Genomic DNA, 56,348 nt, shown 5'->3' on the forward strand with positions numbered 1-56,348 from the left:
GGCGTCGATCTGCACGGGAGTCTTCCCGCCCGGGATCCGGCGGGCCAGCATCGCGGTGCCGGCCTCCAGGTCGCGGGGGCCGATCTCGATGCGGACCGGTACGCCCTTGAGCTCCCAGTCCACGGCGCGGCGGCCGAAGGGGGTGTCGACGCGGTCGTCGACGAAGACGCGCAGGCCGGCGGCCTTGAGCTGAGCACCCAGCTCGCGGACCTTGGCCACGGCCTCGTCGCCCTTGATCGCCATGACGACGACCTGGACGTGCGCGAGGCGCGGCGGGACGCGCAGTCCGTTGTCGTCGCCGTGAGACATGATCAGGCCGCCGACCATGCGGGTCGAAACGCCCCACGAGGTCTGCCAGACGAGCTCCTGCTTGCCTTCCTTCGACAGGTACTGCGTGTTGAAGGCCTTGGCGAAGTTGGTGCCGAGCTCGTGGCTCGTGCCCAGCTGGAGGGCCTTGCCGTCGCCCATCATGCCCTCGAGGGTGAGGGTGTTGATGGCGCCGGCGAAGCGCTCCTTGGCGGTCTTGCGGCCGAGCACGACGTCGATGCCGAGCACGTTCGTCATGAAGTCGCCGTAGACGTCCTTGTGGATGCGGGCGGCGTACTCGCGGGCGTCCTCGTAGGTGGCGTGGGCCGTGTGGCCCTCCTGCCAGAGGAACTCGCTCGTACGGAGGAACACGCGCGGGCGCATCTCCCAGCGGACCACGTTGGCCCACTGGTTGATGAGCAGGGGCAGGTCGCGGTAGCTCTGGACCCACTTGGAGAAGTAGTCGTTGATGATCGTCTCGGACGTGGGCCGGACGACGACCGGCTCGTCCAGCTCCTTGCCGCCGCCGTGCGTGACGACCGCGAGCTCGGGGGCGAAGCCCTCGACGTGCTCAGCTTCCTTCGTCAGGTACGACTGCGGGATGAACAGCGGGAAGTAGGCGTTCTGGGCGCCCGCGTCCTTGATACGCGCGTCCATCTCCTGCTGCATCCGCTCCCACAGGCCGTAGCCGTACGGTCGGATGACCATGGTGCCGCGGACCGGACCGTTGTCGGCCAGCTCGGCCTTGTTGATCAGATCCTGGTACCAGCGGGGGAAATCCTCCGCCTGCGGGGTGAGAACGGGTGCCTTTGCCATGCCGCGAATCGTACGGCGCCGGGCAGGCGATACGTGAATCGGGTGGCGCGCTCCTCTGGACGCGAGGGCGAATGGGGAGTTCTCTGGCAACGGGGGCATGGGGGCGACACGGAATCAGGAGCGCTCTTTCGATGACACCGACGCCGACGGCGACGCTCGTCGCCCGGGACTGGGCGGAGATCCAGGAACGGATGCTTGTACCGCTGTACGAAGCGGTCTACGACCGGCTGGAGGTCGGGCCGGGTGACCGGCTGCTCGGCCTGGACTGCGGGGCGGGCCTGGCCCTGCTGCTGGCGGCCGGACGGGGAGCCGTGGCCACGGGCGTGGAGGCGGATCCGGCCCGGCGGGCGCTGGCCCGCGAGCGACTGCTCGAGGTCCTGGCGGAGCCGCCGGCCCCGCCCCGCCCGTACGACACCCTGCTCGCCTTCTCCCCGGCCCCGCAGGCTCTGGCCGCGGCCCTGCCCGCGGTCCGCCGCGGCGGGACGGTGGTGCTGGCCGACTGGGGCCCCGCGGAACGCTGCACGGCGCCCTCGGTCCTGGGCGGCGGGCCCGCGCCGCGGGACCTGGACGCGCTGGTGGAACGGGCCGGGCTGCGGCCGGACGGTTCGGGGCGGGTGTTCTGCCCGTTCGGGTACGCGGACGTGGACAACGCGGTACGCGGACTGCTGTCGACCGGGCTCTACGACGGCACGACCGATCCCGTGCTGGCGGGGAAGGAACTGGCCGAGGCGCTTCACCCGTTCGAGCGGTCCGACGGCGCCGTGTGGCTGCCGAACATCTTCCGGTACGTGATCGCCCGGGTGGGCTGACGGCCCGACCGGCGGCCGGTCCTCAGTCGGTGCCGTGCGCCTTCGTCATCCGGGTGATGCCCGCGGCGGCGTAGGCGGCCGGTTCGTCCAGGGTCTCGTTGGCGAGGAGCGCCTGCGCGAGGGCGTCCAGCCGGTCGCGGTGGTCGCGCAGCAGGCGGCAGGCCTCCAGGTAGCACTCGTCGACGATGCGCCGCATCTCGTGGTCGACGGCGTCGAGGGTGGCGGGGGCCGCGGAGAGGCCGTAGGGGCTCTGCCCGTCGGAGGGGATGGCGGTGAGGCGGCCGATGCGCTCGCTCATGCCCCAGCGGCCGACCATGCCGCGGACGATGCCGGTCACCTGCTCCAGGTCGTTCTCGGCGCCGGTGGTGATCACGTCGTAGACCACGTGCTCGGCCGCCATGCCGCCCAGCGCGCCGATGATGCGGCCGCGCAGGTACTCCTCGGTGTAGGCGTACCGGTCCGCGTCCGGGGTCGAGAGCGTGACGCCCAGGGCGCGGCCGCGGGGGACGATCGTGATCTTGCGGACCGGGTCGGCACCGGGCTGGAGCATGCCCAGGAGGGCGTGGCCGCTCTCGTGGTAGGCGGTGCGCCGGCGCTCCTCCTCCGGCATGACCAGCGGTCGCTCGGCGCCCAGCTGGACCTTCTCCAGCGCGTCCGACAGGTCCGACTGGGTGACCTGCGTCTGCTGGCGTTTGACGGCGAGGAGCGCCGCCTCGTTGGCCAGGTTGGCCAGGTCCGCTCCGGTCATGCCGGGGGTGATGCGGGCCACCTGGGCGAGGTCGACGCCCTCGGCGAGCGGGATGTCCCGGGTGTGGATGCGCAGGATGGCCTCGCGGCCGGCCCGGTCCGGCGGGGAGACGACGACCATGCGGTCGAAGCGGCCGGGGCGGGTGAGGGCGGGGTCGAGCACGTCCGCGCGGTTGGTGGCCGCAAGGACGATCACGCCTTCCGAGCCGGAGAAGCCGTCCATCTCGGTGAGGATCTGGTTGAGGGTCTGCTCGCGTTCGTCGTGGCCGCCCATGGCGTTGCCGCCGCCGCGGGCCCGTCCGATGGTGTCGATCTCGTCGATGAAGATGATGGCGGGGGCCACCTTGCGGGCCTCGGCGAACAGCTCCCGCACCCGGGAGGCACCGACTCCGACGATCATCTCGATGAACTCGGAGGCGGAGGCGGAGAAGAAGGGCACCCCGGCCTCGCCCGCGACCGCCCGTGCCAGCAGCGTCTTCCCGGTGCCGGGCGGGCCGGAGAGCAGGACCCCGCCGGGCATCCGGGCGCCCATCCTCCGGTACTCCTGCGGGTTCTTGAGGAAGTCGACGACGTCGTTGAGCTCCCCCTCGACCTCGTCGATCCCGGCCACGTCCTCGAAGGTGGTGCGCCGGGCGCCGCTCTCCAGCTCCACGGGCCTGGGCGGGGCCTTGCGGCCGAGCGCACCCATGCCGCCCGCCCCGGAGCCCATCCGGCGGGCGATGACCACCCACAGGAGGACCAGCAGCAGCATCGGCGCGAGCGAGATGAGCAGGTTGGAGAGGAAGCTGCGCTGCACGACGACCGGGGAGGCCGTCACGGTCACGTTCTGCCGGGTGAGGTCGGCCCACAGCGCGTCGTCGGCGAAGGCCGGGCGCTGGGTGACGAATCTGGTGTAGTCGCCCTTGTCGCCGTCGGGCAGGGGCTGCTTGGCCTTCAGCTCGCCCTGGATGGCGTCGCCCTTGGAGTAGATCTTCGCGACGTTGCCGGCGGCGACCTGCTTGCTGAACTCGGTGTACGAGATCGTCGGCTCGTCGCCCTCATTGAAGAAGGAGAGCACCAGGTTGGCGATCAGGTAGACGATCAGCGCGGTGAGGATCAGCCCCCGCCAGCCGCCGGGCATCCTGCGCTTCGGCGCGGGGGCGGGCGGGGCGCCTTCCGAGCGCCAGGGGGTGTCGGCCCGGTCGCGCGGAGGTACGGGGGTGGGGCTGGGCACGGGGCGCCTCCTTCGGCCATCCTCCCGGCCGACCATATGGGATAAGTCCGACCTTCGCCCCAGCAGCGAACGGCAGGGCCCCGACCGTGCGAACACGGCCGGGGCCCGGGTCACCCACCTGCGCGGGTGTTACTTCATGAACTTCTTGAACTCGTCCGGAAGGTCGAAGTCCTGACCCTCCTGGCCGCCCGCCGGAAGGCCGAAGGGGTTGCCGTCGGCCGCGGGCTCGATCGCCTGCGGGCCCTGCTCACGGCGGGCCGCGGCCGCGGCCTCGTCTTCCCTGCGCTTCATCGGGTTGCCGCTCTTGCGCTTGCCCTTGGCCTGCTTGACCTGCTTCTTCTGCCGGCCGGGGCCGCCGCCCATCCCGGGCATGCCCGGCATACCCGGCATGCCGCCGCCCTGGGCCATGCGGGACATCATCTTGCGGGCGTCGAAGAACCGCTCGACCAGCGACTTGACCGCGCTGACCTCGGTGCCGGAGCCCTTGGCGATACGGGCACGGCGCGAGCCGTTGATGATCGTCGGGTCCTGGCGCTCGGCCGGGGTCATCGACTTGATGATCGCGGCCGTGCGGTCGACGTCGCGCTCGTCGATGTTGTTGATCTGGTCCTTGATCTGACCCATGCCGGGCAGCATGCCGAGCAGCTTGGAGATGGAGCCCATCTTGCGGACCTGCTCCATCTGGGCCAGGAAGTCGTCGAGCGTGAACTCCTTGGGACCCTTGGCGAGCTTGGCCGCCATCTTCTCGGCCTCGGCCTGCGAGAAGGTCTTCTCGGCCTGCTCGATGAGGGTGAGCATGTCACCCATGTCGAGGATCCGGCCCGCCATGCGGTCGGGGTGGAACGCGTCGAACTCGTCGAGCTTCTCGCCGTTCGAGGCGAACATGATCTGCTTGCCGGTGACGTGCGCGATGGAGAGCGCGGCACCGCCTCGGGCGTCGCCGTCGAGCTTGGAGAGCACGACGCCGTCGAAGCCGACGCCGTCACGGAAGGACTCGGCGGTGTTGACCGCGTCCTGACCGATCATGGCGTCGACGACGAAGAGGATCTCGTCGGGGCTGACGGCGTCGCGGATGTCCGCGGCCTGCTGCATCAGCTCGGCGTCGATACCGAGGCGGCCGGCGGTGTCGACGATGACGATGTCGTACTGCTTGGTCCGCGCGTACTCGACGGAGTCCTTCGCGACCTGGACCGGGTCGCCGACGCCGTTGCCGGGCTGGGGCGCGTACACGGCCACGCCGGCGCGCTCGGCGACGACGCTCAGCTGGTTGACGGCGTTGGGGCGCTGGAGGTCGCAGGCGACCAGCAGCGGGGCGTGGCCCTGCCCCTTCAGCCAGAGGCCGAGCTTTCCGGCGAGGGTGGTCTTACCGGCACCCTGGAGACCGGCCAGCATGATCACGGTGGGGGCGGTCTTGGCGAAGCGCAGCCGCCGGGTCTCGCCACCGAGGATGGTGACGAGCTCGTCGTTGACGATCTTCAGGACCTGCTGGCCCGGGTTCAGGGCCTTGCTGACCTCTTCACCGCGCGCGCGTTCCTTGACGTTCGCGATGAAGGAGCGGACGACCGGGAGGGCGACGTCGGCCTCGAGGAGCGCGATACGGATTTCCCGGGCCGCTGCGTCGATGTCAGCCTCGGACAGCCGGCCTTTGCCGCGCAGGCCCTTGAAGGTATTCGCCAAGCGGTCGGAGAGCGTATCGAACACGGTGGTCGCGATTCCTCGGGTTCGGGGGCGTGTGGTCGTCCCCCAGGGTATCCGGCCGTACCACGTGATGGACCCGGCAGTCCGTTCCGGCTCCGCCCGCGCCCGCGCCACCGGCCGCCGGCGGGGCCGGGACGCCCCGAATTCCAGCCCCGCCGGCGTGTGAGGAGCGGAGGTCCGGGGCCGCGGCGCCCGGCTGCGGGGCCGCGGCCGGTTACGACAGGGTGGCCGTCACCGATGCGGCCAGGGCGGCCGCCTCCGCGGGGTCCAGCGGTTTGCCGTCCGGGGCGGTGACGTAGAGGGTGTCGACGGCGTTCGCGCCCAGCGTGGAGACATGGGCGCTCCGCACGCGCACGCCCCCCGCCTCCAGCGCGCGCCCGATCCGGTGCAGCAGGCCCACGGCGTCCGGTGCGCGCACCTCCAGGACCGTGGCCAGCGAGGAGACGTCCGGGACCACCGTGACCCGGGGCGGCGGCGGGACCACCCCGCGCCGCCGCGGGTACGCCGCCTCGCGGTCCGCCAGCTTCGCCGGCACGTCGAGCGAGCCGTCCAGGGCGCGGACCAGATCCGTACGCAGCCGGGCGGCCTGCGGCAGCGCTCCGTACTCCGCCTCCACCCGCCAGCGCAGCACCAGGACCTCCCCCAGCCGGTCCGGGAGCTCCATGGAGCGCAGGTCGGCCGCCCGTACGGTGAGCCGGTGCAGGGCCAGCACCCCGGCCACCGCCGGGAGGACCCCCGGCTGGTCGGGGACGGCCACGACGAGGTCCACCCCGACCGCGTCCTCCTCCTGGCGGGCCTGGAGCGCCAGGACCGGCTCGCGGGTGCGCAGGGCCTCCACCGCCAGGCGCTCCTGCTCGGTGGTCGGGATCTCCGGGTCCCCGGCCTCCGGGGCGGTGCCGCGCAGCACGGCGGCGACCCGCAGGGCGAGGTCCGCGACGAGCGACCCCCGCCAGGCGCTCCACGCGGCCGGCCCGGTCGCCAGGGCGTCCGCCTCGGTCAGGGCGTGCAGTATCTCCAGCGTGCCCACCGAACCCACGGCGTCGGCGACCGTGCGGACCGTGGCCGGGTCGTCCAGGTCGCGCCGGGTCGCGGTGTCGATCAGCAGCAGGTGGTGCCGTACGAGCGTGCCGAGTACGGCGACGTCCTCGGGGCCGAAGCCGATCCGGGCGGCGACGTCGCGGGCGATGGTCTCGCCGGCCACCGAGTGGTCGCCCGGCCAGCCCTTGCCGATGTCGTGCAGGAGCGCGGCCATCAGCAGCAGGTCGGGGCGGCCGACGCGGCGGGTGAGGGCCGAGGCCCGCACGGCCGTCTCGATCAGGTGCCGGTCCACCGTCCAGGTGTGGACGGGGTTGCGCTGCGGGCGGCAGTGGACCCGCTCCCAGTCCGGGAGCAGCCGCGTGATCAGGCCCTCCGCCTCCATGGCCTCCCAGACGGCCACCGTCGGCTCCCCGGCCCCCAGCAGGGTGATCAGCTGTTCCCGCGCCTCGGTCGGCCAGGGCACCGGGAGCGGTTTCCCCTGCGCCGCGAGCCTGCGTACGGCGTGCAGGGACACGGGCAGGCCCGCCTGGGCCGCGGCCGCGGCGAACCGCAGGGCGAGAACGGGATCGCGGTCCGGGCGGGCGGCCAAGGCCAGTACGGCCTCGCCGTCGGACTCCACCACGCCCTCGGCCAAGGGCGCCCGCGCGGCCGCCGCCCGGTCGCCGCGTGCGCCCAGCAGCCCGCGCAGCCTGGGGCGGGCGGCCCGGGCCCGCAGGACGCGCCCGACCTCGCGCCAGGTCACGTCGCCCGCGTACGCCACGACGCGCGCGGCCTCGTACACCTCGCGCAGCAGCGCGTCCGCGTCGAGCAGGCCGAGCCGGTCGGCGACCTGGTCCTGTTCCTGGAGGGAGAGCCGGTCGGTGGCCCGGCCCGTCACCAGGTGCAGGGCGTCCCGGGCGTCCAGGAGCCGCCGCCGGGCCTCGGCGAGTCCCTCGCGCGGGGCGTCGGCCAGCCAGGAGGCGGCGACAGCCCGCAGCGCGGTGGCGTCGCGCAGGCCGCCGCGGGCCTCCTTGAGGTCGGGTTCGAGCAGGAAGCGCAGTTCCCCGGCCCGCTCGGCCCGTTCCCGGCACAGGGAGTGCAGCTCGGGGAGCCTCTTGGCCGCCTGGTTGCGCCAGTCGGCCAGTACGGAGGTGCGCAGTCCGGCGAGGAGTCCGGCGTCGCCGGCGACCGTACGGGCATCCAGCAGGCCGAGATGGACCTTCAGGTCCTCGGCGGCGGTCCTGCGGGCCTCGCCGGGCGTCCGCACCGAGTGGTCGAGGGCGAGGCCGAGGTCCCACACCGGGTACCAGAGGCGGTCGGCCAGCGCGCTCAGCTCCCGCGGCTCCGCCTTGCCATCGTGCAGCAGCACCAGGTCGAGGTCGCTGCGGGGGGAGAGTTCGGCCCGCCCGTAGCCGCCGACAGCCACCAGGGTGGCGCCGCGGACGCCGGTCTCCCGTACGGCGGACGTGAACAGGGCGTTCAGCCATTCGTCGGTCAGCCCGGCCAGGGCGGAACGCCGCGACGGCCCGGACCGCGACTCCTCCTGGAGGAGTCGCAGCCGGGCCGCGGCGTATCCGCTGGGTCCCGAGTCGGCCGTGTGGTCCGTGTTCTCTTCGACGCTCGTCACCCAGGAGCTCCTGTCAGCTAGAGCGCGTCAGCGCCGCGCTCGCCGGTGCGGACCCGGACGACCGAGTCCACGGGGACGCTCCACACCTTGCCGTCACCGATCTTGCCGGTGGCCGCCGCGCTCACGATCACCCGGATCAGTTCCTCGGCGTCGGAGTCGTCGACCAGTACCTCGATGCGGATCTTGGGGACGAGGTCGACCTGGTACTCGGCACCGCGGTAGACCTCCGTGTGGCCACGCTGGCGGCCGTAGCCGCTGGCCTCGGTGACGGTCAGTCCCTGTACCCCGAAGGCCTGGAGGGCTTCCTTGATCTCGTCCAGCTTGTGCGGCTTGACGATCGCGGTGATCAGCTTCATGCGTCAACCTTCTTGCTCGCGGAGGGGGTGGGTGCGGCGGTGCTCCGCGAGGCGGCTCCGCCACCGGCTCCGCTGAAGTCGTAGGCCGTCTCGGCGTGTTCGACCTGGTCGATACCGGCGACCTCGTCGTCCTCGGACACCCGCATCCCGATCGTCTTGTCGAGCAGGAAGGCGAGCAGCGCCGACGCCACCAGAGAGTAGGCGAGGACCGCGAAGACCCCGATCGCCTGCTTGCCGAGCTGCTCCAGGCCGCCGCCGTAGAAGAGGCCGGCCACGTCGGACTGGACCCCGCCGGTGGCGAAGAGGCCCACGAGCAGGGAGCCGACGACACCGCCGACAAGGTGGACGCCGATCACGTCGAGGGAGTCGTCGTAGCCGAACTTGTACTTGAGGCCCACGGCCATGGCGCACAGCACACCGGCGATGACGCCGATGGCGATCGCACCGAGCGGGCTGACGGCGCCGCCGGACGGGGTGATGGCGACGAGGCCGGCGACCGCGCCGGAGGCCGCGCCGAGCGTGGTGAAGGAGCCGTGGCGCAGCTTCTCGTAGCCGAGCCAGGCGAGCATGGCGGCGGCGGTGGCGACCTGGGTGTTGACGAACATGACCGCGCCGACGCCGTCGTCGTTGCCGAGCCAGGAGCCCGCGTTGAAGCCGAACCAGCCGAACCAGAGGAGACCGGCGCCGAGCATCACGAGCGGGAGGCTGTGCGGGCGCATCGGGTCCTTCTTGAAGCCGACGCGCTTGCCGATGACCAGGATCACGCCGAGGGCGGCGGCGCCGGCGTTGATGTGGACGGCGGTACCGCCCGCGAAGTCGATGACGCCGAGCTCGAAGAGCCAGCCGCCGGAGCCCCAGACCCAGTGGGCGACCGGGAAGTAGACGACGGTGACCCACAGCCCGGTGAACAGCACCCAGGCGCCGAACTTCACGCGGTCGGCCAGTGCACCGCTGATCAGGGCGGGGGTGATCACGGCGAACATCAGCTGGAAGACGGCGAAGACGTAGACCGGGATGGTGTAGCCGTCCCACAGCTCGGTGATCCCGATGCCGCTGAGGCCGACGTAGTCGGAGTTCCAGCCGATGAGGGAGCCGGCATCGGTGCCGAAGGCGAGGCTGAAGCCATAGAGGACCCACAGGATCGTGACGATCCCGAGGCTGATGAAGCTCATCATCAGCATGTTGAGGCTGCTCTTGACGCGGACCATGCCTCCGTAGAAGAAGGCGAGTCCCGGGGTCATCAGCATGACCAGGGCGGAGCAGATGAGCATGAACCCGGTGTTCGCGGCAGACAGCGTCGGGGCGTCTGCCGCGAGGGTCGTGATGGCTGATGCCATCGGCGTCTCCTCGTCGTCGGTACGTTCGCGTGCGGGCGATCGTGAAAACCTGAGCGGCGTAAAAGGGGTGTCCGGCCGAGCCGGGGAAGCTGGCCGGTTATTGACCCCGAGATTCGCGCAGGCCGGTTTCCGGCGGCGCCGCTGGGTGTTTCGCTCCGATGACGAAGGCGTCCGGGTTGTTACGACGCGATGAACGCGGGAACCGTCAATCGATCAACCGCGAGGGCGCGCGACCACGCCCGCGAGAACGGCGCCGGTTCAGGCGCAGGAGGGTGAACCGGCCGCGGCAGTACCCGGATGTCCTGGCTGGGGGAGCCTGATCGGGCTTCACGGGGTGACTGCCGCGGCCGGGGCCTTCGGGGCGGCCGCGTGGGCCGTCAGACGGCCTCTGCGGCTTCGGGGAGCCGAGAGGCGAGGTGGTCGGTGAGCCGGACCACCTCGGCGACGTCGCCGTACGCACGGGCGGCGGTGTCGACGGTCTTGCGCAAACGGGTGTTCACCCGTTCGGAGCGCACCTTTCCCGCCACGTCGAGGGCCCGGTCGACAAGGGTGGCGGCCTGCTCGGGCTCGCGCTGGAGCAGGTGCACGGTGGCCATGCCGATGAGGTTGAGGGCGTAGGAGCGCTGGTGCTCCTCGTCCTTCTCGAAGAGCTCGACGGCGCGCTCCATGACGGGCTCGGCGAGGGAGGCGTACATGGGGCTGCGGCCGGCCACGTAGGCCAGGTCCCGGTAGGAGTGGGAGTTCTCGCCGTTCAGTTCGGCCTCGGAGAAGAAGCGGATCCAGTCGGGTTCGGGCTCGCCCGCGAAGCCGACGTCCGAGAAGGTGTCCTCGGCCATCCGCACGGCCCGCTTGCAGCGGCTGGGCTGGCCCATATTGGCGTACGCGCGGGCCTCCATCGCATACAGCATGGCCTGGGTGCGCGGGCCGGCGCAGTCACGGCTGCCGTACTGCGCGAGGTGGACGAGTTCCAGTGCGTCCTCGGGCCGGCCCAGGTGGATCATCTGGCGGCTCATGCCGGAGAGGATGTACGAGCCGAGCGGCTTGTCGCCGGCCTCCTTGGCGGCGTGCAGGGCGAGGACGAAGTACTTCTGCGCGGTGGGGTGCAGGCCGATGTCGTAGCTCATCCAGCCGGCCAGTTCGGCCAGCTCGGCGGCGACCTTGAAGAGCCGCTTCATGACCAGGGCCGGGTGGTTCTCCTGAAGCAGGTCGGTGACCTCGTGGAGCTGGCCCACGACGGCCTTGCGGCGCAGGCCGCCCCCGCACTGGGCGTCCCACTGGCGGAACATGACGGTGGTGGCGTCGAGGAGGTCGAGTTCCGGCTCGGAGAGCCGGGGCGGGCGGTGGCCGCCGAGGGCCCCCGTCGACCCCGCCCCGCGCGGTCCCGGGTCTGCGGCCGGTACCGGGACGAGCCAGCGCTGCATGGGCTCGATGAGGGCGGGGCCGGCGGAGAGGGCCAGCGAGGTCCCGAGGAAGCCGCGGCGCGCGAGCATCAGGTCGCTGCGGGAGAACTCGCCGAGCAGTTCGACGGTCTGCGGGCCGGCCCACGGCAGGTCGACCCCGGAGACGGACGGCGTCTGGTGCGCGGTGCGCAGGCCGAGCTGCTCGATGGCGACGACGGAGCCGAAGCGCTCGGAGAACAGCTCGGAGAGGATGCGCGGGACGGGCTCGCGGGGCTGCTCGCCGTCGAGCCAGCGGCGCACCCGGGAGGTGTCCGTGCTGATGTGGTGGGCGCCCATCTGACGGGCCCGGCGGTTGACCTGCCGGGCGAGCTCGCCCTTGGACCAACCGCTGCGGACGAACCACGAGGTCAGCTGGTCATTGCGCGCAGCAGCATCCTCGATCGTTCCGCTTGCGCCGTTGCCGCTCACTGGAACGCCCCCATCCGCTCAGCATCTTCCACACGAAACCCTGGCGGGGACGCAGGGCGCCACCACGGACCTTCACAAGTCCTTCACGTATTGCCTCCGGCATACCCACGGACGGGTCGCCTTCGGTTTCGTGCACCGAAAGTAATCCTACGATCACCCCTCCCGCGAGGTCGATTCCAGAAACGCCACCATTCGCCACCCCTTCGAATGAACTCGCCACCCGCCAGGCACGATTCACTTGACACCGAGGTGAAAGCGGATCGGTTGGACTGGAGTGCGCTCGGGGCGCGCGCGGCGAGGAGTGCGCCGGGCAGCTCCACGGGACACCCCGCGGCGGGGCTGCCGGCAGAGGTTCCGCCGAGGTTGTCACCACCGGCTTCGTAACCACCGGCACGTCCGACCCGTTGGAGGGGGCATGGGCATGGGCTTCACGATCGGCGGCAGCCGCAGCACCAAGGAGTTCCGCTCCGCCGCCCGGCGCCGCGGCGGCCGGACCTCGGAGTGCACGGCGGTGGCGGAGTACACCGGGCTGTGGGGCTGGGACGTGGTCCCCGGCGCCCGCGCCGCGGCGCCCGCCCGCGACTGCTCCTGCGGGGATACGAAGTGTCCCGCGCCCGGGGCGCATCCCCTGCCTTTCGCGCCCACCGTGCCGGCCGGGGCCACGCTGGACGAGGTCACCCGGGCCTGGAGCGAGTACCCGGGCGCGGCCGTGCTGCTTCCCGTGGGCGGCGCCTTCGACATCATCGAGGTCTGCGAGGAGGCCGGGCGGCGCGCGCTGGTACGGCTGGAGCGGATGGGCCTGCCCCTCGGTCCGGTCATCGTCACGGCCGACGGCCGGGCCCAGTTCTTCGTGGCCCCGGGGGCGGCGGCCGAGCTGCCGCAGCTGCTGTACCGGATGGGCTGGGACGACGCCGACCTCGACCTGCGGGCCCTGGGCCGGGGGGCCTTCGTGACCGCCCCGCCCTCCGACCGGGCCGGGCTCGGCCAGGTCGGCTGGCTGCGGCCGCCCGCGCTCGATTCCACCGGCGGGCCGCCGCAGGCGCGGCTGCTGCTGGGCACCCTGGCGTACATCTGCCACCGGTCGCACCGCTAGAGGCGTCCGCACACGGCTGCTGGAGGCGTCCGCACATGACGGTGCCCCGCGTTCCGGCGGAACGCGGGGCACCGGTGTCCGTAGGGACTGCGCTCAGTCGCCGATCAGGGCGTCCACGAACGCCTCCGGCTCGAAGGGCGCCAGGTCGTCCGGGCCCTCACCGAGGCCGATGAGCTTGACCGGCACACCCAGCGCGCGCTGGACGGCGACGACGATGCCGCCCTTGGCCGTGCCGTCGAGCTTGGTCAGCACGATGCCGGTGATGTCCACGACCTCGGCGAAGACACGGGCCTGGGTCAGGCCGTTCTGCCCGGTGGTGGCGTCCAGGACCAGCAGGATCTCGTCCAGCGGACCGTGCTTCTCCACGACGCGCTTGACCTTGCCGAGCTCGTCCATCAGGCCGGTCTTGGTGTGCAGGCGGCCGGCGGTGTCGATGAGCACCACGTCGGCGCCCTCGGCGATGCCCTCCTTGACCGCGTCGTAGGCGATCGAGGCCGGGTCGCCGCCCTCGGGGCCGCGTACGGTGCGGGCGCCGACCCGCTCGCCCCAGGTCTGGAGCTGGTCGGCGGCGGCGGCGCGGAAGGTGTCGGCGGCGCCGAGCACGACGCTGCGGCCGTCGGCGACGAGCACCCGGGCCAGCTTGCCGGTGGTGGTGGTCTTGCCGGTGCCGTTGACGCCGACGACCATGATCACGCCGGGAGTGTCCTCGCCGCTCTCCGTCTTCACGGTGCGGTCGAAGTCGGTGCCGACCAGGGTCAGCAGCTCCTCCTTGAGCAGGGCGCGCAGGTCCGCCGGGGTGCGGGTGCCGAGCACCTTGACCCGCTCGCGGAGCCGGTCCACGAGTTCCTGGGTCGGCACGACACCGACGTCGGCGATGAGGAGGGTCTCCTCGATCTCCTCCCAGGTGTCCTCGTCGAGGTGCTCCCGGGAGAGCAGCGTGAGCAGCCCCTTGCCGAGGGAGTTCTGCGACCGGGCGAGGCGGGCGCGCAGGCGGACCAGGCGGCCGGCGGTGGGCTCGGGCACCTCGATCTCGGGCGCGGCCGCAGCCTCGGGCTCGGCCACCGGCGCCGGGGCGGGGGCTGCCGCCTCCGGCAGCCCGACCTCCTCGATCGTGCGGCGCGGCTCTTCCGCCGTCTCTACGGCGTCCTCCCCCACCTGCGGCTCGGCAGGCGGGGCAGTGATGGTCGGCGTGCTCGGCGGTGCCGGGGGCAGCTGCTTCTTCTTGCGGCTGCTGACCACGAGCCCGCTGATCACGCCGACCGCGACCAGGGCGATGACTACAGCAAGGATGAGGATGTCCATAACCTCACCAGTATCGGCCACGGCCGCCCCGGAGCCGGGAACCCGGGCATGCACAGCAGGACGTAAGCGCCCGTTTGTGGTTTTAGCGGCACATCAATAATGATGAACGACTTCCCTCATAACCTCCCCCACGGAGCAACCGCATGCCTGCCGAGCCTGCCGACGGAGCAGCCGAAACCGCCATCGAGACCCGCGGGCTGGAGCCCGTCCCGGACAGCGAGCGCACCGGCCGGGTGCGCGAGCTCGTACCCACCTGGGTCGCCGCCAACATCAGCGTGCTGCTGCTGACCATGGGCGCGGGACTGGTGATCTTCAACAAGCTCAACATCTGGCAGGTGCTCGTCGTCGCGGTCGCCGCGCCCGTGATCTCGTACGGGATCGTCGGCCTGATATCGATCGCGGGCAAACGCGGCGGCGCTCCGGGCATGGCCCTGTCGCGGGCGGTGTTCGGGCAGCGCGGCAACCTCTTCCCGGGCGCCCTGATCTGGGTGGCCCGGTGGGGCTGGGAGACCATCAACGCGGTCAGCGGCGCCTACGCCGTGCTGACCGTGCTGGACCTGCTGTTCGGGGTTCGCAGCAGCACCCCGCTCATCGCCGTCACTTTGGTGTTCTTCGTGGGGTGCACCTTCGTGGTCTCGGGCCTCGGCATCAACGCGCTGCGCGTCTGCTCCACCTGGTCGACGTACCTCTTCGGCGCCTTCAGCGTGCTTGTCCTGGGGTACCTGCTCCTCACCACCGACTGGTCCGCCGTCTTCGGCAAGCCGGCCGGCTCCAGCGCGATGATGATCGCGGGCATCGGCACGATCGCGGCGGGCGGGATCAGCTGGGTGCCCTCGGGCCCCGACTTCACCCGCTACCTGCCGCGCACCGCCTCCTCCCGGGGCATGGTCGGCGCGACGATCGGCGGCGCCGGGGTCGTGGTGCTCCCGATGGTCCTGATGGGCGCGGTCATGGCCGTCGGCACTCCGGACCTGGCCACCGCCACGGACCCGGTCTCCTTCATCGGCGAGCTGCTGCCGACCTGGATCGCGGTCCCGTACCTGCTCATCGCGCTCGTCGGCATGCTGCTGATCAACTCGATGTCCATGTACTCGGCCGGCTTCACCGCGCAGACCCTGGGGATCAAGGTCCCGCGCGCCTGGGCCGTCAGCGTCAACGCGATCATCAGCCTGGTCTTCGGCTTCCTGCTGATGGTGGTCGCGACGAGCTTCTTCGGCTCGTTCATCTCCTTCCTGACCCTGCTCGCCGTGGCCTTCTCCGCCTGGATCGGCGTCTTCGGCGTCGACATGCTGCGCCGCACCGCCTACGACGGCCCGGCGCTGCTGGACACCACGCGGACCAGCGCCTACTGGTACAAGGGCGGCTTCGCCTGGCAGGCGATGACCGCGTGGGGGCTCGCCCTCGTCGTGGGCCTGCTGTTCACCGAGGTGGACTGGTTCGGCGGACCGCTCGCCTCCACCTGGATCGGGGAGAACGGGCTGGGCTGGGCGGCGGGCATCGTCACCTCGGCCGTGCTGTACGCCGTACTGCCGCGCACCGCGCCGGTGGAGCCGGCCGCGTCCGGGGAGCCCGAGCTCGCCGGATCCCTGTCCAACTGACGCAACGTCAGCTAACGTCCCCCTTCGCCCGCCCACCCACATCCGGCGAAGGGGGACTTCTCCATGCCCATCACCGTGGCCCGGTTCAATCTCGTCGACCCGAACGGCACCCCCGAGTCCCTCTCCGCCCGGTACAAGGCGGCGCTGGAGATGGCCCGGTACGCGGACGACCGCGGGATCGACACCATCCAGACCGAGGAGCACCACGGCACCGACAACAACTGGCTGCCCTCCCCCTTCGCCTTCGCGGGCGCGGTCTTCGGCGCCACCCGCCGGATCGCCGTCACCGTCTCGGCGATCATCGGTCCGCTGTACGACCCGCTGAAGGTCGCCGAGGACATCGCCGTCCTGGACCTGCTGAGCGGCGGCCGCCTGGTGACGGTCGCGGGCATCGGCTACCGGCCCGAGGAGTACGAGCAGCACGGCGTGGAGTGGGGCCGTCGCGGGCGGCTCCAGGACGAGCTGCTGGAGACCCTGCTGAAGGCGTGGACCGGCGAGCCCTTCGAGTTCCGCGGCCGCACGGTACGGGTCACCCCCACGCCGTTCACCCGGCCGCACCCGCTGCTCCTGGTCGGCGGCAGCTCCGAGGCGGCGGCCCGGCGCGCGGCCCGGCTCGGGCTGCCGTTCTTCCCGAGCGCGCACCTGCCGGAGCTGGAGGCGTACTACCACGCGAAGCTCGCGGAGTACGGCACGGAGGGCTTCTGCATGATGCCGGCGGCCGAGACCCCGCTGCTGCACATCGCGCAGGACCCGGACCGGGTCTGGGCCGAGCACGGTGAGCGCTTCCTGCACGAGGCGGGCATGTACGCGTCCTGGCAGTCCAAGGACATCCGCAGCGCCGTACGGTCGGCCTCGCGCTCGGTGGCGGAGCTGCGCGCGGAGGGCGTGTACCGGATCCTCACCCCGGACGAGGCGGTCGCGTACGGCCGGGCCGCGGGCGATGCGGGGAACCTGGTGCTGCACCCGCTGTGCGGCGGGATGCCGCTGGACGAGGGCTGGCGCAGCCTGCACCTGCTGTGCGAACAGGTACTGCCCCGGCTCAAGGACTGAGCCGGGGCAGTACCGAGGAGAAGGGGTATTGGCGGGGGTGGTTACCCCATCTCCTCCAGCGCCTTGCCCTTGGTCTCCGGCACCCACTTGAGGATGAACGGGATCGAGAGCAGGGCGAAGGTCGCGTAGATCACGTACGCACCGGACAGGTTCCAGTCCGAGAGGGTCGGGAAGCTGACGGTGATGACCCAGTTGGCGATCCACTGGGCGGCTGCGGCCACACCGAGCGCAGCGGCCCGGATCCGGCCCGGGAACATCTCGCCGAGCAGCACCCAGACGACGACGCCCCAGGACAGGGCGAAGAAGAGGACGAAGCAGTTGGCGGCGATCAGGGCCACGATGCCCTGGGTGTGCGGCAGGGAGATGTCGTCGCCGACCCCGGACTTGAACGAGAAGGCCCAGGCGGCCAGACCCAGCGAGATCGTCATGCCGACGGAGCCGATGAGCGCGAGCGGCTTGCGGCCGATCCGGTCCACGAAGATCATCGCGATCACCGTACCGACGATGTTCACGACCGAGGTCTCGAAGGAGTACAGGAACGAGGCGCTCGCGTCGATGCCGACCGACTGCCACAGCGAGGAGCTGTAGTAGAAGATCACATTGATGCCGACCAGCTGCTGGAAGACCGAGAGGCCGATACCGACCCAGACGATGGGCAGGAAGCCGAAGCCGCCGCCGAGCAGGTCCTTGAAGGTGGACTTGTGCTCGGAGCGCATCGCGTGCTCGATGTCGGAGACGCGGGCGTCCAGGTCGATCTTCGAACCCTCGACCTCGGTCAGCACCTTCCTGGCCTCGTCGTTGCGGCCGACGGAGATCAGGAAGCGGGGGGACTCCGGGATGACGAAGGACATCAGCCCGTAGAGCACGGCCGGGACGACCATGACGCCCAGCATCCACTGCCAGGCCTCCAGGCCGGCGATGTCGCCGCGCTGGTCCCCGTCGGCGAGGTTCAGGATGCCCCAGTTGACGAGCTGGGAGACGGCGATGCCGATGACGATGGCGGCCTGCTGGAAGGAGGCGAGCCGGCCGCGGTAGGCGGGCGGGGACACCTCGGCGATGTAGGCGGGGCCGATGACGGAGGCCATGCCGATGCCGAAGCCTCCGATGACGCGCCACATGGCGAGGTCCCAGAGGGCGAACGGGAGGGCCGAGCCGATGGCGCTCGCGGTGAACAGGACCGCGGCGATCTGCATGCAGCGGATTCGGCCGATCCGGTCGGCGAGGCGGCCCGCGGTGGCGGCGCCGAAGGCGCAGCCGATCAGCGCCGCGGCGATGACCTGGGCGAGCGCCTCCGAGCCGACGTCGAACCGTTCACGGATGGCGACGACGGCGCCGTTGATGACGGAACTGTCGTACCCGAAGAGGAAGCCGCCCATGGCCGCGGCCGCGGCGATGAAGATGACGTGGCCGAGGTGTTCGGGCGGCGGCGAGGATCCGCCGCCTGGCGCCGAGGCCCGCGATGTGCTGCTGGTCAAGGTGTGCTCCGTGGGGTTTTGTCCGTCCTCACAGTGGCGCACAGTTCAAGATCGGGCACCACTCGAAGGCGGGAGACAGCGGAGCGAGCCTATGCGTTCAGTTCCTGAAGTCAATAGTCGGCGCAAAGTTCGCATGCTCCCGAGAACACCGACATTGAATTCACTTCTTGAACGATTCGTCTCAGCGCAGCCGTTGGCTGATGACCTTCGATACCCCGTCGCCCTGCATCGAAACGCCGTAGAGCGCGTCCGCGACCTCCATCGTCCGCTTCTGGTGCGTGATGACGATCAGCTGTGAACTCTCCTGGAGCTCCTCCATGAGCCGGATCAGCCGCTGCAGGTTGGTGTCGTCCAGCGCGGCCTCGACCTCGTCCATCACGTAGAAGGGGCTGGGGCGGGCCTTGAAGATGGAGACCAGCAGCGCCACGGCGGTCAGCGAGCGCTCGCCGCCGGAGAGCAGCGACAGCCGCTTGACCTTCTTGCCCGGCGGACGGGCCTCCACGTCGACGCCGGTGGCCAGCATGTTGTCGGGATCGGTCAGAATCAGCCGGCCCTCGCCACCGGGGAACAGGCGCGAGAACACCCCCTCGAACTCCCGGGCCGTGTCCCGGTAGGCCTCGGTGAACACCTGCTCGACACGCTGGTCGACCTCCTTCACCACTTGAAGGAGATCGGCCCTCGTCTTGCGGAGATCCTCCAGCTGCTCACTCAGGAACTGGTGGCGCTCCTCCAGCGCCGCGAACTCCTCCAGAGCGAGCGGGTTGACCTTGCCGAGCTGCTGGTAGGAGCGCTCCGCCGCCTTGAGCCGCTTCTCCTGCTGGGCCCGCACGAAGGGACCGGGCCGGTTGCGCGGATGCTCCGGATCCTCCGGCAGCGTCTCCCCCTCGGCGGCCGGAGACGGCGGAACCAGCTGGTCAGGGCCGTACTCGGCGATCAGGCCGGCGGCCGCCATGCCGAACTCCTCCAGCGCCCTGGCCTCCAGCGCCTCGACGCGCAGCCGCTGCTCGGCGCCGAGTACCTCGCCGCGGTGGACGGAGTCGGTGAGCTTGTCCAGCTCCCCCTTCAACTCCCGGCCCCGGTTGCGCGCCTCGCCGAGCTCCCGCTCGGCAACACCCTTCGCCCGTTCGGCCGCCACCCGCTCCTCGTCGGCCCGGAGGAGCGAGACCTCCACATGGGCGAGGAGCTGCCGGGCTCCGTCGGCCACCGCCCGGGCGACCTCCGCCTCGTCGCGCAGCTTGGCCCGGCGCCGCTCGGCCCGGGTCCGCGCCTCGCGTTCCGCCCGGGCCGCGCGGTCGAGTGAATCCGCCCGTCCGGCCAGCCCCTTGACCCGCTCCTCGTGGGTCCTCAGCTGCAGCCGGGCCTCCATCTCGGTCTGCCGGGCATTGGCCCCGTCGGCCGCGAGCCGATCCCGCCGGGAGCTGTCCGGCTCCTCGTCCACCGGGATCTCCTCGGCGGTCGCGAGCCGCTCCGCGCACTCCTCCACCTCGGCCCGTGCCTGCTCCAGCGCGTCCTGGGCCTTGGCCGCGGCCGCGGCGCTGCGCTCGGCCTCGCCCGCGGCGCCCTTCGCCTGCCCGGCGAGCCGCCCGAGCTGCTGGGCGACCCCTGCCCGGGCCTGCGCGGCGGCGCGCCGCCGCTCGGCGAGCTCGTCGACCAGGGCGGCCGCGTCCCGGCGCCGCGCCTGGGCGCCGGCCTGGGCCTCGGTGAGCTCCTCGCACCGCACGCCCAGCCCGGCCAGCTCGTCCGCGGCCTCGTCGACCGCGGCCTGTACCTCGATCAGGCTGGGCGCCCCGGCGGATCCGCCGTGCGCGAGGTGCGCGCCGAGCACATCACCGTCGAGGGTCACGGCCACCGCCTCGGGCCGCCGTGCGAGGAGCGCCTCGGCCTCGTCGAGGGTCGCGACCACGACGTGGTCGCGCAGCACCCATCCGGCGGCCCGCAGCACCTCGGCGTCCCCGCCGACCAGCTCGGCGGCGGGGACCGGCGGGCCCGCGGGTCCGCTCCCGGGGACCGGGGCCGGGATCGAGGCCACTCCGGCCGCGGACGTACCGACGCCCGCGGGCACATGCGGTGCGGGTGCGGGCAGATCCCCGTCCCGGGAGGGGGCCGGACGGGGGACGGCTCCCCCGGCGATGTCCCCGGCGGGGCCCCCGGCCCCGGCATCGGCCCCGGCATCGGCCCCGGCGGACGAGGCCTGGACCGGGAGGCCCGGCGGCGGCGTGCCGCTCGCCGCCGGGGCGATCAGCAGGGTGGCGCGGCCCGCGTCCGCGTCGCGCAGGTGCCGGATCGCCTCGGCCGCCGCCGCCGGCGAGGCCACCGCGAGCGCGTCGGCGGCCGAGCCCAGCGCCGCGGCCACGGCGACCTCGTACCCGGGGGTCACCGACAGCCGCTGCGCCGCCGGTCCCAGCAGCCCGGCCAGCCGTTCGCGCGCCACGAGCAGCGCGCCCGTACCGTCCTTGCGGCGCAGCCCCAGCGCCAGGGCCTCGCGCCGCGCCGAGACGGCCGCCCGTGAGCGTTCCGCCGCGGACAGCGCGTCCCGCGCGGCGGACAGGGCCGCCTCCGCCGCCGTCAGCCGCTCCCGGGCGGCCTCGTGGTCCGTGTCGGCCGACGGGTCGTCGAGCCCGCCGACCTCCTCCGCCAGTACCTCGTACTCCTCCTGCGCGGCCGCCGCCCGGGTCTGCGCGGCGTCCCGCGCCGCGACGAGCCGGTCGATCTCGGCCTGCGCCGCCCCGGCGCGGGAGCGGGCCGCGCCGAGCCGCCCGGTCAGCCGGGCCAGCCCCTCGCGGCGGTCGGCGATGGCCCGCGCGGCGTCGCGCAGCTGCCGTTCCTCGTCGGCCAGCGCCCGCTCCAGCTCCGCCCGGTGCTCGGATGTGTCCTCCAGCGCCCGCGAGGCCGCTTCCAGAGCGGCCGTCAGTTCGGCCTCCTGCTCGCGGATCCGTGCGGCCTCCCGCTCCATGTCCTGCGGGTCGCGGCCGCGCCGCTCCTCCTCGGCCGGAGCCGTCGCGCTCTTGACCCGCGCGTCCGCCAGGGAGGCGGTCCCCCGGACGCGTTCGGCGAGCTGCGACAGCTCGTACCAGGTCTGCTGGGCCCGTTGCAGGCGCGGCACGAGCTCCCGTACCGCCTCCTCCAGCTCCGCCTCGCGCCGCAGCGCCCCCGCGAGCTGGGCCTCGGCCGCCTCCTTGCGCTCCTTGAGCGCCGCCTCGTCCGCGACCTCCGCGTCGAGCGCGCGCCGCAGCACGACCAGGTCGTCGGCGAGCAGCCGCAGCCGCGCATCGCGCAGGTCGGCCTGGATGACGGCCGCCCGCCGGGCGACCGCCGCCTGTCGGCCCAGGGGCTTGAGCTGGCGCCGCAGTTCGTCGCCCAGGTCCTGGACGCGCGCGAGGTTGGCCTGCATCGCGTCCAGCTTCCGCAGCGCCTTCTCCTTGCGCTTGCGGTGCTTGAGTACGCCGGCCGCCTCCTCGATGAAGGCGCGGCGGCCCATGGGATCGGCGTGCAGTACGGAGTCCAGCTGGCCCTGGCCGACGATGACGTGCATCTCGCGGCCGATGCCGGAGTCGGAGAGCAGTTCCTGGATGTCGAGCAGGCGACAGGTGTCACCGTTGATCTGGTACTCGCTGCTGCCGCCGCGGAACATGATCCGGGTGATGGTGACTTCGGCGTAGTCGATGGGCAGCGCGCCGTCGGAGTTGTCGATCGTCAGCGACACCTCGGCGCGCCCGAGCGGCGGACGGCCGGTGGTCCCGGCGAAGATGACGTCCTCCATCTTCCCGCCGCGCAGGGACTTGGCTCCCTGTTCGCCCATGACCCAGGACAGCGCGTCCACCACATTGGACTTGCCGGAGCCGTTCGGGCCCACGACACAGGTGATACCGGGCTCGAAGCGCAGGGTGGTGGCGGACGCGAAGGATTTGAAGCCACGCAGGGTCAGCGACTTGAGGTGCACGCCGCCGGACTCTACCTTTCGCGTCCGGTTTCACCCATGAAGGTGCTGGGCACAACTGACGCCAATGGGATCAGGCCCCCCACCTGGCCCTGTGGTGCAGGGTGCGGTGGTGCGGTGGCCCAGAAGGGAGGCCGAGGGAAGGCCGAGGGAAGAAAGAAGGGACGCCGAAGCGTCCCTTGCAGATCATGCGGGGCTGGAGTCGAGCGACGAGTGAGCGGGTCAGGTGAGCGCAGGCTCCGCCTGGGGTACGTCGATGTCGATGCTGCCGAGCAGCGAGTCTCCGTCGTGCTGAGCGGCGGCCGCGTTCAGCGCGTCATTTTCGGACTGAATCCGTACGAGCTCGGACTCGAGGTCCTGGACGCGCTGCTGAAGCCGTCGCATCTCGGCGAGGAGTCGCGGGTCGGAACCGCCGACGTAACCGAGAAGCGCCTTTGCCATGATGGATGGTCCTCCACACTGAGTGACCGACCGAAGCGGTGTGGGTCGTGAGGGAATCGCACCCGCGGATGTCCGGCAGCGACTGACAGTCACTGCACTTACTACTGCTAACACTGCCAAACAGCTCAGGTGCGCGGGGCTTCCAGCGTCTCACCAAAAAGTTTGACGGTCAACACGATCACGCCCCGTATCAGCGGGCGCCCCCGGTCCCCGCAAGGGATGTGGAGATCATCCTCATCTCCGAGCCTTCCACGGATCACCGCCGTCGGCAACGCCTCGAGGGGGAATGCGCAGTTCCGACCATGTGCGGACGTTCCAGAGATGTGATGAGTGCATGATCAGCCGATCGGTCACCGCATCCCGAATCCGTCGTAGCCACCGCGCGGTGTGCCCCAGATCTCTGTCACTCCGTCCACCCGGCCGGGCGTGTCGCGGGAGCGCAGCCAGTCGAGGAGCCGGTGGCAATTCTCACGTTGACCTTCGGCGACCACCTGTACTCGCCCGTCGTCGAGGTTGAGCGCGAAGCCGACGACCCCGCTGATCTCCAGAGCGTTCTCCCTGGTGAACCAGCGGAAGCCCACTCCCTGCACACGGCCGCGCACCCAGGCGGTCAGACGGACGTCTTCGTTCATGCGTGAACGCTAACCGGCAGGGCACTTTCGGGTCACATCGCCCCCTTGGACCCATGGCGTACAGTCGCGCAGCAATGAACTCACCCATTTGGGTGGGTAAGGGTTGATCTTGATCCGGCAAGGAAGGCACGCTCCGATGGGCCGTCACCGACTCCCCACCGCGCCGCACAGCGGCGGTAAGCGCGGCACCGCCCTGCGCACCGGCCTGCTGGGCGTCTCGGTGGCCGTTGCCCTCGGCACGGCAGCCGTCACCACCGGCATGGTCCCGGTCGGCGGTTCCTTCCCCTATGTGGGGGTCAGCCCTGCGGACGCCCCCACCGCAGCGGCCAGGGCCAAGGCCTCGGCCGACCCGGATGCGGCACTGCGGGAGCAGGGCGGCCTCGCGAACCTGTCGGGCCGCGCCTCCGCCGGCACCGGCGCCGGCACCACCGCCCCGAAGCCGTCGGCGTCCGCCTCCGCCGCCCCTTCGGCCTCGGCGAGTTCCTCGCCGAGCAGCTCCCCGTCGGCATCGCCGAGCGCCTCCGCCTCACCCGCCGCCTCCGCCGCACCGAGCGCTTCGCCCTCACCGGCGGCCACGAAGGCGCCCTCCCCCAAGCCCCCGCGCACGAGCCCGGCCGCGCCGGTCACCCCGGTCGCCCCGGTCGTCCCGGCACCCTCCAGGAGCACGGCCGCCCCGGCCCCCTCGAAGTCGGCCACTCCCGCGCCCCGGCCACCCCTGGACGGGCACTCCGCCGAGGAGGCCGCCGTCGTCGAGCTGGTCAATCAGGAGCGCGCCGCGGCCGGGTGCGGCCCGGTCCGGGCCAATCCGCCGCTCGCCTCGCTGGCCGGGGCCTTCAGCCTGGACATGGCCACCCGCGGTTTCTTCAGCCACGACGACCCCGACGGCAACTCTCCCTGGGACCGCGCCGCCAAGGCCGGCATCTCGGGCCTCGGCGGGGAGAACATAGCCCGCGGTCAGGGTGACGCCGGGGCCGTGATGAACGCCTGGATGAACAGCCCCGAGCACAAGGCGAACATCCTCAACTGCGAGTTCCGCACGCTGGGCGTCGGCGCCCACGTCGCCGCCGGCGGCCCCTGGTGGACCCAGGACTTCGGCTTCTAGTCCGAACGGGCCCGCGAGGGCCCGCACGCCTCAGACCGCGGCGGCGGCGAGGGCCGCGCGGCCCGCGATGACGATGCGGGTCTGCCCGGTGACGCGGCGGCCGAGGTGCTCGGCGGTCGCGATGTCGGCCTTGTGGACCGCGTCCGCACCCTCGTCGGAGTTGGTCTGGGCGGCGGCGCCGGCGAAGAAGCCGAGACGGTTGAGGTCGTTCTCGGAGGCCGTGCTGGAGTTCCAGCCGGGCTTGAGGCCCAGGTTGATCCAGCTCATGCCGTGCTGCGCGGCCAGGATCTGGAAGTACTGCAGGGTGTGCAGCTTGTCGCCGCTCTTGGAGGCCGAGTTCGTGAAGCCGGCCGCCACCTTGTCCTGCCAGGCATCGCCGAACCAGCGCTTCGAGGAGGCCTCGGCGAAGACGTGGAAGGCGCCGGAGGCGGTGCCCATGTAGGTCGGGGAGCCGAAGACGATCGCGTCGGAGGCGTCGAGCAGCTCCCACTGCGCGTCATCGATCTCGTCGACCTTGATCAGGTGAACGGTCGCCCCGGCGTCCACGGCACCGCTGCGGACCGCTTCCGCGACGACGGCGGTGTGGCCGTAGCCGGAGTGGTAGGCGATCGAGACGACGGGGGTGTGCGTGATTGCGGACAAGGCTGATCTCTCCCTCGGGAAAACTCTCGCGGCAGCACAGGACGTGGTGCGACGAGAGAAAGAGAACCACTAACTTTTTGAAAGCGCAACCCATCAGTTAGCGCTGTAGAGGCGTACGCTGGTCCCCATGGAGACCCCCGCCTGCCCCGATGCCGCCGATATCGAGCAACCATTCGATGTCTTCGCGCGCGCCTGCCCGTCCCGGGAAACCCTGGAGCACGTCACCGGCCGCTGGGGCAGTCTCACCGTGGGCGCCCTGCACGAAGGCCCGTGCCGCTTCAACGAACTGCGCCGCCGGGTGGAGGGCGTGAGCGAGAAGATGCTCTCCCAGACGCTGCACGCGCTGGAGCGCGACGGCATTGTCAACCGCGAGGCGCAGCCGACGAACCCGCCGCGCGTCGACTACGAACTGACCCCGCTCGGCGTCGAGGTCGCGGACCGGCTGCTCGCGCTCATCCACTGCCTGGAGGGGAGCATGCCGGTGGTACTGACCGCCCGGGAGTCCTACGACGCCACGCGCGGCGGCCGCTGACAGCGCGGGCAGAAGTAGCTCGACCTGTTCATCCAGGGGCGGCGGCGTATCGGAGTGCCGCAGCGCCGGCAGGGCTCGTCCTCGCGCCCGTAGGCATCGAGCGAACGGTCGAAGTAGCCCGACTCCCCGTTCACGTTGACGTAGAGGCTGTCGAAGCTGGTGCCGCCGACGGCGAGGGCGGCGTTCATGACGTCCCGGACATGGCCGAGGAGTTCCGCGCTCCGGGGGCGCGCGAGGGTCGCGGTGGGGCGCTCGTAGTGGAGTTTGGCGCGCCAGAGCGCCTCGTCCGCGTAGATGTTGCCGACCCCGCTGATCAGGGACTGGTCCAGCAGCGCCCGCTTGACGGTGGTCCGCCTGGCGCGCAGTGCGAGGTGGTAGGCCACCTCGTCGAACAGCGGGTCCAGGGGGTCGCGTGCGATGTGCGCGATCACGTCGGGCAGGCCGTCGGACGTGTTCTCGTGCAGGGAGAGCCCGCCGAAGGTCCGCTGGTCCACGAAGCGCAGCTCCGTCCCGGCGGCGTCGTCGAAGCGCACCCGGATCCGCAGGTGCTTCTCGTCGGGGGCGTCCGCGGGCTGCACGAGCAGCTGCCCGCTCATCCCGAGGTGCCCGAGCACGGACAGGTCCCGCCCCGCCAGGGGCAGCCACAGGTACTTCCCGCGCCGCTGCGGCGCCCCGAAGGTTTCCCCGCGCAGCCGCGCGGCGAAGTCGGTCCCGCCGCCCGGATGGCGCCGTACGGCCCGCGGGTGCAGGACCTCGACGGCCTCGACGGTCCGGCCGGCCACCCAGCGCTCGAGTCCCCGCCGTACGACCTCGACTTCGGGCAACTCGGGCACGGGGTACCTCCGGTGGGAGTGGATCTGACGCTCCCGGCGAGCGTACCGGCCGGCCGGAAACGACAGCCGCCCGCCCCTGCGAGGCAGGGGCGGGCGGCTGTACATCCGGAAGGAAGCGTCAGGCGTCCGGCGCCGGGTCGGCGGGCGTCGGCACCCCGTCGTCCACGGTCTCGGCCGAAGCCGGGACCTCGGCCGGAGCGGCTGCGGCGACGGCTGCCGCCGAGGTCCGCTCGTCCGCGGCGGCGCGGATCCCGCGCCATGCGGACTCCGCTGCCTGCTGTTCCGCTTCCTTCTTGCTGCGACCGGTGCCGATGCCGTACGAGACACCACCGACGCGAGCGGCAGCGGTGAAGGTCTTCTCGTGGTCCGGACCGGTCTCGGAGACCAGGTACTCGGGCACGCCAAGGCCTTCGGCCGCCGTGAGTTCCTGGAGGCTGGTCTTCCAGTCCAGGCCGGCCCCGAGGTTCGAGGACTTCTCGATGAGCGGGTCGAAGAGCCGGTGAACCAGCTCCGAGGCCGCGTCGAGGCCCTGATCGAGGTAGACCGCGCCGATCACCGCTTCAAGGGTGTCGGCGAGGATGGAGGCCTTGTCCCGGCCACCCGTGCCCTCTTCGCCCCGGCCGAGCCGGATGAAGGAGCCGAGTTCGAGGCCGCGTCCGACTTCTGCCAGTGCACGCGAGTTGACCACCGCGGCCCGAAGCTTGGCCAGCTGGCCTTCGGGGAGATCCGGGTGAGTCGTGTACAGCGTGTCCGTGACCACCAGGCCCAGCACGGAGTCCCCGAGGAACTCCAGCCGTTCGTTGGTGGGCAGACCGCCGTTCTCGTACGCGTACGAGCGGTGGGTCAGCGCACGCACCAGAAGGGCGGACTCGAGTTGGTACCCGAGCCGCCCTTCCAGAAGCGTGTGGGACGAGGCCGCGTTGTTACTGTCTGCCTGCTTCTCAGCGTTGGACAGCTCAGACATTGCGCCTCTCACCAGCCGCTCAGACCTCGAGGACCTGGCGCTTGTTGTAGGTGCCGCAGCTCGGGCACGCAATGTGCTGGAGCTTCGGCTCCTGGCAACGCTCACACGAAACCAGGGTGGGGACCGCAGCCTTCCACTGCGACCGGCGGTGGCGCGTGTTGCTGCGCGACATCTTCCGCTTCGGAACAGCCACGGCTACTTCTCCTGCTTCTCGGCGGCGCCCTGAACTCCGTCAGAGGCAGTGCCGCTCATGTTGTCCTTCTCGTCGTCCTGATCGGTCACGACGAGTCCCTGCAATGCCGCCCAACGGATGTCGACGGCGTCATGGTGGTGGTCCGGGTCGTCGTTCAGGCTGAGCCCGCAATCGGGGCACAGTCCGAGACAGTCCTCCCGGCACACCGGCTGCATGGGCAGTGCGAGCACCACCACATCCCGCAGCACGGGTTCGAGGTCGAACAAGCCGTCCTCGAGGAAGAGCGTGTCCTCGTCGTCCTCGGCGTCGTCGGCCGGTTCCGCCTTGGAGCGGCTCCGGTCGTCGGCGTCAGGGTACGAGAACATCTCCTGGAAGTCCGCCTTGAGCTCACGCTCGACGGCCTCCAGACACCTTACGCACTCCCCTACGGCCGACGCACGGGCGGTGCCTGTGACAAGCACCCCTTCCATGACCGACTCGAGGCGGAGGCTGAGCTTCACCGGGGCGCCTTCCGGCACTCCGATGACGCCGGCGAGACCGAAGTCCGCCGGTGCCGCGATCTCACGGGACAGCCGCTGCATGGCACCAGGACGCCGGCCCAGCTCGTGCGTGTCGAACACGAGGGGCTTGTGGTGGTCGAGGCGGGTATTCAGGGCCGTTCCTGCTTTCACAGATCGCTGAAGATCAAAGATTCCGCCGCCCCAGGGCAGCATGGATCGCGGTGCATACGCGCGACCGAACAGCCAGGATACCCGGCGCGGGGCCCAGCGCCCAATCCGGTCCTAGCGCCCCTGTTCGTACTGCCGCAGCTGATCCAGGTTGATCATGCTCGTGTCGAAGAGGCTGGTCTCGTCGAGCGAGGGCTGCCCGGCCTGCGACTGGTCCTGCGGCTGGTAGGCCGCGTAGGGGTCGGGCTGCTGCGCATCGTAGTGCGCGGCGTAAGCCGCTCCGGTGGAGCCGGCGCTCGCGGCGGAATACGGGTCCGGCTGCTGCTGGTAGCCGCCGTACGGGTCCGCGTAGGGCGCCGCGTAACCCGCTCCGGTGGAGCCGGCGCTCGCACCGGGGTACGCGTCCTGCTGCTGGGCGGGCTGCTGCTGGTAGGCGTACGTGTCGTACACCGGCTCCTGCTGGGCCGGGATCGGGGCCCGCGCGTACAGCTGCTCCGGTTCCGCGAGGCCCGCCAGGAAGTCCGAGTCGCTCGCCGCGCGGGAGACCTGTCCGCCCACCGCGTCCTGGGCGGCCATGTGCACGCCCAGATCGTCCGACGGGACCCGGCCCAGGAGCTTCTGGCGGCCGCGGCCCACGGCCTCCAGGGTCTTGGAGAGCACCGCCTCGAAGGTCGCCAGCTTGGTGTCCACGTAGGCGTCCGCCTGCTGCCGCTGCGTCTCGGGGTCGTGGCTGCGCTCGGGCGCCTCGTCGTAGTCGGCGTCCCGGTAACCGTGCTCGTCCAGGCCGGGACCGCGGCCCAGGAGCTTCTCGCGGCCCCGGTCCACCGAACCGATGGTCTTGGTCAGCACGACCTCGAAGTTCGCGAGCTTGCTGTCGACGTAGTCGTCGGCCTCGGCCCGGATCTCCTCCGCCTCGCGGCGGGCCTCGTCCAGGATCCGGTCCGCCTCGGCCTGGGAGCGCCGGGCGATCTCGGTGTCGGAGATCAGCGAACCGCGCTGGTTGTGGGCCGCGTCGATGATCTGCTCCGCCTCCCGGCGGGCGTCCTCGACCATCTGCTCGCGGCCGCCGATGAGCTCCTGGGCCTGCGCGAGCGAGCCGGGCAGCGCCTGGCGAACCTCTTCGAGCTGCGCCAGCAGCTCGGCGCGGTTGATCACACAGGAGGCCGACATGGGCATGGACCGGGCGCCGCCGACGGCCGCGACGATCTCGTCGAGCTTCTTCTGCACGTCCATGGGGGCTCGCACTCTCTCGGCCTCGGGCGGTTCCTGAGACGGACGGGACGACTGTAAGGCCACCGGGCGGGCCCCCGACACTGCCTGACGGCCCGTCAGTCGGTCAGCGGTCGCGCAGCCGCTCCAGGAGCGCCGCGTGGACGTGCGCCGGGAGCAGGTGGGCCACATCGCCGCCCCAGGTCGCGACCTCCTTGACCAGCGAGGAGGACAGGAAGCTGTAGGTGGGGTTGGTCGGGACGAACAGCGTCTCGACGCCTGACAGGCCCATGTTCATCTGGGCCATCTGGAGCTCATAGTCGAAGTCGCTGACCGCGCGCAGGCCCTTGACGATGGCCGGGATGTCGCGCTGCTTGCAGAAGTCGACGAGCAGGCCGTGGAAGGACTCGACCTCGATGTTCCCGTAGTCGGCGGTCGCCTCGCGGATCAGCTCGATCCGCTCCTCGACGGTGAACAGGCCCTGCTTCGACTGGTTGATCATCACGGCGACGTGCACGACGTCATAGAGCCTGGAGGCGCGTCCGATGATGTCGAGGTGTCCGTTGGTGATGGGATCGAAGGACCCCGGACAGACGGCGCGGCGCAACTGAACTCCCTCGTTCATGAGTCTTCGCTGGTGAAGGCGGCGCGGCCGTACCACAGGGTGCCCTCGCCGTACTTGCGTGACCGGAGCGCCTCGAAGCCCTCGGGCCACGGGAAGGCACCGCTCCTGGTGCTGCGCTCCACGGTGACGAGCGCATCGCCCGTGATCCAGCCATTGGACCGGAGTGTGAGGAGGATCTCCCGCAGGTCGGCGCTGTCGACGGCGTACGGCGGGTCCAGGAAGACGATGTCGTACGGGTCCCCCGTGGCCCGGGCGGCCACGATCTGCTCCGCCTTGCCCGCGCGGAACTCCGCGCCGGGCAGGCCCAGCGTCCTGATGTTGTCCCGGATCGCCTGGGCGGCCTTGGCATCGGCCTCCACGAGCAGGGTGTGGGCCGCTCCGCGGGAGAGCGATTCCAGGCCGACGGCGCCGGAGCCGCCGTACAGGTCGAGCACCCGGGCCCCTTCGACGCCGTGCAGCGACTCCCAGGTGGAGAAGAGGCCTTCGCGCATCCGGTCCGAGGTCGGGCGGGTGCCGGTGCCGGGGGGCACGGCCAGCCGTCGCCCGCCGGCGCTGCCGGCGATCACGCGGGTCATCTGGGGTCCTTCGGTACGGCGGTAGGTGGAGTGCCCCGGCGCTGCCGCGGCACTCCAACGATAGGTCGTGCCGCTCAGCCCTTCTCCAGGTACTGCTCGCGCTCGGTGTCGAGCAGCGCCTCCAGCGCGGTCCGCAGACCCGGCAGCCGCTCCAGCGCGGGGTCCTCGGCGACGACGCGGGTGGCCTCCTCCCGCGCCTCGGCGATGACCTCCTCGTCCTCGATGACGGCGAGCATGCGCAGCGAGGAGCGCACCCCGGACTGCGCCTGGCCCAGCACGTCGCCCTCGCGGCGCTGCTCCAGGTCGATCCGGGACAGTTCGAACCCGTCGAGGGTGGCGGCGACGGCGGCCAGCCGGGCCCGGGCGGGGCTGGCCTCGTGCATCTCGCTGACCAGCAGGCACAGACCCGGCGCGGAGCCGCGGCCGACGCGTCCGCGCAGCTGGTGGAGCTGGGACACGCCGAAGCGGTCCGCGTCCATGATCACCATGACGGTGGAGTTGGGGACGTTCACCCCGACCTCGATGACGGTGGTGGCGACCAGCACCTTGACCTCGCCGGCGGTGAACCGGCGCATGACGTCGTCCTTGTCGGCGGGGTCCATCCGGCCGTGCAACACCTCGACGCCCATCCCGGCCAGCGGGCCGCGGGTGAGCTGCTCGGCGATCTCCAGGACGGCGAGCGGCGGCCGCCGCTCGCCGTCGTCCTCGGTGGTCTTCTTCTTGGGGTCGTCCTCCCCGTCGCCGATGCGGGGGCAGACCACATACGCCTGGTGGCCCTTCTCGACCTCCTCGCGGACCCGCTCCCAGGCCCGGGCGAGGAAGTGCGGCTTGTCCTTCGAGGGCACCACGTGCGTCGCGATGGGGGAGCGCCCGGCCGGCAGCTGGTCCAGGACGGAGGTCTCCAGGTCGCCGAAGACGGTCATGGCCACCGTGCGCGGGATCGGGGTCGCCGTCATCACCAGGAGGTGCGGGGGCTGCTTCCCCTTGGAGCGCAGCGCGTCGCGCTGCTCCACACCGAAGCGGTGCTGTTCGTCCACGACGACCAGGCCGAGGTCGTGGAACTGCACCTTGTCCTCGATCAGCGCGTGTGTGCCGATCACGAGGCCGGCTTCGCCGGTGATCAGGTCCAGCAGGGCCTGGCGACGGGCGGGCACGCCCATGGAGCCGGTGAGCAGGACGACCTTGGTGCCCCGGTCGGAGCCGCCGAGCATGCCCCCCTCGGCCAGTTCGCCCATCATCTCGGTGATGGAGCGGTGGTGCTGCTGGGCGAGCACTTCGGTGGGCGCGAGCATGGCCGCCTGCCCGCCGCAGTCCACGACGGCGAGCATCGCCCGCAGCGCGACCATCGTCTTTCCGCTTCCGACCTCTCCTTGCAGGAGGCGGTGCATGGGGTGGTCCGTGGCCAGGTCGTCGAAGATCTCCTTCGAGACGGTCTGCTGTCCCTGGGTGAGGGTGAAGGGCAGTTTCGCGTCGAAGGCGTCGAGCAGGCCGCCGGGGAGCGGGCGGCGGGCGACGGCCGGGAGCTGGGAGTCGGCGTGACGGCGGCGGGCCAGGGCGACCTGGAGGACGAACGCCTCGTCCCACTTCAGGCGCTGGCGGGCGTCCTCGATGTCGGCCTTGGTGCCCGGCCGGTGGATCTTCAGCAGGGCCTCGGTGAGCGGGACCAGCCCGCAGCCCTCGCGCAGGGCGGGCGGCAGTGGGTCCACGGCCTCCTGGGCGCTGGGCAGTACCGCGTCCACGCACTTGGCGACCTTCCAGGACTCCAGCTTGGCGCAGGCCGGGTAGATCGGGATGAGCTGACTGGCGAAGGCGGCCGCGGCGTCCCGGTCGGAGGCGTCGGCGCCGAGCGGCTCGTAGGCCGGGTGGGAGAGCTGGAGCTTGCGGTTGAACATGCCGACCTTGCCCGCGAACATGGCGCGGGTCCCCGGCAGCAGGTCCTTGTGCGGCTTGTGGACCCCGGCGCCGAAGAAGACCAGCTGGAGGCGGCCGCTGCCGTCGGTGATGGTCACCTCCAGGCGCTTGCCGCGGCCCCCGTTGAAGGTCAGGATCCGGGCGTCGGCGACCTGCGCGACGACGGTCACGTGCTCGTCGATCTGGTCGGCGAGCTCGGCCAGCGAGGTCAGCTCACCGCGCTCGGCGTACCGCCGCGGGTAGTGGTGGAGCAGGTCCAGGGCCGTGTGCAGGCCGAGCTGCTCGGCCAGCACCTTGGCGGTGGCGGGACCGAGCGTCTTCTTGAGGTCTTCGTCGAGCGCGGGCACGTGTTCCATTGCACACCATGGCGCTGACAAGCCCGCTATTCCACCCCGATGAGGAGCGGAGCCGAGTACCGGCCGCCCCGGTAGGTGACGGTGTCCACGGCGAGGTGACCGTGCTGGACGTACGCCTCCAGGCGCTCGGCGACGGCGTCCGGCACCTCGGGACCCAGGACCAGGGTGACGAGTTCGCCGCCGGAGCCCAGCATCCGGTCGAGGACGGCCTCGGCGGTCTCGGGCAGGCCCGCGCCGATGACCGCGACGTCCCCGTCGATGAGGCCGAGCACGTCGCCGGCCTGGCAGATGCCGGCCGAGGTGAAGGACTGCCGTTCGGCGACGGCCAGTTCCCCGTAGCGGGTCGCGCCGGCCGCCGCCGTCATGGCGACCACGTCCTCGTCGAAGCTGCCCTCCGGGTCGTGCACGGCGAGTGCGGCCAGGCCCTGGACCGCGGAGCGGGTGGGGATCACGGCCACGCGTACGCCCTCGGCGCGGGCCTGTTCGGCCGCCGCGGCCGCGGCCGCTCGCGACTCGGCGCCGCCCGGCAGGAGCACCACCTCGCGGGCGTGCGCGCGGCGTACGGCGTCGAGGAGTTCGGCGACGGCCGGGAGCTCGCCGGGGCGGGCGAGCACGGTGGTCGCTCCGGCCTCCCCGCACAGTCCCGCCAGCCCCTCGCCGGGGACGACGGCGACCACGGCGCGCTGGGCGCGCTCGCCCCGCGCCCGGCGGCGCTCGTCCCCGAAGTGCGTGATCCGTATCCGGTAGGGCCGTCCGGCCACGACTCCGGCCTCGACGGCCGCGCCGGGGTCGTCGACGTGGACGTGGACGTTCCACAAACCGTCGCCGCCGACCACGACCAGTGAGTCGCCGAGCCCGTCGAGGCGTTCGCGCAGTTCGCCGACGGCCGCCTCGGAGGCCTCCAGCAGGTAGATCACCTCGTACGCGGGCCCGTCCTCCTCCTGCGCGCAGGGGTCCTGCGGCTGCGGTACGGGCACCGCCCGGCCGCGCACCGGTTCGGCGGCCGGTTCCTGGCCGGACAGCGCCTGCCACAGGGCACCGAAGACGACGACCAGCCCGCAGCCGCCGGCGTCGACGACCCCGGCCCGGCCCAGCGCGGCGAGCTGCCCGGGGGTCTCGGCGAGGGCCGCGCGGGCTCCGTCGTAGGCGGCACGGGCCACCTCGACCGCGGTCCCGGCGGCGGCGCCGGCCGCCTCGCCGGCCCGGGCGGCGGCGCCGGCGACGGTGAGCATGGTGCCCTCCACCGGGTGCGCGACGGCCGCGTACGCCTCCTCCGCGGCCCGGGTCAGGGCGCGGGCGAGCAGCCCGCCGGTCTCCCGCTCCTCGTGCTCCGCCCGGTCGGCCTGCTGTTCGCCGAGTACGTCGGCCACTCCGCGTAGCAGCTGCGCGAGGATCGTCCCGGAGTTCCCGCGGGCCCCCAGCAGCGCCCCGTGCGCCCAGGCCCGTACGGCCTCGGAGAGGGAGGTGGCTCCTGTGCCGTCGGTCACCTCGGGGAAGGCCTCGGCGAGGCCCCGGTCGGCGGATTCGGCGGTGAGGTAGAGGTTGGTTCCGGTGTCCGCGTCGGCGACCGGGTAGACGTTGATCGCGTCGATGTCCTCGCGGGCCCGGCCCAGTGCGGCCAGGGCCAGCGAGCTCCAGGTGCGCACCGCTTCGGCGTCGAGCACGTCGGGGGTCTGCGGCTGCTGCTCGTGCGGCACCGGGCGTTCCTCCTTGTGCGGGCCAGGGTTCACCGCAGGGTAACGAAGGACCGCCCGGGCATCGGGACCGCGGGGCGGCGGCAGCGGCGGACATGGTAGTTTTCTTGGACGGACGCAGTCGTTGTATGCTGCTCCGGTTGCCCGACGAGAGTCGGGACATTCCCCCGGCAAACCACTTCAGATCTCTGAATCCGGTGCGCCGGTTTCACTGTAATTGCATCTGAAGTCTTGGAGTGACCTGTGGCTGCCAACTGCGACGTTTGCGCCAAGGGGCCGAGCTTCGGCAACAGCATTTCCCACTCGCACCGCCGCACCTCGCGTCGCTGGAACCCGAACATCCAGCGCGTCCGTGCCGTGGTCAATGGGACGCCGAAGCGCCTCAACGCCTGCACCTCGTGCATCAAGGCCGGCAAGGTCTCGCGCTGACGCCTCCCGTCGTAGCGCAGCCCTTTCTGGTTGCCAAAAAGGCCGGTTCACCTCTGGTGAACCGGCCTTTTGCCTTGTCCGGCGGGCTTCAGCGCCACTGCCAGGCGTGATCCACCGGGCCGATGCCCCCGCCGAGCGCGAAGCCGGCGGCGATGGCGCCCGTGACGTACTCCTTGGCGGCGGTGACGGCCTCCGGGACGGACAGGCCCTTGGCCAGTCCGGCCGCGATCGCACTGGCGAGGGTGCAGCCGGTGCCGTGGGTGTGCCGGTTGTCGTGCCGGGGCGCGCGCAGCCACTGCTCCTCGGCGCCGTCGGTGAGCAGATCCACCGCCTCGTGGCCGTGGGCCGCGAGGTGTCCGCCCTTGATCAGCGCCCACTGCGGCCCGTGCCCGAGGATGGCGTCGGCGGCCCGGCGCATGTCGTCCTCGGTCTCCACCACCACACCCGTGAGCCGAACCACCTCGTCCAGGTTGGGGGTGGCCACGGTGGCCCGCGGCAGCAGCTCCTTGCGTACGGCGTCCAGCGCCGAGACGGCGAGCAGCGCGTCCCCGTGCTTGGAGACCCCGACGGGGTCCACGACGGCCGGGGCGGGGGTGTCGGCCAGCAGCGCGGCCACCGTCTCCACCAGGGCGGCGGAGGAGAGCATCCCGGTCTTCACGGCCCCGACGCCGATGTCGTCCACGACGGCCCGGTACTGGGCCGTGACGGCCTCGGCGGGCAGCTCCCAGACTCCCCGGACCCCGAGCGAGTTCTGCGCCGTGACGGCGGTGAGCACGCTCATGCCGTGCACCCCGAGCGCCAGCATGGTCTTGAGGTCGGCCTGGATGCCCGCGCCGCCGCCGGAGTCGGATCCGGCGACGGTCAGGCACAGCGGTGGCGCGGTGCTCACAGCGCGCCGTCCTGGGCGGCCGGGTCGGCCCCGAAGTGGTCCCAGCCGCCGGTGCTGGTCCAGGGCGCGCCGTCCACGGTCACCTGGGGCAGCGCGGAGCGGTTGAGGACCTCGCCGATGACCTTCCAGCGCGCGGGCAGCTTCACGTCGGGCGGGAAGGTCGCCACGATCGCGTGGTCCTCTCCCCCGGTGAGCACCCACTGCAGCGGGTCCACGCCGACGGCCTGGCCGATGTCGTGCATCTGGGTCGGGATGTCGACGGCCGCCGAGCGCAGGTCGATCCGTACCTTGCTGGCCTCGGCGATGTGCCCGAGGTCGGCGATCAGTCCGTCGCTGACATCGGTCATGGCGGTGGCGCCGAGCCCGGCGGCCGCGGGGCCCGCGTGGTAGGGCGGTTCGGGGCGCCGGTGCGCCTCCACGAAGGCCCGCGGAGAGCGGAAGCCGCGCGAGAGCACGGCGAAACCGGCCGCGGACCAGCCCAGCCAGCCCGTGACGGCGACGACGTCGCCGGGTTGGGCGCCGGAGCGCAGGACGGGCTCGTGGTTGCGCAGGTCGCCGAGGGCGGTGATGGCGACGGTGATGACGTCCCCGCGGACGACGTCCCCGCCGACCACGGCCGCGCCGGCGACCTGGCACTCGTCGCGGATGCCGTCCATCAGCTCGGTGGGCCAGGTGACCGGGAGTTCGGCGGGGACGACGAGGCCGAGGAGCAGCGCGGTCGGCACCGCTCCCATGGCGGCGATGTCGGCGAGGTTCTGCGCGGCGGCCTTGCGGCCGACGTCGTAGGCCGTGGACCAGTCGCGCCGGAAGTGCCGGCCCTCCAGCAGGATGTCGGTGCTCGCCACGACCCGCCGGTCGGGGGCGGAGACCACCGCGGCGTCGTCGCCCGGTCCGAGCCGGACCGCCGGGGTGGTGGTGAGCCGTGAGGTGAGCTCCCTGATCAGCCCGAACTCCCCCAGCTCGCCGACAGTGCCCTTCATCGCTGTGCCCCTTCTTGCCCAGTCCGCTTGCGGTCGCGAGCCGTCTCAGCTCTGGGTACCGTCAACAGATACGTCAACTTGTGCTCTGCGTACGCCCCGCCGTGCGCGGCGCCGGGCCCGCGGGTCTCCCCGCGGCGCACGGCGACGCGGTACCGTGGCGTCCCTTCTTCCCCCGGCCCGTTCAATCGTGTGGGGCCCACCCGAAGGTTAGGGGAAATGATCCTCGTGGCCGCCCTGGAGGTTCCGTGGTACAGGCGTACATCCTTATCCAGACCGAAGTGGGCAAGGCGTCGTTCGTCGCCGAGTCCATCGGCCAGATCCCGGGGGTGATCCAGGCCGAGGACGTGACGGGCCCGTACGACGTGATCGTGCGCGCCCAGGCCGACACCGTGGACGAGCTCGGCCGCATGGTCGTGGCCAAGGTCCAGCAGGTGGAGGGGATCACCCGCACCTTGACCTGCCCGGTGGTCCATCTGTAGCCCCCGTCTACTCTTGGCCGGTGATGTCCCTCCACCGCCGGCCCCTCCATGTCCTGTCCGCGTCGGCCGTCCTGGCCCTCGCGGCATGTTCTCCGGGCAGCTCCATTGCCCGGGTCGGTCCTCCGCCCACGCCGCCCGCCGCCGTCGCGGGGCTCTGTGCGGCACTGCACAAGGAGCTCCCGGAGTCGGTGGCCGGCCTGGCGCGGACCAGGACCGAACCGGAGTCCGATCTGACCGCCGCGTGGGGCGGCTCGGCGATCGTACTGCGGTGCGGTATCCCCAAGCCCCTCAAGATGGCCGATCCGAAACAGGACGGAGTCCATGTGAACGGAGTGGCCTGGCTGCTGGAGGAGCGCGACAAGGCCTCCGGCGGGGGGTTCCGGTTCACCACAGGGCTGCGGCTCGCGTACACGGAGGTCCAGGTCGACAAGGAGCATGCCACGGATGCGGGCATGCTCGTCGGGCTGTCCGCGGCGATCTCCGCGACCGTGCCCGAGGGCATCGCCTCCTACTGAGCACCGCGCACCGGGTGCCGAGCACACCGCCGCCCGCCGGCCACGCCCTCGAGGGGCGGGCGGCGGGCGGTCGGCTTGTCGGACGCCGTCAGCGCAGGCCGGTGGAGCGGCGCAGGGCCGCCTGGATCAGGCGGTCCACCAGTTCCGGGTACTCGATGCCCGTCTTCTGCCACATCAGCGGGTACATGGAGATCGGGGTGAAGCCCGGCATCGTGTTGATCTCGTTGATGACGAAGGTGCCGTCCTCGGTGAGGAAGAAGTCGGCGCGCACCAGGCCCTCGCAGGACGCGGCCTCGAAGGCCTCGATCGCGAGCCGCTGCACCTCGGCGGTCTGCTCCGGGGTGAGCGGGGCGGGCACGATCCCGGAGGCCGAGTCGATGTACTTCGCCTCGAAGTCGTAGAAGTCGTGGCTGGACACCGGCGGGATCTCGGCCGGGACGCTCGCGCGCGGCCCGTCCTCGAACTCCAGGACCCCGCACTCGATCTCGCGGCCGCGCAGCAGCGCCTCCACGATGATCTTCGGGTCGTGGCGCCGGGCCTCCTTGACGGCGGCGTCGAGGCCGGAGGCGTCGTCGACCTTGGTGATGCCGATGGAGGAGCCGGCCCGGGCGGGCTTCACGAACAGCGGCCAGCCGTGCTCGGCGGCGAAGTCCAGGATCCGGTCGCGGGTGGCGTCCCGGTCGGCCTCCCACTCGCGGGGGCGGATGGTCACGTACGGGCCGACGCGCAGCCCGAAGGACGTGAACACCCGCTTCATGTAGTCCTTGTCCTGGCCGACGGCCGAGGCCAGGACGCCGGAGCCGACGTACGGGATGCCGGAGAGCTCCAGGAGGCCCTGGAGGGTGCCGTCCTCGCCGTACGGGCCGTGCAGGACGGGGAAGACGACGTCGACCTCGCCCAGGGCCTTGGGGACGGCGCCCGGTTCGGTGTAGACGACCTGGCGGCTGGCCGGGTCGACCGAGAGCACGACGGCGCCGTCCTCGGAGTCGGCGAGCTCCTCGACGCTGGGGAGCCTGCGGTCGGCGATGGCCATCCGCTCGGGCTCGTCGGCGGTCAGCGCCCATCGGCCGTCCGTGGTGATGCCGATGGGCAGCACCTCGTACTTGGAGCGGTCGATGGAACGCAGCACGGCGCCCGCCGTGACGACCGAGATGGCGTGTTCCGAGCTGCGGCCGCCGAACACGACGGCCACGCGGGGCTTGCGGCCCTGCTGCTCAGGGGTCTGGGGGAGGTTCTCGCTGCTCATATCGCCACGAGAGTACCCGCTCATGCGTCCGGGAAGGAGCTAGCGACGTTCCGGTTTGGCGCTGCGTCCCATCAGGTCCTTGAGTGCGACCAGGGTCGGCTTGCCGTGGTGGACGATGTCGACCACGGTGTCGGTGATGGGCATGTCCACTCCGTGGCGGCGGGCCAGATCGGCCACCGACTGGCAGGACTTGACGCCTTCGGCGGTCTGCTTGGTGACCGCGATGGTTTCTTCCAGGGTCATTCCGCGGCCGAGGTTGGTGCCGAAGGTGTGGTTCCGGGAGAGCGGCGAGGAGCAGGTGGCGACCAGGTCGCCGAGGCCCGCGAGGCCGGAGAAGGTGAGCGGGTCGGCGCCCATCGCCACGCCGAGGCGGGTGGCTTCGGCGAGTCCGCGGGTGATGAGCGAGCCCTTGGTGTTGTCGCCCAGGCCCATGCCGTCCGCGATGCCGACAGCGAGGCCGATGACGTTCTTGACGGCGCCGCCGAGCTCGCAGCCGGTGACGTCGGTGCTCGTGTACGGGCGGAAGTACGGGGTGTGGCAGGCGGCCTGGAGGCGCTGGGCCACGCTCTCGTCCACGCAGGCGACGACCGAGGCGGCGGGCTGGCGGGCGGCGATCTCGGCGGCCAGGTTGGGGCCGGTGACCACCGCGATGCGCTCGGCGGGGACCTTGGCCACCTCCTCGATGACCTCGCTCATCCGCTTGGCGGTGCCGAGTTCGATGCCCTTCATGAGGGACACGAGCACGGTGTCGGGGGCCAGCAGGGGCGCCCACGCGGCGAGGTTGTCGCGCAGGGTCTGGGACGGGACGGCGAGGACGGTGAAGTCGGCGTCGGCCGCGGCCGCGGCCGGATCGGTGGTCGCCCGGAGGTTCGCGGGGAGTTCGACGCCCGGGAAGTAGTCCGGGTTGGTCCGGCCGGTGTTGATGGCGTCGACCACCTCCTGGCGGCGGCCCCACAGCGTCACCTCACAGCCCGCGTCGGCGAGGACGATGGCGAAGGCCGTGCCCCAGGAGCCTGTTCCGAAGACGGTCGCCTTCACGGGACGTGTCACTTGTTGCCCTCCCCTGCGGCCTTGCGCCGCTGTTCCGCCCTGGCGTTGCGATGGTCGTACAGCTGCTCGGGCGCGGTCTCGCCGCGCACCTCCTCCAGCAGCGCGGTGATGGCCGCCATGATGACCTCGGTGGCCTCCCTCAGGGCCTCCGGGGTCGGTTCCTGGTCGTAGAAGGCGGAGAGGTCCACCGGCGGTCCGGCGAGCACCTGGAGGGTCTTGCGCGGGAAGAGCCGGACCTTGTTCTCCTCGGCGTAGGGCGGCATCGCGAGATTCGCGCCCCACTGGGCCACCGGAATGACGGGCGCCCTCGTGATCAGCGCCACGCGGGCGGCGCCGGTCTTGCCGGCCATCGGCCACATGTCGGGGTCGCGGGTGAGGGTGCCCTCCGGGTAAAAGGCCACGCATTCACCGCGCTCGATGGCATCCACCGCGGCCCGGAATGCGTCCAGGGCGTTGGTGGACTCCCGGTAGACGGGGATCTGCCCCGATCCGCGCAGGATGGACCCGACAATAGGGACCTTGAAGAGGGCGGCCTTGGCGAGCAAACGGGGTACGCGGCCGGTGTTGTACTGGAAGTGCGCGTAGGAGAGCGGGTCCAGATACGAGTTGTGATTGACGGCGGTAATAAAGCCGCCCTCGGCCGGAATGTGCTCCATTCCCCGCCAGTCCCGCTTGAAGAGCACTACCAGCGGCGGTTTTGCGATGACCGCCGCCAGGCGGTACCAGAAGCCGATTCTGCGGCGGGACACTCGGACACCTTCCTCTAGGACCGGCGCGCGGCCAGGGCACCTCGTCGGCGGGACAAGTGTCACCCCACGCCCGGTCTCTGTCGAGAACACCGTACGCCCCGCTCACGCCACCGGACTCCCGGGTTGCCCGGGCGGAGGCGACAATGGGCGGACACATGACCCGGCCATGACCCGGCCATGGTCCGGAGATGTCCCGGAGCACACCGGAGGGAAGGGGTCCGTCACGAACGCCGTCTGGAGTCTGGTGGTCCCGCTGAAGCCACTGGCGGTGGCGAAGAGCCGTCTCGCGCGGGCCGTGGGCGCCTCCCGTCCGGGCCTCGCCCTGGCGTTCGCGCAGGACACCGTCGCGGGCGCCCTGGCCTGCACCGCCGTCCAGGATGTGGTGGTCGTCACGGACGACGCCGAGGCCGGTGCGGAACTGGCGCGACTCGGCGCGCGGATCGTCCCGGACGCCCCGGCGGCCGGGCTCAACGCGGCGCTGGCCCACGGGGCGCGGGCGGTGCGCCGGGGGCGGCCCGGGGCGGCGGTGGCCGCACTGAACGCCGATCTGCCCGCCCTGCGGCCCCCGGAATTGCAACGCGTGCTCGAAAACGCCTCGGTATTTCCGCGGGCATTTCTGGCCGATGCGGCCGGAATCGGGACGACCCTGCTTTCGGCCGCGCCCGACGTGGAATTGGCCCCGTCCTTCGGCGGGCCGTCACGGGCCAGGCATTCGGCCTCGGGAGCCGTGGAAATCGCTCTGGTGGACGTCGACAGCGTGCGCCGGGACGTGGACACGGCGGCGGATCTGCGGACGGCCCTCACCCTCGGCGTGGGGCGGCACACCGCCCGATACAGTGCCCGTATGCAGGCGACCGCGTACACGTACGACTCCGAGACCCGCAGCGGCAGCGTGCTGCTGGACGACGGCACTCCGGTGCCCTTCGAGGCCCCGGCCTTCGACGCGGGCGGCCTGCGGTTGCTGCGGCCCGGGCAGCGGGTCCGGATCGAGACGGACGGCGCGGGCACGAGCCTGCGCATCACCCTGGTGACGCTGCAGACCTTCTGACACACGGCTCCCGCCGCCGACCCCCAATGGGTCGCCGGCGCGCCGAACGCACCGCGGGCCGGCTCCCCCACGCGGGGAAAGCCGGCCCGGCCTGTGTGACGCGTGCCCCTACTTCTTGCGGGCGGTGGTCTTCTTCGCGGTGGCCTTGCGCGTCGCCGTCTTCTTGGCGGGCGCCTTCGTCGCTGCGGTGACCTTCTTGGCCGCCGGCGCGGTCTTCTTCGCCGCGGTGGTGGTCTTCTTCGCGGTGGCCGTGGTCTTCTTGGCCGCGGCGGTGGCCTTCTTGGCGGTGGCCGTGGCCTTCTTCGCCGTGGCGGTGCTCTTCACCGCCGCCTTCTTGGCGGTCGCGGTGGTCTTCTTGGCGACGACCTTCTTTGCGACCGCGGTCTTCGCAGCGGCCTTCTTGGCGGTGGTGGCCCTCTTCGCGGCGGCCTTCTTGACCGTCGCGGAGGCACCACCGGTGAGGCTGCCCTTGGGCGCCTTCTTCACCGACACCTCGCCGCCCTTGGGCAGCTTCTTGGTACCGCTGACCAGGTCCTTGAAGCCTTGGCCGGCGCGGAAGCGGGGGACAGAGGTCTTCTTGACCCGGACGCGCTCACCCGTCTGCGGGTTGCGGGCGTAACGGGCCGGACGGTCGACCTTCTCGAACGAGCCGAAGCCCGTGACCGAGACCCGGTCGCCCGCGACGGTAGCGCGGACGATCGCGTCCAGTACCGCGTCGACAGCATCCGCGGCCTGCTGGCGGCCGCCCAGCTTGTCGGCAATCGCTTCTACGAGCTGCGCCTTGTTCACGTCTTCCCCTTCGGAGACTTCGCCAGAACGAATGTGTTCAAGCTTATTTCGCACGTTAGGCGGATATATACCGCAAATCAAACACGAAACGGGCTAATCACCCTAGTGCCGCAACGCTGTAGTCCGTTACGGAGTTCCTTCGCATCAGTCGCCTTCAGGGAATCGACCCTCGTCGAGGTCCTTCATCAACCTGTCCAGGCGCCTTGCCGCATCGGCGAGATCATGCTTCGCCGCGGCTGTGACGACCAACAGCTTCCGGGACAGCGCCATCCTTACGCCCTCCGGGACTTGCAGTGAGCGCACCCGTGTGTGTGCTTCTTTCAGCCGGTCCGCGACGAGTTCGTAGAGCTCGAGTTGACTGTCGCGTTCCATGCACAGATTGTGCCATCTGGGGCGAGTTGTCGCCTCACGGGGCCTCAACAAACGGCTGTGCCCCCCGCCGGAGCGCGGGGGGCACAGTGTTGTCCATGTGATCACCCGAGGGTGAATAAGCGCTGATCAGGCAGGAATCAGGCCTGAATCGTGCGCGGCTTGAAGGTCGGGCGAGTGCTTTCGTACGTGGCGATGTCCGCTTCGTTCTGAAGGGTGAGCGAGATGTCGTCCAGGCCCTCCAGCAGACGCCAGCGGGCGTTGTCGTCGAGTTCGAACTCCGCGACGACACCCTCGGCTCGCACCTGGCGGTCGACCAGGTCGACCGTGATCTCGGCGGTCGGGTCGGCCTCGGTCAGCTTCCACAGCTGCTCGACGGTCTCCTGCGGGAGGACCACGGTCAGCAGGCCGTTCTTCAGGGAGTTCCCACGGAAGATGTCGGCGAAGCGGGAGGAGATGACCGTCTTGAAGCCGAAGTTCTGCAGGGCCCAGACGGCGTGCTCGCGCGAGGAACCCGTACCGAAGTCGGGGCCGGCGACCAGGACGGTCGCACCGGCACGCTCCGGGCGGTTCGTGACGAACTCCGGGTCCTTGCGCCAGGCCTCGAAGAGTCCGTCCTCGAACCCGTCGCGGGTGATCTTCTTCAGCCAGTGGGCCGGGATGATCTGGTCGGTGTCGACGTTGCTGCGGCGCAGCGGGACGGCCCGGCCGGTGTGGGTGGTGAAGGCTTCCATGGTTCAGACTCCGGCGGTCGCGGTGGCGTCGGACAGGTCGGCGGGCGAGGCCAGATGGCCCAGCACCGCGGTGGCGCCGGCCACCTGCGGGGAGACCAGGTGGGTGCGCCCGCCCTTGCCCTGCCGGCCCTCGAAGTTGCGGTTGGAGGTGGACGCGGAGCGTTCACCGGGCGCCAGTTGGTCGGGGTTCATACCCAGGCACATCGAACAGCCCGCGTGCCGCCATTCGGCGCCGGCCTCCTTGAAGACCTTGTCCAGGCCCTCCTCCACGGCCTGCAGGGCGACCCGTACCGAGCCCGGGACGACCAGCATCCGTACGCCGTCGGCGACTTTGCGGCCCTCGATGATCCCGGCGACGGCACGCAGGTCCTCGATGCGGCCGTTGGTGCAGGAACCTACGAAGACGGTGTCGACCTTGATGTCGCGCAGCGGCTGCCCCGCGGTCAACCCCATGTACTCCAGGGCCTTTTCGGCGGCGTGGCGCTCCGAGGCGTCCTCGTACGAAGCCGGGTCGGGGACGTTGGCCGACAGCGGCGCGCCCTGGCCCGGGTTGGTGCCCCAGGTGACGAACGGGGACAGTGTGGTGCCGTCAATGACGACCTCCGCGTCGAAGACCGCGTCGTCGTCGGTGCGCAGGGTCTTCCAGTACGCGACGGCCGCGTCCCAGTCCTCGCCCTCGGGCGCGTGGTCGCGGCCCTGCAGGTAGTCGAAGGTGGTCCGGTCGGGGGCGATCATGCCCGCGCGGGCACCGGCCTCGATCGACATGTTGCAGATGGTCATGCGGGCTTCCATCGACAGTTTCTCGATGGCCTCGCCCCGGTACTCCAGGATGTAGCCCTGGCCGCCGCCGGTACCGATCCGGGCGATGATCGCCAGGATCAGGTCCTTCGCGGTGACGCCCTCGGCCAGCGCGCCGGTGACGGTGATCGCCATCGTCCTGGGGCGGGCCAGCGGCAGCGTCTGAGTGGCGAGCACGTGCTCGACCTGGCTGGTGCCGATGCCGAAGGCCAGCGCGCCGAAGGCGCCGTGCGTGGAGGTGTGCGAGTCGCCGCAGACCACGGTGGTGCCGGGCTGGGTCAGGCCCAGCTGCGGTCCCACGACGTGGACGACGCCCTGCTCGACGTCGCCCAGCGAGTGCAGGCGGACGCCGAACTCGGCGCAGTTCGACCGCAGCGTCTCCAGCTGGGCCCGGGAGACCGGGTCGGCGATCGGCTTGTCGATATCGATGGTGGGGGTGTTGTGGTCCTCGGTCGCGATGGTGAGGTCGAGCCGCCGGACCTTGCGGCCGGCCTGGCGCAGTCCTTCGAAGGCCTGCGGGCTGGTCACCTCGTGCAGCAGGTGCAGATCGATGAAGAGGAGGTCGGGCTCGCCTTCGGCGCGCCGGACGACATGGTCGTCCCAGACCTTCTCCGCGAGTGTCCTACCCATCGCTTTCCCTCCGGCCGGCCGGTTGTGCCGGCGCTTCATAGAGATCTCGTGCGCCTGCCGTCCGTACCCCACGTCCCGAACGGCGGCCCGGACCCAGTGGTTCGTGGACCCGCACATACAGACTCGCTGGTTCTTGGAAAAATTGAACTTGCGTTTCACAGTGTGAGACGCGAATATCGTTTCATGGACAACTCTAGCGGCGTCGGCGTTCTCGACAAGGCAGCTCTGGTACTGAGCGCACTGGAGTCCGGTCCGGCCACCCTCGCCGGGCTGGTCGCGGCGACAGGGCTCGCACGACCCACGGCACATCGCCTTGCCGTGGCACTGGAACACCACCGGATGGTGGCGAGGGACATGCAGGGCCGGTTCATCCTCGGACCGCGGCTGGCGGAGCTCGCCGCCGCGGCCGGCGAGGACCGCCTGCTGGCCACGGCGGGACCGGTACTCACCCACCTCCGTGATGTGACGGGAGAGAGCGCGCAGCTCTACCGCCGTCAGGGAGACATGCGCATCTGCGTGGCGGCCGCGGAGCGGCTGTCGGGCCTTCGGGACACCGTCCCGGTGGGCTCCACGCTCCCGATGAAGGCGGGTTCGGCCGCGCAGATCCTGATGGCCTGGGAGGAGCCCGAGCGGCTCCACCGCGGCCTCCAGGGCGCGCGGTTCACGGCGACGGCGCTCTCGGGCGTACGGCGCCGCGGCTGGGCGCAGTCGATCGGCGAGCGGGAGCCCGGTGTGGCCTCCGTCTCGGCGCCGGTGCGCGGGCCGTCGAACCGCGTGGTGGCCTCCGTGTCGGTCTCCGGGCCGATCGAGCGCCTGACCCGCCACCCGGGGCGCATGCACGCCCAGGCCGTCATCGACGCGGCCGCCCGCCTCTCGGAGGCGCTGCGCCGCTCCGGCTGACATCCCCCGGCCCGCGAAGGGCCTTTCCCCCGCCGATCCCCCGGGTCCGGGGGCGCGTACGACGCCGCACACGTCCTGTTCCACGCGCCTCCGGGCCCGCACTCATGCGGTCGCCCGCGCGCGTCGGGGCAACACGAAAGAGGCCCTCCGCGATGAACGCGGAGGGCCTCTTCGATGCGTACCCCCGACCGGATTCGAACCGGCGCTACCGCCTTGAGAGGGCGGCGTGCTAGGCCGCTACACAACGGGGGCCTGCTGGTGATTCTGTTACTGCGCTGGGCTACCAGGACTCGAACCTAGAATAAGGGAACCAGAAACCCTCGTGTTGCCAATTACACTATAGCCCAAAGTGGTCTAGACCAGACCAACCGTACCCCCGACCGGATTCGAACCGGCGCTACCGCCTTGAGAGGGCGGCGTGCTAGGCCGCTACACAACGGGGGCCCTAGCGATCCTGCGTCGAGGCGTCCGGGTGCGACCCAGGAGATCTCGCGGGAAGGATCTGTACCCCCGACCGGATTCGAACCGGCGCTACCGCCTTGAGAGGGCGGCGTGCTAGGCCGCTACACAACGGGGGCAAAGCACTGCGTTACTGCTGCACTGCGCTGGGGTACCAGGACTCGAACCTAGAATAAGGGAACCAGAAACCCTCGTGTTGCCAATTACACTATACCCCACCAAAAGTCAACCCCTTGCGGGGGCTTTTCTTTGGGTGGCGCCTCCGTCCGGCCTTTCGGCCCGCTCCGGCGGCGCAGAAAGAACATTACCGGATGCCTGACCGTGCTCCAAAACGGGTATCCCCTGCCAGCAGCTCCGGAAGCCGGTCAAGGCCCTCGATGCGGTGCACACCGTCCGGCCCGGGCCCGCGGCCGCCGTCACGGTCCAGCCAGATCGCCAGCAGTCCGGCGTCACGGGCCCCCCGGGCGTCGATCTCCGGCTGGTCTCCCACGTACGCCACCTCGCCGGGCGGCAGTCCGAGCGCCTCGCACGCGGCGAGGAAGGCCTGCGCCTCGGGCTTGCTGACCCCGAGTTCGACGGCGCAGACCAGCACCTCGAAGCGGTCGCGCAGCCCCAGGTGGCGCAGCTTGGGGTCCTGGTTGGCGGTGGAGGAGTTGGTGAGCACCCCGTGCCGGTAGCCGGCCGCGAGGGCGTCGAGGGCGGGCACCACGTCGGGGAAGACGGTCCAGGCCGCCTTGTAGTGCTCCACGTACTGGTCGAACCAGGCGTCGGCCTCGTCCGCGGTCATGCCGGGCCGTTCCAGGAACTCCCGCACCCGATCCCGCCGCTGCCCCTGGAAGGTCCCCTCGCCGGCCGCGAAGCGCGCCCAGTGCCGGTCGGTGATCTTCCGCCACAGCGCGAGCGCCTGCATGGGGGTCCCGTACCGCTCAGAGAGCCGGACGGCCTGCAGCTGCCCCGCGAGCCCGGCGGCGTCGGCCCCCGTGTAGTCGAAGAGGGTGTCGTCGATGTCCCACAGCACGGCGCGGATCGGCATACGGCCGAGGCTACGCCGGAAGATCGTCCGGCGGGGGCCCGTCGGGGAATTCGGTGCCGCCCGCCACGCCGCAGGGGGCGGCGACCGGGGATCTCCGGTCACCGCCCCCTGCGGGACGCACGTCGAGAGCTACGCGGCGAGCTTGGCCAGCGCGGCGTCGATACGGGCCAGCGAGCGCTCCTTGCCCAGGATCTCCAGGGACTCGAAGAGCGGCAGGCCGACGGTGCGGCCGGTGACGGCCACGCGGACCGGGGCCTGGGCCTTGCCGAGCTTGAGGCCGTGGGCCTCACCGGCGGTCAGGACGGCCTGCTTGAGGGACTCGGGGTCCGACCAGTCGGCCGATTCCAGGTTGGCGCGCGCGGTGGTGAGCAGCGCGGCCGGCTCGCCCTTCATCGCCTTGTCCCACGAGGCCTGGTCCGCCACCGGCTCCTTCAGGAACAGGAAGTCGACGTTGGCCGTGATGTCCGACAGGACGGTGACGCGGGTCTGGGCGTGCGGGGCGATCCGCGCCCAGGCCTCGGCGTCGAAGTCCTCGGGGGCCCAGTTGGCGTGCGGGGCCTGCAGCCACGGGGCGCAGGCGTCCGCGAAGGCCTTCGGGTCGAGCAGGCGGATGTGGTCGCCGTTGATCGACTCGGCCTTCTTCAGGTCGAAGCGGGCCGGGTTGGCGTTCACCCCGTCGATGTCGAACTTCTCGACCATCTCCTCGATCGAGAAGACGTCCTGGTCCTTGGAGAAGGACCAGCCGAGGAGCGAGAGGTAGTTCAGCAGGCCCTCGGGGAGGAAGCCGCGCTCGCGGTACAGGTTGAGCGAGGCCTCGGGGTCGCGCTTGGAGAGCTTCTTGTTCCCCTCGCCCATCACGTACGGCAGGTGGCCGAAGGCGGGGGTGCTCTTGGCGACGCCCAGCTCGATCAGCGCCGTGTAGAGGGCGATCTGGCGCGGGGTCGAGGAGAGCAGGTCCTCGCCGCGCAGGACGTGCGTGATCTCCATCAGCGCGTCGTCGACCGGGTTGACCAGCGTGTAGAGCGGGGCGCCGTTGGCCCGGACGATGCCGAAGTCCGGCACGTTCTCCGGGGTGAAGGTCAGCTCGCCGCGGACCAGGTCGGTGAAGGTGATCGGTGCGTCGGGCATCCGGAAGCGGACGATCGCCGGGCGGTTCTCGCCCCGGTACGCCTCGACCTGCACGGTGGTGAGCTCGCGGCAGTGGCCGTCGTAGCCGGAGGGCTTGCCGGCGGCGCGGGCCGCCGCGCGGCGGGCGTCGAGCTCCTCGGTGGTGCAGTAGCAGTGGTACGCGTAGCCGCCGTCGAGCAGCTTCTTCGCGACGTCCGCGTAGATGTCCATGCGCTCGGACTGGCGGTACGGGGCGTGCGGGCCGCCGACCTCGGGGCCCTCGTCCCAGGTGAAGCCGAGCCAGCGCAGCGAGGCGAGCAGCTGGTCGTAGGACTCCTCGGAGTCGCGGGCCGCGTCGGTGTCCTCGATGCGGAAGACGAACGTACCGCCGTGGTGGCGGGCGAACGCCCAGTTGAAGAGTGCGGTCCGGACCAGGCCCACGTGGGGGTTGCCGGTCGGGGAGGGACAGAAACGTACGCGGACAGGTCCGTTAACCACGCTTGATCACCTTGTTGGTGAGAGTGCCGATGCCTTCGATGGAGACGGCGACCTCGTCGCCGACGTTGAGGGGGCCGACTCCGGCCGGGGTCCCCGTGAGGATGACGTCGCCCGGGAGCAGCGTCATGGCCTCGGTGATGTGGACGATCAGGTCCTCGATGGAGCGGACCATGTCACTGGTGCGGCCGAGCTGGCGCTGTTCGCCGTTGACCGTGCACTGAATGGTCAGGTCGCTCGGGTCCAGGTCGGTCTCGATCCAGGGGCCGAGGGGGCAGGCACTGTCGAAGCCCTTGGCCCGGGCCCACTGCTTCTCCCGCTGCTGGACGTCGCGGGCGGTGACGTCGTTGGCGCAGGTGTAGCCGAGGATGACGTCCTTGACGCGCTCCCGGGGGACCTCCCGGCACATGCGGCCGATGACCACGGCGAGCTCGGCCTCGTGGTGGAGGTCCTGGGAGAAGGAGGGGTAGGTGATCGGATCACCCGGGCCGACCACCGAGGTGGAGGGCTTGAAGAAGGTGATCGGGGCGTCCGGGACCTCGTTGCCCAGCTCCGCCGCGTGTTCCGCGTAGTTGCGGCCGATGGCCACGACCTTGTTCGGGAGCACGGGCGGCAGCAGCCGGACCTTGCTGAGCGGGACCTTCGTGCCGGAGAGCTCGAAGTCCGCGAAGGGGATGCCCTTGATGATGTCGAGCACGAGCGTGGAGTCGTCGCCGGGGGCGCCGTCGCCCTCGACCGCGCCGAACGCGACGTTGCCGTCGATCGAGAACCTGGCGATGCGCACCTGTTGCGTCTGCCCCTCTGTATTTCCGCTGGCTGGAGTCTGCGGACCCCAGGCTAACGCGGCGGGCTGCGGCGCTTCACGTTCCTTCGCGGGGTGGCTACTGCGCGGCGACGGCGACCGGCGCGTTCATCAGGATCGTGCGGCGCGGGTTCGCGGTCTGCGTCGGCAGCTCGACGGCGTGCTCCGGGATCGCCGGGGCCGCCTGCAGGTCCTCGGCGTCCGCGAGGTGCGCGAGGGTGGTACGACGGGGGTTGGCTATGTTGCGGAACATCGTCGTCGTCTTCATCGGAGTTCGGGGTCCTCGGTTCGATCTGTGAGTGTCGGCTGTCGCACGCACCAGCCCCGGCGCCAACCCTTTAAGGGGCAAGGCTAAACATCTGAATCCCCCGGCGAACCAGGAAGTAATGGCCATGGCTGTGTGAGTTTGCTCACCCGTGACCCGACATTCCAGACACAATGGACAGTCAACTTCGCCCGGCAAAAGAGACATTGCGCCACTGAATGCGCCATTCCGCTCCTGATCATCTCGACTGGGACACCTTGGCAGCCGTGTTGTTTGGATCGCGTAAGTCCGGTTTATACCGAATGTAGTCGCACATCGCGTAGCGCGTCTGTCACAAGCCGTAATCGACTCTCCGGGCCGAAGCTCGCACCTTGTTGGAGATCCTCCACTGTGCTGGAATTCGCGGGACCGCCGCGGGAATCAGCCGGCGCGCATGTGGCGCGACTCAGCGCCGAGCGCGGCGGCATGGAGAGGAAGACGCGCCGGTCACCGACGACCACCATGGGGCGGCAAGTGCCCCACGACTCGACACCGTCCCACCGGTCGCCCGGCGGGACGCCTGGTCCAGAGGTTGCGACGCTAGTGCAGGGACGATTCAAGAGGGATGGCAGCGCTGCGGCGGAGCAGGAGCCGCGCGGCGGGACCGACCGTGGCTCCTCGCCCCAGCACGCCCAGAACCGCGGGCCGGCTGTCGAAGGCGCAGGCCCCGACAGCTCCGCCGCGGTGAAGGCGAAGGGCCGTGGGAAGTCCGTCAAGGCCCGGGTCAAGGCGAAAGCCGGACCCCCCGCGCCTGTCGGACCGGCTGAGCAGGACGTGGCGATACCGAAGGCCCCCAGTGGGCCCGGTTCGCGCCTCGCCATGCAGAACTGGCGCATCAGCACGCGACTGGTGTCGCTGCTGACCCTGCCGGTCGTCGCCGCCACCACGCTCGGTGGTTTCCGAATCAACGACTCGCTCAACGACATCGCGCAGCTGGAGCACATGCAGCTGCTGACGACGATGACGCGACAGGCCACCAACCTGGCCGCCATGCTCCAGGAGGAGCGCGACCTCTCCGCGGGTCCGCTCTCCCTCTCCAAGGGCAAGAGCACCAGCAGTGTCGACGGCGCACGCAAGCTGACCGACACCGCCGCCCTGGCCTTCGCCGCCGCGACCGACAGGGTCGACAGCACGGGCGAGAAGGACGAGACCCTCAAGTCGATCCGCAACAACGTGCTGCAGATCGGCCGCCAGCTCACGAACATCGAGACGATCCGCACCAAGGCGTACGTCAACGGCGCCCAGCAGACCGTCAGCGAGTACAACTCGCTCATCGTCTCGCTGCTCTCGCTCTCCCAGGACATGGCGCAGGCCACCTCCAACCCGGAGATGATCAAGCGCACGCGCGCCCTGGCGGCGTTCTCCGCCGCCAAGGAGTACGCCTCCATCCAGCGCGCGATCATCGCCGCCTCGCTCCCCGACACCTCCGAGCGCCAGGGTGAGCTGAAGGAGAACGACCGTCTGTACGCCCTCTCCGCCCAGAAGGGCGAGCAGCAGGCGAAGACGACGTTCGAGCTCGTCTACCAGGGCAGGACCGAGGAACTCCTCGCGGGTCTGGGCGACAGCAACTCCGAGATCTCCAGCGCCGACCACTACGCGCGCCGTGTGCTGGCCAGCCAGGACGCCTTCCTCCGCGAGAAGAATCGCTCGTGGCTCGACTGGTACGACGCCGACGGCACCAAGCTCCAGGCCATGAAGGTCATCGAGCTCACCCTGCTCGAGGAGATGGAGCAGAAGGCCCGTCAGCTGAAGAACGAGGCCCAGCAGGACGCCATCATCAACGGTGCCCTGATCCTCCTCGTCCTCGGCGTCTCCCTCGTCGGCGCCTTCGTCATGGCCCGCTCGATGATCCGCTCGCTGCGCCGCCTGCAGGACACCGCGACCCGCGTCGCCCAGGACCGGCTGCCCGAGCTCGTCAAGCAGCTGTCCGAGTCCGACCCGCAGGACGTCGACACGTCCGTGGAGTCGGTCGGTGTGCACACCCGCGACGAGATCGGCCAGGTGGCCGCGGCATTCGACGACGTGCACCGCGAGGCCGTCCGTCTCGCCGCCGAGCAGGCCCTCCTGCGAGGCAACGTCAACGCGATGTTCACCAACCTCTCGCGCCGCTCGCAGGGCCTCATCCAGCGTCAGCTCTCGCTCATCTCCGAACTGGAGTCGCGCGAGGCCGACCCGGACCAGCTGTCCTCGCTCTTCAAGCTCGACCACCTCGCGACCCGCATGCGCCGTAACGGCGAAAACCTCCTCGTCCTCGCGGGTGAGGAGCCGGGCCGCCGGTGGACCCGCCCCGTCCCGCTGGTCGACGTGCTCCGTGCCGCCGCCTCCGAGGTGGAGCAGTACGAGCGGGTCGAGCTGTCCTCGGTGCCCGGCACCGATGTCGCCGGCCGCGTGGTCAACGACCTCGTACACGTCCTCGCCGAGCTGCTGGAGAACGCCACCTCGTTCTCCTCCCCGCAGACCAAGGTCAAGGTCACCGGTCACGCGCTGCCCGACGGCCGCGTGCTCGTCGAGATCCACGACACCGGTATCGGCCTCTCCCCCGAGGACCTCGCCGCGATCAACGAGCGACTCGCGTCGCCGCCGACCGTGGACGTCTCCGTCTCCCGACGCATGGGTCTGTTCGTGGTCGGCCGCCTGTCCCTGCGACACGGCATCCGGATCCAGCTGCGTCCCTCCGACTCGGGCGGTACGACGGCCCTCGTCATGCTGCCGGTGGACGTCGCCCAGGGCGGCAAGAAGCCGGCTCCGATGGCGGGCCAGGGCGGTCAGGGTGGCCCCGGTGGCGCTCCGGGTGGCCCCGGTGCGCAGGGTGCGGTACCCGGCCCCGGCGCGCGTCCCTCCGTGGGCTCGGGCCCGCAGCGCGGCCAGGTCGCCGGAGGCGGCCAGCGCGCCGCCCTGCCCGGCCGCGACGGCGGCGCCGGTCAGCGCCCCCAGGGTCCGCAGGGGCCCCAGGGGCCGCAGGGCGGTCGTCCGCAGCAGGGTGCTCCCGGTGCTCCCGGTGGCCGTTCGCAGCAGGGTCCGACCACCGCGGGACAGGGCCAGGGCGCCTTCGGTTCCGGTGCTCCGCTGCCGGCCCGCGGTCCGGTCGCCAGCGCCGGATTCAGTGGTGGCCCGCAGGCCCGTCCGGCTTCCGGTCCGTCCGGATACCCGCAGGGCAACGGCTTCGAGCGCCCGCAGCAGCCCCAGCAGCCGGCCGCTCCCGCGGCTCCGGCTCCGGGCGGCCCCCGGCCGCAGCTGCCGCCGCGCGGTGGCGCCCCGCGTCCGGAGCTCCCCGGCCCGCAGACCACCAGCTGGGGCAGCGACCAGGCCCGCGGCCACGACGAGCTCTCGGGCCCCGGCTCGACGTCCGAGTTCGCCCGCCCCGACTTCAACGCGCCGATGCCCCAGGCGGACAGCGGCAACAGCACGACCGGCCAGTTCGAGCGTCCGGACGTACGCGGCCCGCTGAACCCGTCCACCACCGGACAGTTCGAGCGCCCGGGGTACCAGCCCCAGCGCCCGGGCGGCCCCGGTGTCGGCGGGTACACCCCGCAGCAGCCTCAGCACACGCAGCCGCAGGCTCCGCCGCCCGGCGACTCGTACGCACCCGTACCGCCCGCGCGCCCGGAGACTCCGCGGCTGCCGCAGGCCCACCGGCCGGAGGCCCTGCCCCCGGCGCAGAGTTCCGGTGACGCCCGCAGCCCGATCTTCGACACGCTGGAGTCGAACTGGTTCCGCGAGGAGGGGCAGCAGCCCCCCGCGCAGGGACCGGCCGTGCCCCGGCAGCCGCAGGCGTCCGCTCCGTCGGCCCCGGCCCCGCAGCAGCAGCCGCTGCCGCAGCGCGGCCAGGAGCAGGCGGCCGAGTCGGCCGTCACGGCGACCGGCGCCACGCCGACCGTCAGCTGGCGGTCCTCGCCGAACGACGAGCTGATGCGCCAGGCCGAGCGCGTACGTCAGCCCGCCGCCGGCGGCATCACGACCTCGGGGCTGCCCCGCCGGGTCCCGCGGGCGAACCTCGTGGCCGGCACCGCGCAGCAGCAGGCCGAGGCGCAGGCGGGTCCCCAGGTCTCGCGTGCCCCGGACGACGTCCGTGGCCGTCTGACCAACCTCCGACGCGGTATCCAGCAGGGCCGTCAGGCCGGCACCAACGGACCGGCGACCGGCAGTTACCACATCGACCCCACTTACCAGCAGGAGCGTTAGTTGAGTTCGATGAGCCAGGCGGCACAGAACCTGAACTGGTTGATCACCAACTTCGTGGACAACACCCCCGGGGTGTCCCACACGGTGGTGGTCTCCGCCGACGGACTCCTTCTGGCCATGTCCGAAGGTTTCCCCCGCGACCGCGCCGATCAGCTGGCGGCCGTGGCCTCCGGACTGACCTCGCTGACCGCCGGTGCCTCCCGCATCTTCGAGGGTGGCGCCGTCAACCAGACCGTTGTCGAGATGGACCGGGGATTCCTTTTCCTCATGTCCGTCTCGGACGGATCCTCGCTGGCCGTACTGGCGCACCCCGAGTGCGACATCGGCCTCGTGGGCTACGAGATGGCTCTTCTGGTGGATCGCGCGGGCAGTGTCCTCACTCCGGACCTGCGTGCCGAACTGCAGGGAAGTCTGCTCGGCTGACTTCCCCCCTCTCCCGGCCGGACGGTACTACCGGCCGGGAGATCGGGGCCCCGCCCCGAAAAATCCAGTACCCCCGCCAGGCCGTCATACCGTTCCCCCCACCGGCCGCCCCGTAAGACGGCACGCTGACCACTGCTGTCCAGCCCGGAGGATCAATGACCCCGCCCCCCGCCTACCCCGATGCGTACGGAGACTCGTACTCGGAAGGCGATCAGCCGCTGGTGCGTCCGTACGCGATGACCGGCGGCCGTACCCGGCCCCGCTACCAGCTCGCCATCGAGGCGCTGGTCAGCACCACCGCCGATCCGATGCACCTGTCCGGCCTGCTCCCGGAGCACCAGCGCATCTGCACCCTGTGCCGCGAGGTCAAGTCGGTCGCCGAGGTCTCCGCACTTCTGTCGATGCCGCTCGGTGTCGCCCGGATCCTCGTCGCCGACCTGGCGGAGGCCGGAATGGTGGCCATCCACCAGCCGGGCAATGGAGAGGCCGGCGGCACGCCGGATGTAACGCTGCTCGAAAGGGTGCTCAGTGGCCTTCGGAACATCTAGCGGAGCGGCTCCCCGCTCCACCACCTCCGCGAAGATCGTGGTGGCGGGCGGCTTCGGCGTGGGCAAGACCACGTTCGTCGGAGCCGTGTCGGAGATCAACCCGCTGCGCACCGAAGCCGTCATGACCAGCGCCTCGGCCGGGATCGACGACCTCACCCACACCGGTGACAAGACGACCACCACCGTCGCGATGGACTTCGGCCGCATCACCCTGGACCAGGACCTGATCCTGTACCTCTTCGGTACGCCGGGCCAGGACCGCTTCTGGTTCATGTGGGACGACCTGGTCCGCGGCGCCATCGGCGCCGTCGTACTCGTGGACACGCGCCGCCTCGCGGACTGCTTCCCCGCGGTCGACTACTTCGAGAACAGCGGTCTGCCGTTCGTCGTGGCCCTCAACGGCTTCGAGGGCCACCAGCCCTACACGCCGGAGGAAGTCCGCGAGGCCCTCCAGATCGGCCCCGGCGCTCCCATCATCACCACCGACGCCCGCCACCGCGCGGACGCCAAGAGCGCTCTCATCACGCTCGTCGAGCACGCCCTCATGGCACGGCTCAAGTAACACGGTTTCAGTTGTCGCGCGGGAGGGGCGGGCTGTGTCTTACGACACGGCCCGCCCCTCTCGTTCATAACGTTTCGACAGAGAATTGAAGCCATTTGGCAACGGGGTGCGGTCGCCTGGTGCCACTGCGCGCACAACTGCCCCTGTTTTTGCCGCAGGACGCTCTTTATGTCCGATTTATGTGGGGCATAAGGTTCTGCGA

The 56,348-nt window shown here is 71.3% G+C and carries 49 protein-coding genes, 5 tRNA genes and 1 pseudogene (1 of these 55 cut by a window edge); 15 read left to right on the forward strand and 40 right to left on the reverse strand.

Features of this window, described 5'->3' with window-relative positions; genetic code table 11:
- Positions 1–1,122, reverse strand: the 5' portion of a protein-coding gene (proS, locus tag ACIQZO_RS27850) for a proline--tRNA ligase (protein WP_403631241.1). Its footprint begins 291 nt before the window's first position; the window shows 1,122 of its 1,413 coding nt (coding positions 1–1,122); the start codon lies at positions 1,120–1,122; its stop codon lies beyond the left edge, outside the window.
- A gap of 131 nt (positions 1,123–1,253) precedes the next feature.
- Here proS and ACIQZO_RS27855 point away from each other — a divergent pair, with 131 nt between their 5' ends.
- Entirely contained in the window at positions 1,254–1,931 is a 678-nt protein-coding gene (locus tag ACIQZO_RS27855) for a methyltransferase type 11 (RefSeq protein WP_403631243.1), read from the forward strand.
- 22 nt (positions 1,932–1,953) lie between these two features.
- Here the strand turns inward: ACIQZO_RS27855 and ftsH are convergent, their stop codons facing one another.
- From ftsH to ACIQZO_RS27885, 6 genes are all read right to left on the reverse strand, one after another.
- Positions 1,954–3,927, reverse strand: coding sequence for an ATP-dependent zinc metalloprotease FtsH (gene ftsH / locus ACIQZO_RS27860; RefSeq protein ID WP_403631246.1), 1,974 nt, complete (start codon positions 3,925–3,927; stop codon positions 1,954–1,956).
- A 93-nt stretch (positions 3,928–4,020) separates the two neighbouring features.
- Positions 4,021–5,592, reverse strand: coding sequence for a signal recognition particle protein (gene ffh / locus ACIQZO_RS27865; protein WP_403631249.1), 1,572 nt, complete (start codon positions 5,590–5,592; stop codon positions 4,021–4,023).
- Between the two features lie 211 nt (positions 5,593–5,803).
- A complete protein-coding gene (locus tag ACIQZO_RS27870) occupies positions 5,804–8,233 on the reverse strand; it encodes a [protein-PII] uridylyltransferase (RefSeq protein ID WP_403631252.1) in 2,430 nt (809 codons plus the stop codon).
- A 17-nt stretch (positions 8,234–8,250) separates the two neighbouring features.
- Positions 8,251–8,589: a P-II family nitrogen regulator gene (locus tag ACIQZO_RS27875; protein WP_030009357.1), complete on the reverse strand. Its 339-nt coding sequence runs from the start codon at positions 8,587–8,589 to the stop codon at positions 8,251–8,253.
- Positions 8,586–9,926, reverse strand: coding sequence for an ammonium transporter (locus ACIQZO_RS27880; RefSeq protein ID WP_403631255.1), 1,341 nt, complete (start codon positions 9,924–9,926; stop codon positions 8,586–8,588). The genes ACIQZO_RS27875 and ACIQZO_RS27880 overlap by 4 nt, the downstream gene beginning before the upstream one ends.
- A gap of 377 nt (positions 9,927–10,303) precedes the next feature.
- Positions 10,304–11,794 carry a hypothetical protein gene (locus tag ACIQZO_RS27885; RefSeq protein ID WP_403631258.1) on the reverse strand — a complete coding sequence of 497 codons (1,491 nt, stop codon included), beginning with the start codon at positions 11,792–11,794 and terminating at the stop codon, positions 10,304–10,306.
- Between the two features lie 421 nt (positions 11,795–12,215).
- Between ACIQZO_RS27885 and ACIQZO_RS27890 the strand changes: the two genes are divergently transcribed.
- The gene (locus tag ACIQZO_RS27890; RefSeq protein WP_403631260.1) at positions 12,216–12,887 is read left to right on the forward strand and encodes a bifunctional DNA primase/polymerase; all 672 of its coding nucleotides are present in this window, start codon (positions 12,216–12,218) and stop codon (positions 12,885–12,887) included.
- Between the two features lie 93 nt (positions 12,888–12,980).
- Here the strand turns inward: ACIQZO_RS27890 and ftsY are convergent, their stop codons facing one another.
- Positions 12,981–14,189: a signal recognition particle-docking protein FtsY gene (ftsY, locus tag ACIQZO_RS27895; RefSeq protein WP_403631263.1), complete on the reverse strand. Its 1,209-nt coding sequence runs from the start codon at positions 14,187–14,189 to the stop codon at positions 12,981–12,983.
- Positions 14,190–14,332: 143 nt separating this feature from the next.
- Between ftsY and ACIQZO_RS27900 the strand changes: the two genes are divergently transcribed.
- The gene (locus ACIQZO_RS27900) at positions 14,333–15,787 is read left to right on the forward strand and encodes a purine-cytosine permease family protein (RefSeq protein WP_403631266.1); all 1,455 of its coding nucleotides are present in this window, start codon (positions 14,333–14,335) and stop codon (positions 15,785–15,787) included.
- 63 nt (positions 15,788–15,850) lie between these two features.
- Entirely contained in the window at positions 15,851–16,837 is a 987-nt protein-coding gene (locus ACIQZO_RS27905; RefSeq protein WP_403631269.1) for an LLM class flavin-dependent oxidoreductase, read from the forward strand.
- Between the two features lie 41 nt (positions 16,838–16,878).
- Here ACIQZO_RS27905 and ACIQZO_RS27910 read toward each other — a convergent pair whose 3' ends face one another.
- The 4 genes from ACIQZO_RS27910 to ACIQZO_RS27925 form a co-directional block, all read right to left on the reverse strand.
- Entirely contained in the window at positions 16,879–18,312 is a 1,434-nt protein-coding gene (locus tag ACIQZO_RS27910) for a sugar porter family MFS transporter (RefSeq protein WP_403631272.1), read from the reverse strand.
- 181 nt (positions 18,313–18,493) lie between these two features.
- A complete protein-coding gene (locus ACIQZO_RS27915; protein ID WP_403631275.1) occupies positions 18,494–22,252 on the reverse strand; it encodes an AAA family ATPase in 3,759 nt (1,252 codons plus the stop codon).
- Positions 22,253–22,471: 219 nt separating this feature from the next.
- A complete protein-coding gene (locus tag ACIQZO_RS27920; protein ID WP_030012524.1) occupies positions 22,472–22,690 on the reverse strand; it encodes a hypothetical protein in 219 nt (72 codons plus the stop codon).
- Between the two features lie 350 nt (positions 22,691–23,040).
- A complete protein-coding gene (locus tag ACIQZO_RS27925) occupies positions 23,041–23,322 on the reverse strand; it encodes an acylphosphatase (RefSeq protein ID WP_403631278.1) in 282 nt (93 codons plus the stop codon).
- 136 nt (positions 23,323–23,458) lie between these two features.
- Between ACIQZO_RS27925 and ACIQZO_RS27930 the strand changes: the two genes are divergently transcribed.
- On the forward strand, positions 23,459–24,424 hold the full coding sequence (locus ACIQZO_RS27930) for a CAP domain-containing protein (RefSeq protein ID WP_403631281.1): 966 nt from the start codon (positions 23,459–23,461) through the stop codon (positions 24,422–24,424).
- Between the two features lie 30 nt (positions 24,425–24,454).
- On the opposite strand, the gene ACIQZO_RS27935 is transcribed toward ACIQZO_RS27930, so the two are convergent.
- The gene (locus ACIQZO_RS27935; protein ID WP_403631284.1) at positions 24,455–25,066 is read right to left on the reverse strand and encodes a flavodoxin family protein; all 612 of its coding nucleotides are present in this window, start codon (positions 25,064–25,066) and stop codon (positions 24,455–24,457) included.
- Between the two features lie 127 nt (positions 25,067–25,193).
- Here ACIQZO_RS27935 and ACIQZO_RS27940 point away from each other — a divergent pair, with 127 nt between their 5' ends.
- Entirely contained in the window at positions 25,194–25,598 is a 405-nt protein-coding gene (locus ACIQZO_RS27940; RefSeq protein WP_403631287.1) for a winged helix-turn-helix transcriptional regulator, read from the forward strand.
- Here ACIQZO_RS27940 and mutM read toward each other — a convergent pair.
- From mutM to ACIQZO_RS27985, 9 genes are all read right to left on the reverse strand, one after another.
- Positions 25,571–26,431, reverse strand: coding sequence for a bifunctional DNA-formamidopyrimidine glycosylase/DNA-(apurinic or apyrimidinic site) lyase (gene mutM / locus ACIQZO_RS27945; protein ID WP_403631289.1), 861 nt, complete (start codon positions 26,429–26,431; stop codon positions 25,571–25,573). The genes ACIQZO_RS27940 and mutM overlap by 28 nt on opposite strands.
- 118 nt (positions 26,432–26,549) lie before the next feature.
- A complete protein-coding gene (rnc, locus tag ACIQZO_RS27950) occupies positions 26,550–27,395 on the reverse strand; it encodes a ribonuclease III (protein ID WP_403631292.1) in 846 nt (281 codons plus the stop codon).
- Positions 27,396–27,414: 19 nt separating this feature from the next.
- Complete coding sequence (gene rpmF / locus ACIQZO_RS27955; protein ID WP_003965982.1) at positions 27,415–27,588, reverse strand: 50S ribosomal protein L32; 174 nt, start codon at positions 27,586–27,588, stop codon at positions 27,415–27,417.
- Positions 27,589–27,590: 2 nt separating this feature from the next.
- Positions 27,591–28,301: a YceD family protein gene (locus ACIQZO_RS27960; RefSeq protein WP_403631296.1), complete on the reverse strand. Its 711-nt coding sequence runs from the start codon at positions 28,299–28,301 to the stop codon at positions 27,591–27,593.
- A 69-nt stretch (positions 28,302–28,370) separates the two neighbouring features.
- Complete coding sequence (locus ACIQZO_RS27965; RefSeq protein ID WP_403631298.1) at positions 28,371–29,489, reverse strand: cell division initiation protein; 1,119 nt, start codon at positions 29,487–29,489, stop codon at positions 28,371–28,373.
- Positions 29,490–29,592: 103 nt separating this feature from the next.
- Positions 29,593–30,072 carry a pantetheine-phosphate adenylyltransferase gene (gene coaD, locus ACIQZO_RS27970; protein WP_267718360.1) on the reverse strand — a complete coding sequence of 160 codons (480 nt, stop codon included), beginning with the start codon at positions 30,070–30,072 and terminating at the stop codon, positions 29,593–29,595.
- A gap of 14 nt (positions 30,073–30,086) precedes the next feature.
- Positions 30,087–30,665, reverse strand: a complete 579-nt coding sequence (gene rsmD, locus ACIQZO_RS27975; RefSeq protein ID WP_403631301.1) for a 16S rRNA (guanine(966)-N(2))-methyltransferase RsmD — start codon at positions 30,663–30,665, stop codon at positions 30,087–30,089.
- A gap of 74 nt (positions 30,666–30,739) precedes the next feature.
- The gene (gene recG / locus ACIQZO_RS27980; protein ID WP_403631303.1) at positions 30,740–32,932 is read right to left on the reverse strand and encodes an ATP-dependent DNA helicase RecG; all 2,193 of its coding nucleotides are present in this window, start codon (positions 32,930–32,932) and stop codon (positions 30,740–30,742) included.
- Between the two features lie 26 nt (positions 32,933–32,958).
- Positions 32,959–34,629, reverse strand: a complete 1,671-nt coding sequence (locus ACIQZO_RS27985) for a DAK2 domain-containing protein (RefSeq protein ID WP_403631306.1) — start codon at positions 34,627–34,629, stop codon at positions 32,959–32,961.
- A gap of 240 nt (positions 34,630–34,869) precedes the next feature.
- Here ACIQZO_RS27985 and rpmB point away from each other — a divergent pair, with 240 nt between their 5' ends.
- Entirely contained in the window at positions 34,870–35,055 is a 186-nt protein-coding gene (gene rpmB / locus ACIQZO_RS27990) for a 50S ribosomal protein L28 (protein ID WP_073911113.1), read from the forward strand.
- An 88-nt stretch (positions 35,056–35,143) separates the two neighbouring features.
- On the opposite strand, the gene thiD is transcribed toward rpmB, so the two are convergent.
- A complete protein-coding gene (thiD, locus tag ACIQZO_RS27995) occupies positions 35,144–35,944 on the reverse strand; it encodes a bifunctional hydroxymethylpyrimidine kinase/phosphomethylpyrimidine kinase (RefSeq protein ID WP_403631308.1) in 801 nt (266 codons plus the stop codon).
- Positions 35,941–36,924: a thiamine-phosphate kinase gene (locus ACIQZO_RS28000; RefSeq protein ID WP_266605349.1), complete on the reverse strand. Its 984-nt coding sequence runs from the start codon at positions 36,922–36,924 to the stop codon at positions 35,941–35,943. The genes thiD and ACIQZO_RS28000 overlap by 4 nt, the downstream gene beginning before the upstream one ends.
- Positions 36,925–37,169: 245 nt before the next feature.
- Here ACIQZO_RS28000 and ACIQZO_RS28005 point away from each other — a divergent pair, with 245 nt between their 5' ends.
- Together ACIQZO_RS28005 and ACIQZO_RS28010 are read left to right on the forward strand one after the other, a co-directional pair.
- Positions 37,170–37,403 (forward strand): Lrp/AsnC family transcriptional regulator, encoded by a 234-nt coding sequence (locus ACIQZO_RS28005; RefSeq protein WP_030028650.1) that lies wholly within the window; start codon positions 37,170–37,172, stop codon positions 37,401–37,403.
- Between the two features lie 23 nt (positions 37,404–37,426).
- Positions 37,427–37,918, forward strand: coding sequence for a DUF3515 domain-containing protein (locus ACIQZO_RS28010; RefSeq protein ID WP_403631365.1), 492 nt, complete (start codon positions 37,427–37,429; stop codon positions 37,916–37,918).
- A gap of 88 nt (positions 37,919–38,006) precedes the next feature.
- Here ACIQZO_RS28010 and ACIQZO_RS28015 read toward each other — a convergent pair whose 3' ends face one another.
- From ACIQZO_RS28015 to ACIQZO_RS28025, 3 genes are read right to left on the reverse strand one after another with little or no spacing between them, the layout of a single operon-like run.
- On the reverse strand, positions 38,007–39,164 hold the full coding sequence (locus ACIQZO_RS28015; RefSeq protein WP_403631311.1) for a D-alanine--D-alanine ligase family protein: 1,158 nt from the start codon (positions 39,162–39,164) through the stop codon (positions 38,007–38,009).
- Positions 39,165–39,203: 39 nt separating this feature from the next.
- Positions 39,204–40,214 carry an NAD(P)H-dependent glycerol-3-phosphate dehydrogenase gene (locus ACIQZO_RS28020; protein ID WP_403631314.1) on the reverse strand — a complete coding sequence of 337 codons (1,011 nt, stop codon included), beginning with the start codon at positions 40,212–40,214 and terminating at the stop codon, positions 39,204–39,206.
- The gene (locus ACIQZO_RS28025) at positions 40,211–40,963 is read right to left on the reverse strand and encodes a lysophospholipid acyltransferase family protein (protein WP_403631317.1); all 753 of its coding nucleotides are present in this window, start codon (positions 40,961–40,963) and stop codon (positions 40,211–40,213) included. Before ACIQZO_RS28025 ends, ACIQZO_RS28020 begins: the two co-directional genes overlap by 4 nt.
- A gap of 166 nt (positions 40,964–41,129) precedes the next feature.
- On the opposite strand from ACIQZO_RS28025, the pseudogene cofC reads away from it, so the two are divergent.
- Positions 41,130–41,804 (forward strand): annotated as a pseudogene (gene cofC / locus ACIQZO_RS28030) (2-phospho-L-lactate guanylyltransferase); the annotation flags it as partial.
- 315 nt (positions 41,805–42,119) lie between these two features.
- On the opposite strand, the gene ACIQZO_RS28035 reads toward cofC, so the two are convergent.
- The 4 genes from ACIQZO_RS28035 to leuC all read right to left on the reverse strand — a co-directional run bounded on the left by ACIQZO_RS28035 (position 42,120) and on the right by leuC (position 45,331).
- Positions 42,120–42,800 (reverse strand): HU family DNA-binding protein, encoded by a 681-nt coding sequence (locus ACIQZO_RS28035; protein ID WP_403631319.1) that lies wholly within the window; start codon positions 42,798–42,800, stop codon positions 42,120–42,122.
- A 144-nt stretch (positions 42,801–42,944) separates the two neighbouring features.
- Positions 42,945–43,172 carry a hypothetical protein gene (locus ACIQZO_RS28040; RefSeq protein ID WP_030009267.1) on the reverse strand — a complete coding sequence of 76 codons (228 nt, stop codon included), beginning with the start codon at positions 43,170–43,172 and terminating at the stop codon, positions 42,945–42,947.
- A 137-nt stretch (positions 43,173–43,309) separates the two neighbouring features.
- Positions 43,310–43,903 carry a 3-isopropylmalate dehydratase small subunit gene (gene leuD, locus ACIQZO_RS28045; protein ID WP_403631323.1) on the reverse strand — a complete coding sequence of 198 codons (594 nt, stop codon included), beginning with the start codon at positions 43,901–43,903 and terminating at the stop codon, positions 43,310–43,312.
- Positions 43,904–43,906: 3 nt separating this feature from the next.
- Entirely contained in the window at positions 43,907–45,331 is a 1,425-nt protein-coding gene (gene leuC, locus ACIQZO_RS28050; RefSeq protein ID WP_403631325.1) for a 3-isopropylmalate dehydratase large subunit, read from the reverse strand.
- A gap of 183 nt (positions 45,332–45,514) precedes the next feature.
- Here leuC and ndgR point away from each other — a divergent pair, with 183 nt between their 5' ends.
- Positions 45,515–46,231 (forward strand): IclR family transcriptional regulator NdgR, encoded by a 717-nt coding sequence (gene ndgR / locus ACIQZO_RS28055; RefSeq protein ID WP_073911130.1) that lies wholly within the window; start codon positions 45,515–45,517, stop codon positions 46,229–46,231.
- Between the two features lie 179 nt (positions 46,232–46,410).
- Here ndgR and ACIQZO_RS28060 read toward each other — a convergent pair.
- The 9 genes from ACIQZO_RS28060 to ACIQZO_RS28100 form a co-directional block, all read right to left on the reverse strand.
- Positions 46,411–46,483 (reverse strand) — tRNA-Glu (locus tag ACIQZO_RS28060).
- Positions 46,484–46,506: 23 nt separating this feature from the next.
- Positions 46,507–46,578: transfer RNA gene (locus tag ACIQZO_RS28065), tRNA-Gln, on the reverse strand.
- A gap of 24 nt (positions 46,579–46,602) precedes the next feature.
- A tRNA-Glu gene (locus tag ACIQZO_RS28070) sits at positions 46,603–46,675 on the reverse strand.
- Between the two features lie 61 nt (positions 46,676–46,736).
- Positions 46,737–46,809, reverse strand: a tRNA-Glu gene (locus ACIQZO_RS28075).
- 27 nt (positions 46,810–46,836) lie between these two features.
- Positions 46,837–46,908, reverse strand: a tRNA-Gln gene (locus ACIQZO_RS28080).
- A gap of 86 nt (positions 46,909–46,994) precedes the next feature.
- Entirely contained in the window at positions 46,995–47,723 is a 729-nt protein-coding gene (locus ACIQZO_RS28085) for an HAD family hydrolase (protein WP_403631328.1), read from the reverse strand.
- 129 nt (positions 47,724–47,852) lie between these two features.
- Positions 47,853–49,328, reverse strand: coding sequence for a glutamate--tRNA ligase (gene gltX, locus ACIQZO_RS28090; RefSeq protein ID WP_403631331.1), 1,476 nt, complete (start codon positions 49,326–49,328; stop codon positions 47,853–47,855).
- Complete coding sequence (locus ACIQZO_RS28095; protein ID WP_403631334.1) at positions 49,321–50,109, reverse strand: fumarylacetoacetate hydrolase family protein; 789 nt, start codon at positions 50,107–50,109, stop codon at positions 49,321–49,323. The genes gltX and ACIQZO_RS28095 overlap by 8 nt, the downstream gene beginning before the upstream one ends.
- Positions 50,110–50,206: 97 nt before the next feature.
- On the reverse strand, positions 50,207–50,395 hold the full coding sequence (locus ACIQZO_RS28100; RefSeq protein ID WP_403631336.1) for a hypothetical protein: 189 nt from the start codon (positions 50,393–50,395) through the stop codon (positions 50,207–50,209).
- A 579-nt stretch (positions 50,396–50,974) separates the two neighbouring features.
- On the opposite strand from ACIQZO_RS28100, the gene ACIQZO_RS28105 reads away from it, so the two are divergent.
- From ACIQZO_RS28105 to ACIQZO_RS28120, 4 genes are all read left to right on the forward strand, one after another.
- Positions 50,975–54,613, forward strand: coding sequence for a nitrate- and nitrite sensing domain-containing protein (locus ACIQZO_RS28105; RefSeq protein WP_403631338.1), 3,639 nt, complete (start codon positions 50,975–50,977; stop codon positions 54,611–54,613).
- Positions 54,614–54,622: 9 nt separating this feature from the next.
- Positions 54,623–55,036, forward strand: a complete 414-nt coding sequence (locus ACIQZO_RS28110; RefSeq protein ID WP_030708442.1) for a roadblock/LC7 domain-containing protein — start codon at positions 54,623–54,625, stop codon at positions 55,034–55,036.
- Positions 55,037–55,191: 155 nt separating this feature from the next.
- Positions 55,192–55,584 (forward strand): DUF742 domain-containing protein, encoded by a 393-nt coding sequence (locus ACIQZO_RS28115; RefSeq protein WP_030037344.1) that lies wholly within the window; start codon positions 55,192–55,194, stop codon positions 55,582–55,584.
- Entirely contained in the window at positions 55,565–56,146 is a 582-nt protein-coding gene (locus tag ACIQZO_RS28120) for an ATP/GTP-binding protein (RefSeq protein ID WP_386247518.1), read from the forward strand. Before ACIQZO_RS28115 ends, ACIQZO_RS28120 begins: the two co-directional genes overlap by 20 nt.
- Positions 56,147–56,348: the final 202 nt, after the last annotated feature.

It is taken from the genome of Streptomyces sp. NPDC097617 (assembly GCF_044761485.1).
Lineage (GTDB): Bacteria > Actinomycetota > Actinomycetes > Streptomycetales > Streptomycetaceae > Streptomyces.

Excerpts from the sequence above, each read along its gene's own strand:
- ACIQZO_RS28115 (WP_030037344.1), top strand. The coding sequence starts at position 55,192 with ATGACCCCGCCCCCCGCCTACCCCGATGCGTACGGAGACTCGTACTCG.
- ACIQZO_RS27880 (WP_403631255.1), bottom strand. The coding sequence starts at position 9,926 with ATGGCATCAGCCATCACGACCCTCGCGGCAGACGCCCCGACGCTGTCT.
- ACIQZO_RS27890 (WP_403631260.1), top strand. The coding sequence starts at position 12,216 with ATGGGCTTCACGATCGGCGGCAGCCGCAGCACCAAGGAGTTCCGCTCC.
- ACIQZO_RS27965 (WP_403631298.1), bottom strand. The coding sequence starts at position 29,489 with ATGGACGTGCAGAAGAAGCTCGACGAGATCGTCGCGGCCGTCGGCGGC.
- ACIQZO_RS27925 (WP_403631278.1), bottom strand. The coding sequence starts at position 23,322 with ATGAACGAAGACGTCCGTCTGACCGCCTGGGTGCGCGGCCGTGTGCAG.
- ACIQZO_RS28000 (WP_266605349.1), bottom strand. The coding sequence starts at position 36,924 with ATGAAGGGCACTGTCGGCGAGCTGGGGGAGTTCGGGCTGATCAGGGAG.
- ACIQZO_RS27875 (WP_030009357.1), bottom strand. The coding sequence starts at position 8,589 with ATGAAGCTGATCACCGCGATCGTCAAGCCGCACAAGCTGGACGAGATC.
- ndgR (WP_073911130.1), top strand. The coding sequence starts at position 45,515 with ATGGACAACTCTAGCGGCGTCGGCGTTCTCGACAAGGCAGCTCTGGTA.
- ACIQZO_RS28040 (WP_030009267.1), bottom strand. The coding sequence starts at position 43,172 with ATGGAACGCGACAGTCAACTCGAGCTCTACGAACTCGTCGCGGACCGG.
- ACIQZO_RS28100 (WP_403631336.1), bottom strand. The coding sequence starts at position 50,395 with ATGAAGACGACGACGATGTTCCGCAACATAGCCAACCCCCGTCGTACC.
- ACIQZO_RS28110 (WP_030708442.1), top strand. The coding sequence starts at position 54,623 with ATGAGCCAGGCGGCACAGAACCTGAACTGGTTGATCACCAACTTCGTG.
- leuC (WP_403631325.1), bottom strand. The coding sequence starts at position 45,331 with ATGGGTAGGACACTCGCGGAGAAGGTCTGGGACGACCATGTCGTCCGG.
- ACIQZO_RS27855 (WP_403631243.1), top strand. The coding sequence starts at position 1,254 with ATGACACCGACGCCGACGGCGACGCTCGTCGCCCGGGACTGGGCGGAG.
- ACIQZO_RS27920 (WP_030012524.1), bottom strand. The coding sequence starts at position 22,690 with ATGGCAAAGGCGCTTCTCGGTTACGTCGGCGGTTCCGACCCGCGACTC.
- ACIQZO_RS28015 (WP_403631311.1), bottom strand. The coding sequence starts at position 39,164 with ATGAGCAGCGAGAACCTCCCCCAGACCCCTGAGCAGCAGGGCCGCAAG.
- ACIQZO_RS28010 (WP_403631365.1), top strand. The coding sequence starts at position 37,427 with ATGTCCCTCCACCGCCGGCCCCTCCATGTCCTGTCCGCGTCGGCCGTC.
- ACIQZO_RS27930 (WP_403631281.1), top strand. The coding sequence starts at position 23,459 with ATGGGCCGTCACCGACTCCCCACCGCGCCGCACAGCGGCGGTAAGCGC.
- ACIQZO_RS28085 (WP_403631328.1), bottom strand. The coding sequence starts at position 47,723 with ATGCCGATCCGCGCCGTGCTGTGGGACATCGACGACACCCTCTTCGAC.
- ACIQZO_RS27900 (WP_403631266.1), top strand. The coding sequence starts at position 14,333 with ATGCCTGCCGAGCCTGCCGACGGAGCAGCCGAAACCGCCATCGAGACC.
- ACIQZO_RS27960 (WP_403631296.1), bottom strand. The coding sequence starts at position 28,301 with ATGCTGCCCTGGGGCGGCGGAATCTTTGATCTTCAGCGATCTGTGAAA.
- leuD (WP_403631323.1), bottom strand. The coding sequence starts at position 43,903 with ATGGAAGCCTTCACCACCCACACCGGCCGGGCCGTCCCGCTGCGCCGC.
- recG (WP_403631303.1), bottom strand. The coding sequence starts at position 32,932 with ATGGAACACGTGCCCGCGCTCGACGAAGACCTCAAGAAGACGCTCGGT.
- ACIQZO_RS27905 (WP_403631269.1), top strand. The coding sequence starts at position 15,851 with ATGCCCATCACCGTGGCCCGGTTCAATCTCGTCGACCCGAACGGCACC.
- ACIQZO_RS27940 (WP_403631287.1), top strand. The coding sequence starts at position 25,194 with ATGGAGACCCCCGCCTGCCCCGATGCCGCCGATATCGAGCAACCATTC.
- ftsY (WP_403631263.1), bottom strand. The coding sequence starts at position 14,189 with ATGGACATCCTCATCCTTGCTGTAGTCATCGCCCTGGTCGCGGTCGGC.
- ftsH (WP_403631246.1), bottom strand. The coding sequence starts at position 3,927 with ATGGTCGGCCGGGAGGATGGCCGAAGGAGGCGCCCCGTGCCCAGCCCC.
- rsmD (WP_403631301.1), bottom strand. The coding sequence starts at position 30,665 with ATGACCCGCGTGATCGCCGGCAGCGCCGGCGGGCGACGGCTGGCCGTG.
- rnc (WP_403631292.1), bottom strand. The coding sequence starts at position 27,395 with ATGTCTGAGCTGTCCAACGCTGAGAAGCAGGCAGACAGTAACAACGCG.